This window comes from Ectopseudomonas composti (genome assembly GCF_001567565.1).
GTDB classification, from domain to species: Bacteria; Pseudomonadota; Gammaproteobacteria; order Pseudomonadales; family Pseudomonadaceae; genus Aquipseudomonas; species Aquipseudomonas composti_A.
In genome coordinates this window covers 115,343-169,828 of the sequence record NZ_LSSW01000024.1, presented here as the reverse complement: position 1 = coordinate 169,828, position 54,486 = coordinate 115,343, and the positions used below count along the sequence as shown (strand labels likewise).

The following is a 54,486-nucleotide window of genomic DNA, read 5'->3' as shown; positions in this document are numbered from 1 at the left end:
CATCAACCTCGAGGCCTGGTTGCAGCACGTTACCCGCGTCGATCCGGCGCTGGATCGTCAGGCGCTGCAAGAGGCCTGCGAATTCGCCCGTGATCTGGAGCAGCAGGCCAACACCACCGAGCATCACTGGAGCGAGGGCGCTTCGACATTCCGCGCCGGTCTCGACATCGCGGAAATCCTCGCCGATCTCAAGCTCGATCAGGACTCACTGGTCGCCGCGGTCATCTATCGCGGCGTGCGCGAGGGCAAGATTACCCTGGCCGCCGTGCACCAACGCTTCGGTCCGGTGGTGGCCAAGCTGATCGAAGGCGTGCTGCGCATGGCCGCGATCAGCGCCAGTATCAATCCGCGTGAATCGGTAGTGCTCGGCTCGCAGACGCAGGTCGAGAACCTGCGCAAGATGCTGGTGGCCATGGTCGATGACGTGCGCGTGGCCTTGATCAAGCTGGCCGAGCGCACCTGCGCCATCCGTGCGGTCAAGGAAGCCGACGAGGAGAAGCGCCAGCGTGTCGCGCGCGAAGTGTTCGACATCTATGCGCCGCTGGCTCACCGCCTGGGCATCGGTCATATCAAGTGGGAGCTGGAGGACCTGTCCTTCCGTTACCTGGAGCCGGAGCAGTACAAGCAGATCGCCAAGCTGCTGCATGAGCGCCGTCTGGATCGCGAGCAGTACATCAACGATGCCATGGCGCACCTGCGCCAGGAGCTGGAAGCTACCGGTATCAAGGCCGACATCAGCGGCCGGGCGAAACACATCTATTCGATCTGGCGCAAGATGCAGCGCAAGGGCCTGCAGTTCAGCCAGATATACGACGTGCGCGCGGTGCGCGTGCTGGTGCCGGAGATGCGCGACTGCTACACCGCGCTGGGCATCGTGCACACCCTGTGGCGGCACATTCCCAAGGAGTTCGACGACTACATCGCCAACCCCAAGGAAAACGGCTATCGCTCGCTGCACACCGCCGTGCTCGGCCCGGAAGGCAAGGTGCTGGAGGTGCAGATTCGCACCCACGCTATGCACGAGGAAGCCGAGCTGGGGGTTTGCGCGCACTGGCGCTACAAGGGTACCGACGTCAAATCCGGCTCTAACCACTATGAAGAGAAGATTTCCTGGCTGCGTCAGGTCATCGAGTGGCACGAGGAACTGGGCGATATCGGCGGCCTGGCCGAACAGCTGCGCGTCGATATCGAGCCGGACCGGGTCTACGTCTTCACCCCCGACGGGCATGCCATCGACCTGCCCAAGGGCGCCACGCCGCTGGACTTTGCCTACCGCGTGCACACCGAGATCGGTCACAACTGCCGAGGCGCCAAGATCAACGGCCGCATCGTGCCGCTGACCTACAGCCTGCAGACCGGTGAGCAGGTGGAGATCATCACCAGCAAGCAGGGCTCGCCGAGCCGTGACTGGCTCAACCCCAACCTGGGCTACGTCACCACCAGCCGCGCTCGGGCGAAGATCGTGCACTGGTTCAAGCTACAGGATCGCGACCAGAACGTCGCCGCCGGCAAGCAGTTGCTCGAGCGCGAACTGGCACGTATGGCCCTGGTCGGTGCGGACTTCGACAAGCTGGCCGAGAAGGCCAACCTGAAAACCGCCGATGACCTGTTCGCCTCCCTGGGTGCCGGCGACGTGCGCCTGGCCCATGCGGTCAATCTGGCGCAGCAACTGGTCGAGCCGGAGCGCGGCAACGAGCAGCTGGAGCTGATCCCACGCAAGGCTCAGGGCTTCAAGCCGGGCAAGCGTGGCGACATCCAGATCCAGGGCGTCGGCAACCTGTTGACGCAGATGGCGGGTTGCTGCCAGCCGCTGCCGGGCGACCCCATCGTCGGTTACATCACCCTCGGCCGCGGCGTCACCATTCACCGCCAGGATTGCCCCACGGCGCTGCAGCAGACTGCGCGCGAGCCGGAACGCATGATCCAGGTGAGCTGGGGGCCGGTGCCGGTGCAGACCTATCCGGTGGAGATCGTCATCAAGGCCTACGACCGTTCCGGTCTGCTGCGTGACGTCACCCAGGTGCTGCTCAACGAGAAGCTCAACGTACTGGCGGTCAACACCCGCTCGAACAAGGAGGACAACACCGCCTCCATGTCGATCACCGTGGAGATTCCGGGGCTCGATGCCCTGGGCCGCCTGTTGGCGCGTATCGGTCAGTTGCCCAATATCATCGAGGCGCGTCGTCACCGCGTGGCGTAACAGGACGTATTCATGTACCAACTCGATGACCTGCTGCACCTGATGGCTCGTCTGCGCGATCCGCAGCATGGCTGCCCGTGGGATCTGAAGCAGAGCTACGCGAGCATCGTGCCTTACACCCTGGAGGAGGCCTACGAGGTCGCCGACGCCATCGAGCGTGGCGACTTCGATCACTTGCCGGGCGAACTCGGTGACCTGCTGTTTCAGGTGGTCTACTACAGCCAGCTGGCGCAGGAGGAGGGGCGTTTCGACTTCGCCCGAGTGGTCGATGCCATCACCACCAAGCTGATTCGCCGCCACCCGCATGTGTTCCCCGATGGTGATCTGTACGGCGCGCCGGACGCGGCGAAGCTGGAGGAGGCTGCGGTCAAGCAGCGCTGGGAAGAGCTCAAGGCGCAGGAGCGCGCCGAGAAGGCCGCTGCGCCCGAGCAGCTTTCCTTGCTCGATGATGTACCGACCGCGTTGCCGGCGCTGTCGCGCGCGGCCAAGCTGCAGAAACGTGCTGCCCAGGTCGGCTTCGACTGGCCCGAAGCCTTGCCGGTGGTGGACAAGGTGCGCGAAGAGCTGGATGAAGTGCTCGAAGCCATGAGCGAGAACGATGCCGAGGCAGTGGCCGAGGAAATCGGCGACCTGCTGTTCGTCGTTAGCAACCTGGCGCGCCACCTGAAAGTCGACCCGGAAGCGGCGCTGCGCGCGGCCAACGGCAAGTTCGAGCGGCGCTTTCGCTTTATCGAACAAAGCGTGCGTGAAGCGGGGCGCAGCATGGACGGCTGCTCGCTGGAGGAGCTGGACGCCCTGTGGGGCGAGGCGAAGAAGCTGGAGAAGATGTAGCACGCATCATGCGCCGATCCGGGCTGGAGCGGTGGCCGCTTAGCCCTTATGCTGGGCGCCTTGGACTGGCAGCGCGAATTTGCGTCACTGCCGCAACACAATCATGTTCGGGATTTTTAGTCATGGGTCTTTCCCTGCGCGACCAGCTGCTCAAAGCCGGCCTGGTCAATGAAAAACAGGTCAAGCAGGCTGGCAAGCAGCAGCAGAAGCAGAAACGTCTGGCGCACAAGGGCCAGGCCGAGCTGGACGACACTGCGCGTCAGGCTGCGGTGCAGGCGCAGGCCGAGAAGGCGGCGCGTGACCAGGAGCTGAATCGTCAGCAGCAGGAAAAAGCCGAGCAGAAGGCGCGTACGGCGCAAGTCAAACAACTGATCGAGCGTTCGCGTCTGCCCAAGCTCGACGGCGAGGATTACTACAACTTCGTCGATGACAAGAAGGTCAAGCGCCTGCCGGTCAATACCATGGTGCGCAACAAGCTCTCCAACGGCTGGCTGGCCATCGTGCGTCATGGTGGTGGTTACGAGATCATCCCGCGCGAGGCTGCGTTGAAGATCCAGGAGCGCGACGCTTCGCGCATCGTCCTGCTCAACACCCATGTCGAAGAGCCGGATGCCGACGATCCTTACGCGGCCTATCAGATCCCCGACGACCTGATGTGGTAACGCTGCGTTACTGCACGCTCGCGTAGGGTGTGCTGTGCGTACCGCGGGTTGATGCGATTGGCGCTGGGGTGCGTGGCGCACCCCAGCGCTAGCCGAGTCGCATTCAGCAGCTGTTGCCGCCCAGCAGCACCCGGCCAAAGCTGGCACCTGCATCCTGCGGGGTGATCGCCAGCAGGTGGTCCATGCGCAGGCGCTGTTCGCCGTCCGCTGTACGTACCAGCAGAAATTCTCCCTTGCTCGCTATCGTTTCGGTGGTCAGTGCCTGGCCCTGCAGGCGAGTGCCGTCGACCAGCTCGATATCCAACTGATAGCGATGCATGCAGGCAATCTCCAGATAATCGTAGAGATCGCAGGCCAGGGGCTGGTAGTCGTCCATCGAGTCGTCCTCCGCGCAGGTTTCAGCCTAGCCGAGAAGTGATTCTGGCTGCTTTCCCGTGGCGATAAAAAACGCCGCAACCCGATACCGGCGTTGCGGCGCTTTTTTTCGCGGATGCGCGTTACATCAGCGGAATGGTGTAGCTGACGATCAGGCGATTTTCGTCCAGATCACCGATGCTCGCGTTGGAGCGCACCATCGCGTTACGCCAGCGCACGCCCAGGTTCTTCAGTGGGCCTTGCTGGATGATGTAACTGATGTCGACGTCGCGCTCCCATTCCTTGCCACTCGCGCCGCCGACGCCGTCGAAGCCATCGCCGGTGACGTAGCGAACGAAGGCGCTCAGCCCCGGGATGCCGTAGCTGGCGAAGTTGATGTCATAGCGGGCCTGCCAGGATTTCTCATCCTTGCGGGTGAAGTCGAGAATCTGCAGGTAGTTGACGATGTAGGGATCGGTTTCGCTCAGGAAGGGGAAGGCGTTGTCGCCGCCGACCTTCTGGTAGCCCAGGCGGAAAGTGTGGGCGCCGATACCGGCCCAGAGATTGACCGAGGTGAGGTCGTTGTCCACGTCGCCGCCGAGCTTGCGGCCGTTGTCCTGGGAGTCGAAGTAGGCCAGGTTGGCGCCCAGCTTCCAGTCGCCAATCGGCTGCACGTGGATAAGGTTGTAGAGCTTCTGGTCGTAGATGTCTTGCAGCTCGCCGTACCACAGGCCGACGGTGGTATTGCCGCCATTGAACTTGTAGTCGCCGCCGCCGAAGTTGTAACGGTCGCTCTTGCCGCCGACGTTGCTGGCGGTGATGTCCTGGCTGTCGGTGGAGTTGCGGAAGTTCACTTCACGCAGCTGACCGCCATTGAGCGTCAGCCCGGCGAATTCCTGCGAGGTGATCATGCCGCCGTTGAAGACTTGCGGTAGCAGGCGCGAGTCGCCGGAGGACACGATAGGCAGCTTGGGCATCAGGCCGCCAACCTTGCCGACCGTCTTTGAAATACGCACTTTGACCGCGCCGGTCGCCTCTGAATACTCGTCCGGGCCTTCATCGCCAAAACCGTTGGGCAGCAGGTTGGTGCCGGCGCGGTCGTCCGAGGAGTCGAGCTTCAGGCCCAGGCCCGCGTAAGCGTCCAGACCAAAGCCGACGGTGCCTTCGGTAAAGCCGGACTCGGCCTTGAGGATGAAACCCTGCGCCCATTCCTCACGCTTGGACTGCTGCGCGGCTGTGGTGTCGCGCAGGTCACGGTTCATATAGAAGTTGCGAAGTTCGAGGGTGGCCTTGCTGTCACCGATGAAGTCGGCCTGTGCCAGGCTTGGTAGGGTGAGGCTGGCGCCCAGCGTGGCGAGGGCCACGGCGCGGGCGAGGGGAGTCTTGCTCATTATTGTTGTCTCCTCGTTGTTATAAGCAGGTCGGCCACGAAATGACCGGCCAGTTACGGCGCGGTGAAATAAAGCATTTCACCTGCGAGTCGACTGTAAGACTTTAGTCTGTCGGGGCTTTGAGCGAGGCGGCGGCATCGTTGAGAGGGCTCTAGCTTGCGCTCGGCAGCGCTCTGCTCGGATTTGCCGACCATCGGGAATATTCCCGGCAGGGGCTACGGCAGTTGAGAAAAGTCGGCAACCGTTGGTCGATAAAGATTAAAGCTCGCCCTTCGATGGCCGTTAAGTTCGGCAGATAACCTATTCAGGTACCCAGTCATGAACCCTCTGAGCTCTCTCAATTCCGCCGCTTCCCGTACTGCGCAAGCCAGCCAGTCCATGGCCGCGCGTAACAACGCCGCCGATGCGCAGGCCACGCTGGCCAACCGCCTCGCGGAGAAGCTGGGTGTACAGCCGGGCTCGCTCTCTGGGTCGCGCGAGGACTACACCCCGGAGAAAGTGGCCGGGCGGATTCTGGGCTTCATCGAGCAGCGCTTGCAGAGCGAGGCTGCTGCCGGCGCTGACCCGGCCAAGTTGGACAAGCTGTTGTCTCAGGCGCGCGAGGGCGTGGAGAAGGGGTTCGCCGAGGCACGCAAGATTCTCGATGGCATGGGCGTATTGAAAGGCCAGGTAGCCGGCGATATCGATGACACCTACAAGCGTATTCAGGATGGTTTCGGTGACCTCGACAAGCGCTTCGGCAGCGCTGCCCAGAGCCCTTCGGACAAGGTCGCTCTGGCCGGTTACAGCGAACGCTTCAGCGCACTGGCGGAGACCTTCGAGCTGTCCGTAACCACTCGCGATGGTGACCGTCTGCGTATTTCCGTGGCGCAGGCTTCGGCCAATTGGTCGCAGAGCAGCTTCGCCGCCTCCAGCGATGGCAAGTCCGCGACCGTGGCGGGTAGCAGTCAGTCCGGCAGCATGCGCATTGGTGGCTGGCAGGTGGACGTCGAAGGCGAGCTGGACGATGACGAGGTCAAGGCGCTGGAGAAGCTGTTCGGTCAGGTTCAGGATCTCTCCGACAAGTTCTATGCTGGTGATCTGGCCGGCGCTTTCGACCGCGCCATGGCACTGGACATGGATGGCGAGCAATTGGCGTCGATGTCGCTGCGCCTGACCCAGACCAGCGTGCGGCAGGCCACCGATGCCTATGGTTCGGTAGCCGGGCAGGGGGCCAGTGCGACCAATACAGGTCTGCAGGATTACGCTCAGGGATTGCTTGATGCGCTGCGCAGCGCGGGTGAGCTGGCGCAGGAGCCGCGCAGCATGCTCAAGGAATTGCTCAAGGGCGGCTTCTCGCTGGATGAGCGCTTCGATCTGCCGCGCCTGGAGAAAGCCGACAGCCTCAACCGCAGTCTGCTCGACGGGTTGCAGTCGCTGGTTGCCGGCGAGGCGGGCAAGGACGCCGACGCGAGCTGATCGACGCCGGTGCTAAACTGTGCACCTTGCTGATCGTGAGGTGCGTTCATGACGCCTGAATGCCAACTTTTCGGAACCCTGGGCTGCCATCTCTGCGAGGTGGCCGAGGCGCTGCTCATGCCATTCGTCGAGAATGGCCTGCTGGTCGAGTTGATCGACATCGCCGAGCATGAGGGGATGGTCGAACGCTACGGATTGCGTATCCCGGTACTGCGTCGCTGCGACACGGGTGGTGAGCTGAACTGGCCATTCGATGCCGAGCAGGTGGTGACCTTTCTGAGCTGAGCGCAACATTCCAACAAATTGCAGGCAATAAAAAACCCGCCGGTTAAGGCGGGTTTTGATTTGGTCGGAGAGACAGGATTCGAACCTGCGACCTTCTCGTCCCGAACGAGACGCGCTACCAAGCTGCGCTACACTCCGAATGAGGCGTATTCTACTGAAAAACTTTTATCGCACAAGGGGTTAGCCTGAAAAAATCTTCGAGCTGAGCATCCAGTCGTCAGCCGGTTTGGGTTCCCGGCATCTTTCAGTAGCGCCTCACGTGCCCTTGTTCAGAGCTCCTTGACCGTCTGCACCTGATCCTTGTTGATCGTGGCGCGCTTGCCGTCGAGCTGCTCGAATTCGTAGAAGCCGGATTCTTCATCGAAGTTGGGCTTGTCGACGGTCTGGATCTCACGCCCGTCATTCAGCGTGATCACCGACGGCGTGGAGCAGCCGGCCAGTACAGCGAAGCCGATCGTCATAAGCAGGGCGGGGATGATCCGTTTGTTCATGGTCTGTCTCCTTGGGTACTAAAAGGGATGCTATACCCTGGCTCAGACGTAAAACTGTCACATGAGTTCCGCCGAGGCAGATGTGTTTCAGCCAGGCAATGGATGAGCCGTCAGTGTTTCCGGTGTATTGAAATTGGCCAGTCGGGCGTCGCCCGCCGGGCACTCGACGGCGATGGGGGACAGTTTGCCGAACCAGCGTTGTGGGCTGCGCTCGCCGGATTGCCAGGCCTGCTCCAGGTCGTCCTTCAGTCGTGTGGGGAGCAGGCAGAACAGCGGTTGCCAGTAATTACCCTGGCGAATCACTACCGGTTGGCTGCCTGATTGCGCCAGTAGCGACTCGATCAGTGCGCGATCGACCAGCGGGGCGTCACACGGCAATACCAGCATCTGTTCGTGGCGTGCTGCGGCCATGCCGGCGCGAATGCCGGCCAGCGGCCCCTGGAAGTCTTCATCCTCGTCGGCGACCAGCTGATCGGCATAAGGCGCATAGCGTTCATTGTTGCGGTTGCAGGAAATGATCAGGTCGTCGCTCATTGGTCTGGTCAGATCATGCAACCAGGCGATCAGTGGGCGGCCTTGCCATTCCAGCAAACCCTTGTCGTGGCCGCCCATGCGCTGGCCGCGGCCGCCGGAAAGCAGTAGTACCGAGCAGCTGGGAAGGGCTTTGGAAGCGGGCATGCAGGCAGTCTCCGAGGGCAGGCTGTGTGATATAACAGCGCCCATTGTCTACTAATTGGATGCCTGCCATGAACCACAAGGCCGAAGCGGTTTTCGTGCCGCTGAACATCGCCGTGCTCACCGTCAGCGACACGCGTACCCTGGAGAACGATACCTCGGGGCAACTGCTGGTTGATCGCCTGACTGCCGCCGGCCACCAGCTGGCCGCTCGCGTGCTGCTCAAGGACGACCTGTACAAGATCCGCGCCCAGGTAGCGACCTGGATCGCCGAGGACCAGGTGCAGGTCGTGGTGATCACGGGCGGCACCGGCTTCACCGGCCGTGACAGCACGCCGGAAGCGGTCGCCTGCTTGCTGGACAAACAGGTCGACGGCTTCGGTGAGCTGTTCCGGCAGATATCCGTTGCCGATATCGGCACCTCCACCATTCAGTCGCGCGCGCTGGCCGGTCTGGCCAATGGCACCCTGGTGTGCTGCCTGCCGGGGTCGACCAACGCCTGCCGCACCGCCTGGGACGGCATTCTCGGCGAGCAGCTGGATGCGCGGCACCGTCCCTGCAACTTCGTCCCGCACCTGAAACAGATTGCTGCCTGCGAGACCCGTGGATGAGTGGTTGCGATCACCCCGGCCTGTTGCCAATGGAAGCAGCGCTGGAACGCCTGCTGGCGCTGGCAGAGGCGGCGCCGATCGAGCAGGTCGAGCAGGTTGCGCTGGCCGAGGCTGATGGTCGGGTGCTGGCCGAGCCGCTGATCGCAGCGCTGGATCTGCCGCCCTGGGCCAACAGCGCCATGGACGGATATGCCCTGCGGCTGGCCGACTGGAACGACCAGCCGTTGCCGGTCAGTCAACGGATTCAGGCCGGCACTGCGCCTGCGTCCCTGGAGCCAGGAACCTGTGCGCGCATTTTCACTGGAGCGCCGCTGCCTGAGGGCGCCGACACCGTGGAAATGCAGGAAAACGTCGAAGTCGATGAAGCGGGGCACGTGCATTTTTGCCAGCAGATGAAGGTCGCTCAGAACGTCCGTGCTCAAGGTCAGGAAACTCGCATCGGCGATTGCGTGCTGCCGGCAGGCACGCGTCTGGGGCCTATCGAACTGGGGCTGGCGGCCTCTCTCGGCGCTGCGCACTTGTCGGTGCGTCGGCGCCTGCGCGTCGCCGTGCTGTCCACCGGGGATGAGCTGGTCGAGCCAGGGCAGGCCTTGGGGCCGGGCCAGATCTACAACAGCAATCGACGCCTGCTGATCGCCTGGTTGCAGCGGCTGGGTTGCAGCGTGGTCGATGCAGGCATCCTTCCCGATGACCTGCAGCTCACCCGCGAGGCGCTGGGCGGCCTGGGCGAGGTCGACCTGATTCTCTCCACGGGGGGTGTTTCTGTCGGTGAGGCAGATTTTCTTGGCATGACCCTGCGCGAGGCCGGCGAGCTGGCGCTGTGGAAGCTGGCGATCAAGCCCGGCAAACCACTGACGTTCGGTCATTACCAGGGCGTTCCGGTCATTGGCTTGCCGGGCAACCCGGCCTCGACACTGGTTACCTTCGGCCTGCTGGCGCGTCCTTACATGCTGCGCCGCCTGGGCGTGCAGCGTGTCGAACCCCTGGGTTTCGCGGTGCCGGCAGGTTTTGTCTGGCGCAAGCCGGGCATGCGTCGCGAGTACCTGCGGGCACGCCTAGAGCGGGGGCGGGTGGTGCCCTACGCCAATCAGAGTTCAGGTGTGCTGCGTAGCGCCGCCTGGGCCGAAGGGCTGGCCGAGGTGATGGAAGGCAGCACGCTGGCCGAGGGGGATATGCTGCGCTTTATCCCGCTGAGCGAGATTCTCGGCTAGCGCCTGAGTTGCCCGGCCGTGCGAATGGTCGGGCGCTTTAGATGGTGTGGCGAAACTACTGGGTCACATTTATAACGATAGAATTTGCAAATGAGCCTTATAGCGGGCATATTCGCCAGCTTGTAAATTCAATCGACACGGTCGTGCCCATGCTAAGACGCTTCGCACCCCTCGTGCCTCTTGCACTCACAGCCTTTCTCGCTGCCTGCGCCGGCCACGCGCCGCAACCGCAGATCAGCGAAGCCGCGGTCGAGCCAGTTGCTCGTCCGCTCTCCCAGCAGGTCGAGCCTGAGCCTGCCGACGATGAAATCGCCGCGCTGACCGACGACAAACCCTACGAAATGCCGCAGCTGGCTGACAGTCTGCTCGACCTCGGGCGTTCGCTGATCGGTACGCGTTATCGCTATGGCGGCACTTCGGTGCAGTCTGGTTTCGATTGCAGCGGTTTCGTGGGTTACCTGTTCCGCAAGGAAGTTGGTCTCGAACTGCCGCGTTCGACCCGTGAGTTGATCAAGCTGGACGCGCCCAAGGTGGCGCGCGCCGATCTGGAGCCGGGTGATCTGATTCTGTTCAACGACCGTGGCCGTGGTCGCGTCAGCCATGCCGGCATCTACCTGGGCGATGACCAGTTCATCCACTCCAGCAGCAGCCGCAGCGGTGGTGTGCGTATCGACAGCCTGGACGACAGCTACTGGAACCGCAGTTACCTGCAGGCCAAGCGCGTCCTGGCACTGGCTCCGGTGGAAGAGCAGGTCGCCGCCAAGCGCCACAACTGATGGGTCACGGCGTAACCCAAGGGTTGCGCCGTTCGTCGTGAATCGGCAGAGTAGAGCGCATTCAGGCTCTGGATCGCCTCGCTTATGCCCGTCACGACCCGTGTTGCCCTCATTTCTCTCGTGCTGCTGCTGAGCGCCTGTAGCAGCCGCGCACCTTCTCCTCAGCCGACCTATATTCCTCCGGTGTCTTCTTCCGCCTATCAGGGCGGTACTGATGATGTGTTGTTTCGCGCGCTGGGGTTGGTCGGCACGCCTTATCGCTATGGCGGCAACACGCCTGAGGGTGGCTTCGACTGCAGTGGTCTGATCGGCTATGTATACCGCGATGCTGCGGGTATCCGCCTGCCGCGCTCGACCCGCGAGCTGAGTGCGATGCGCACTCCGGATGTTCGCCGCGATGCGCTGCAAAGCGGTGATCTGGTGTTCTTCGCCACCAATGGCGGGCGCGCTGTCAGTCACGCCGGTATCTACGTCGGCGAGGGGCGTTTCGTACATGCGCCGTCCACGGGCGGTACGGTGCGTCTGGACAGTCTCGACAACGTCTACTGGCAGCGTGTCTACCTCGATGCCAAGCGTGTGATCACACCCGAGCTTGCCCGCAATCCCTGACCTGTCATGGCCGAGCCCATTCGCCTGCCGCCTCAGCCCGAGGCTTGCGAGCTGTGCGCACGGCCGGTTGCGCTGACGCGTCATCATTTGATTCCCAAAGCACTGCACGACAAGGCCTACGTGCAGAAACGCTTCGCTCGTCATGCGCGCATCACGGCCACGCTCTGGGTCTGTCGCGCCTGCCATAACCAGATTCACCGGCTGTTCAGCGAAAAGGAGCTGGCGCTGATCTACAACAGCCGCGACGCGCTGCTGGGTGATGAGCGTCTGCGTACCTTCGTCGAGTGGCTGGCCACCAAGCCGGCGGGCTTCACGCCCAGGCATTGAGCGGTCTCGGCGTTGACGCGCAGGGCTGCCAGCCTCTACCCTGCGCGCCTTGCTTCAGGTGCCCCGAGTTGCCGTCAATCGCGCATGAGGGGTGAAACAGGGAAGCCGGTCCGAATGCCGGCGCTGCCCCCGCAACGGTAGGTGAGTCAAACACCGCTCACGCAGTCTGCAACGCCACTGTGCTCTGCACGGGAAGGCGCGGTGTCGAGCCTTTGGGTTCACTCACGAGCCCGGAGACCGGCCTGTCGCAATTTCACGGCATCGCGGAGGGCGTTGTCCGGCCGACGCTCCGGTTTCCCGGGGTGTTGGTGTTTCCTGTCTTCCGCTCGCCTGACCAGCCATTGGCGCCTGGGTGAGAACGTGCGGATCATCGCGACCTGCTTTCTCATCGCCGCTCATGCTGTTTAACCAACAGCAGACGCGGGTGCCTGATGTACAGGAGCACAGCATGAACGAGTCCAGCGAACGCGATGCCCGCCACAAGGCGCGCATGCAGCGCAAGAAAGCCCTGATCGACGAGAAGATCGCCCAGGCTCAGGACGAATACGGCCTGCTGCTGGTGCACAGCGGTAATGGCAAGGGCAAGAGCAGCAGCGCCTTCGGCATGGTCGCGCGCGCCCTCGGTCATGGCCTCCGGGTCGGCGTGGTGCAGTTCATCAAGGGCGCTGCCAGCACCGGTGAGGAAACCTTCTTCAGGCGCTTTCCCGAAGAGGTCAGCTACCACGTCATGGGCGAGGGCTTTACCTGGGAAACCCAGGATCGTCAGCGTGATATCGCCAAGGCGCAGGAAGCCTGGGCTGTGGCTCGGCGCCTGCTCAGCGACGAGTCCGTCGGCCTGGTCGTGCTGGACGAGCTGAACATCGCCCTCAAGCATGGCTACCTCGAACTGGACGCGGTGCTGGCCGATATCGAGGCCCGGCCGCTGCTGCAGCACGTGGTGGTGACGGGCCGTGGCGCCTTGCCGGGGATGATCGAGGCGGCCGATACGGTCACCGAGATGAACCTAGTCAAACATGCCTTCAAGTCCGGGGTTAAGGCTCAGAAGGGCGTCGAATTCTGATGGCTGCACGTCACTGCCCGGCACTGTTGATTGCCGCCCCGGCTTCCGGCCAGGGCAAGACCACCGTGACTGCCGCCCTGGCGCGCCTGCATACGCGCCAGGGGCGGCGAGTGCGGGTATTCAAGTGCGGTCCGGATTTTCTCGATCCGATGATCCATGCCCGTGCCAGTGGCGCGCCGGTGTACCAGCTCGATCTGGCCATGGTCGGTGAGGGCGAGAGCCGTCGACTGTTGTGGCAGGCCGCAGGCGAGGCCGATCTGATTCTCATCGAAGGGGTGATGGGGCTGTTCGATGGCAAGCCCTCGGCGGCCGATCTGGCGCGTCGTTTCGGCGTGCCGGTGCTGGCGGTGATCGATGGCGCAGCAATGGCGCAGACCTTCGGTGCGCTGGCCCATGGCCTGGCCACCTTCCAGCCAGACCTGCCTTTTGCCGGCGTGCTCGGCAACCGCGTGGCCAGCACCCGTCATGGCGACATCCTGCGCGATGCATTGCCGCCCAGCATTCGCTGGTTCGGCGCCTTACCGCGTAGCGCTGCGGTGGAGCTGCCCAGCCGTCACCTGGGCCTGGTGCAGGCAGACGAGCTGGCTGATCTGGACGCGCGCCTGGATGCCGCTGCCGATGCGCTGGCAGCTACTGCCGACGTCGACCTGCCGCCGGCAGTGAGTTTTACCGCGCCGGTGATTGAGCAGCCACCTGAGCTGCTGGCCGGAGTTCGTATCGGCGTGGCGCGTGACGCGGCGTTCGCCTTTCTTTATCAGGCCAACCTCGACCTGCTGCACGCCCTCGGGGCCGAGCTGCATTTCTTCTCGCCATTGAGCGACAGCACGTTGCCCGACGTGGACAGCCTTTATCTGCCGGGCGGTTATCCCGAGCTGTACCTGTCCGAGCTGGAGGGCAATCAGGCTATGGCTGACGCGATTCGTGTCCATCACCGGGCCGGCAAGCCGCTGCTCGCCGAATGTGGCGGCATGCTCTACCTGCTCGATGAGCTGCGCGACAAACAGGGCGCCAGTGGGCGCATGCTCGGTCTGCTCAGCGGCAGCGCGGCATTGCAGGCCCGCCTGACGGCTCTGGCCCTGCAGGAGGTGACGTTGCCGGAGGGTGAGCTGCGCGGCCACAGTTACCACCACTCGCGGCTGGAAAGTCCATTGCAGCCCCTGGCGCTCGGCCGCTGCCCGAATGGCAAGCCAGTGGCCGAGGCGGTGTACCGCCTGGGTCGACTCACCGCCAGCTATATCCACTTCTACTTACCGTCCAACCCGGAGGCAGCCGCTGCGCTGTTGCGTCCGTGACCGACCACGCCTTCAGTCTTGAGGAGCGCGCTGCGGTGTACCGCGCCATCGCCGAGCGCCGTGACATGCGCCACTTCGCCGGTGGCCAGGTGCCGCCCGAGGTGCTGGCGCGCCTGCTCGAAGCGGCGCACCACGCGCCCAGCGTCGGCCTGATGCAGCCCTGGCGTTTCCTGCGTATCAGCGATCGGCCGTTGCGCGAGGCGGCCCATGCGCTGGTGGAGGCCGAGCGGGTACGCACCGCCGAAGCCCTGGGCGAGCGTTCGGATGAATTCATGCGGCTCAAGGTCGAAGGTATCCGCGATTGCGCCGAACTGCTGGCGGTGGCGCTGATGGACGGGCGTGAAGCGCATGTCTTCGGACGACGCACCTTGCCGGAAATGGATATGGCCTCGGTCGCCTGTGCCATTCAGAATCTCTGGCTGGCCGCGCGGGCCGAAGGGCTGGGGCTTGGCTGGGTCTCGCTGTTCGACCCCGAGGCACTCGCCGAGCTGCTGGGGATGCCGGCCGGCAGCAAGCCGGTGGCGCTGCTGTGTCTGGGGCCGGTGCATGCCTTTTACGAAAAACCGATGCTGGTGGAAGAGGGCTGGGCCAAGCCGCGGCCTCTGGCCGAGTTGCTGTTCGAGAATCGATGGGGAATACAGGGTGACTGAACGATGAGCCTGGCGCTGATCACCTGCGCCGGCGTGGCGCTGGACGCCGCGCTGGGTGAGCCCCGGCGCGCGCACCCGCTGGTGGCTTTCGGGCGTCTGGCCGAGCGCCTGGAGCAGCGCTTCAATCCTGCCGGCGGCGGTTGGCGCAGCCACGGTGTCACGGCCTGGTGTCTGGCGGTGCTGCCGCTGACCTTGATCACCTGGTTGCTGACGCAGGTCAGCTCACTGGGCTGGGCGGTGGAGATCCTGGCCCTGTACTTCGCCCTTGGCCTGCGCAGCCTGTACGAACATGCGCAACCGGTGGCGCAGGCGTTGCGCCTGGGCGATCTGGCCCTGGCGCGTGAGCGCGTCGGCTGGATGGTCAGCCGTAACACCGCCGAACTGGACGCCACGGCCGTGGCCCGCGCCGGTACCGAATCGGTGCTGGAGAATGGTTCCGATGCGGTGTTCGCCGCCTTGTTCTGGTTCATCGTCGCTGGCGCGCCGGGCGTGGTTCTGTATCGCCTGAGCAATACCCTCGATGCCATGTGGGGTTATCGCAACGACCGCTTCGAGCGTTTTGGCTGGGCCGCGGCGAAGATCGATGACGTGCTCAATTACATTCCTGCACGCCTGGTGGCGCTCACCTATGCACTGCTCGGACGCACCGCCCTGGCCCTGCGCTGCTGGCGCAAGCAGGCCCCGTTGTGGGACAGTCCCAATGCTGGCCCGGTGATGGCCTCTGGTGCAGGCAGCCTCGGCGTGAGCCTGGGCGGTGCGGCGGAGTATCACGGCGAGCGGCATGAGCGCCCGCAGTTGGGCGAGGGGCCGGCGCCGCGTGCGCGGGATATCGAGCGGGCGATGAATCGAGTCGTCGCAGGCGTTGGCTTGTGGCTGGTGTGCCTGATCCTATGGGAGGTCTGGGTTGCTTGAGCATGGAGGTCGACTGCGCGCCGCTGCGCAGCGCTATGGCATCCCCCTGGAAGACTGGCTGGATCTGTCCACCGGGGTGGCGCCCTACGGTTGGGATCTGCCGGCCGTCCCGGCTTCGGCCTGGGCACGCCTGCCCGAAGCGGACGATGGGCTGGAACAGGCCGCGCGCGACTACTATGGCGCCGTCAATCTGCTGCCGGTCGCCGGCTCGCAGGCAGCGATCCAGGCCTTGCCGCGTCTGCGCCGCGACGCCAGCGTGGGCATCATCGCGCCGACCTACGCCGAGCACGCTGCCGCCTGGCGTCGCGAAGGCCACCGTGTCACCAAGCTCAGCGAAGGTTCGGTGCATCGCGCGCTGCCGCAGTTGGACGTGCTGCTGCTGGTCAACCCGAACAACCCGACTGGGCGCCTGATCGAACCGGCCCGTCTGCTCGACTGGCACGATGAACTGGCCGAGCGGGGCGGCTGGCTGGTGGTCGACGAAGCTTTCATGGATTGCACGCCGGAGCACAGCCTGGCCGCCTACAGCGACATGCCGGGGCTGATCGTGCTGCGCTCGTTCGGCAAGTTCTTCGGCCTGGCCGGCCTGCGTCTGGGCTTCGTCCTGGCCGCCCAGGCGCTGCTGGATGAGCTGCAAGTGCTGCTCGGCCCCTGGGCAGTCAGCGGCCCGGCGCGCAGCGTGGCGCATAGCCTGCTGGTCGATGGCGAGGGGCAGCGTCGTCAGCGTGAACGCCTGCTGGCCGACGGCGAGCGCCTGACGGCGCTGCTGCGTGATTGTGGCCTGCCGTCGACCGGGGGCTCGTCGCTGTTCCAGTTCTGCTGCACCCGTCGCGCCGTGCCCTGCGCCGAGCTGCTGGCGCGGCGTGGCATCCTGGTGCGGCTGTTCGCCGAGTTGGACAGCCTGCGTTTCGGTCTGCCGGCGGACGAATCAGGCTGGCTGCGGTTGGAGCAGGGACTGCTGGAGTGCGCGCCGATCCTGGCGAGTCTCGAGGAAACGCCCTGATGGCTACGCTGATGGTGCAGGGCACCACCTCCGATGCGGGCAAGAGCACGCTGGTGACGGCGCTGTGCCGCTGGGCGCGGCGCCAGGGCATTTCCGTCGCGCCGTTCAAGGCGCAGAACATGGCGCTCAACTCTGCCGTGACCGCCGACGGTGGCGAGATCGGCCGAGCGCAAGCGGTGCAGGCACAAGCGGCCGGTCTGCAGCCGCATACCGACATGAACCCGGTGCTGCTCAAGCCCAACAGCGACATGGGCGCCCAGGTGATCATCCACGGCCGTGCCATCGGCAACATGCAGGCGCTGACCTATCACGGCTACAAGCCGGTGGCCATGGCGGCGGTGCTGGAGTCCCACGCGCGTTTGCTGGAGCGCCATGAACTGGTGCTGGTCGAGGGCGCAGGCTCGCCGGCCGAGATCAACCTGCGTGCCGGCGATATCGCCAACATGGGCTTTGCCGAGGCGGTGGATTGCCCGGTGATTCTGATCGCCGACATCGACAAGGGCGGTGTGTTCGCTCATCTGGTCGGCACCCTGGAGCTGCTCAGCCCGAGCGAGCAGGCGCGCATCCGGGGCTTCGTGATCAATCGTTTTCGCGGTGACATCACGCTGCTCAAGCCGGGGTTGGACTGGCTCGAACAGCGCACCGGCAAGCCGGTACTCGGCGTGCTGCCGTACCTGATGGACTTTCACCTGGAAGCCGAGGATGCCGTCGATACCCGTCAGCAAGCCAAGGACGATGAGGCCTTGCGTGTGGTGGTGCCGGTGCTGCCGCGCATCAGCAATCACACCGATTTCGACCCGTTGCGTCTGCATCCGCAGGTGCACCTGAGTTTCGTCGGACCCGGTCAGGCCATTCCCCCGGCGGATCTGATTATCCTGCCTGGCTCCAAGAGCGTGCGTGCCGATCTCGCACGTCTGCGTGAGCAGGGCTGGGATAAGGCAATCGCCCGCCACTTGCGCTATGGCGGGAAGGTTCTGGGCATCTGCGGAGGACTGCAGATGCTCGGTCGGCAGATTCACGATCCGCACGGCCTCGAAGGCGCAGCGGGTAGCAGCGAGGGGCTGGCCCTGCTGGATTTCGAAACGGTGCTGGAGCCGGAAAAACAGCTGCGCAACGTGCGCGGCCATTTGTGCCTGGAGCAGGCGCCGGTCAGCGGCTACGAGATCCACGCCGGCGTCAGTCGCGGGCCGGGGCTCAACGGCGCCGTGCAGCTCGATGACGGGCGCAGCGACGGTGGCCTGAGTACCGATGGCCAGGTGTTCGGCACCTACCTGCATGGCCTGTTCGAGCAACCACCGGCGTTCGCAGCACTGTTGCGCTGGGCCGGGCTGCGCGAGGTGCAGGCGGTGGATTATCAGGCGCTGCGTGAGCGCGATATCGAGCGCCTGGCGGATCAGGTGGAGCTGCACCTGGATACCGAGCAGTTACGGGTTCTCTGTGGCCTGTGACGTGCGCGACGCGCGAGCTATTGAACGGTGCGCACGGCGCACGCAACGGAGTGAAGATGCTTGAATTGATCCTCGGCGGTGCCCGTTCCGGCAAGAGCCGGTTGGCCGAGAAACTGGCCGGTGAGTCGGGGCTGGAGGTGGTCTATGTCGCCACCAGTCAGCCACTCGACGGCGAGATGAACACACGTGTCGCCCAGCATCGCGCGCGGCGGCCGGCCCACTGGGCGCTGGTCGAAGAGCCGCTGGCGCTGGCTCGCGTGCTGCGCGAACAGGCTGCGCCGGGGCGTTGCCTGCTGGTGGATTGCCTGACCCTGTGGCTGACCAATCTGCTGATGCTGGAAGATCCGGCGCGGCTCGAGGCTGAGCGAGAGGCATTGCTCGGCTGCGTGAGCGAGCTGCCGGGGCGCATCCTGCTGGTCAGCAACGAAACCGGCCTGGGCGTGGTGCCGCTCGGCGAGTTGACCCGCCGTTATGTCGATGAAGCTGGCTGGCTGCACCAGGCACTGGCCGAGCGCAGCCAGCGTGTGCTGTTCACTGTCGCCGGGCTGCCCATGCTGCTCAAGGGGGATGCGTTATGAGTCTGCAATGGTGGCAAGGGCCCTGTCAGCCACTCGATCATGTCGCTCGCTCCAAGGCGCAGACCCGTCAGGCGCAACTGACCAAGCCGGCGGGTTCGCTCGGGCGCCTGGAAGCGCTGGCCATTCATCTGGCGGCCTTGCAGGGACGCGAGCGGCCGAGCCTGGACAAACTGTGTATCGCCATTTTTGCCGGCGACCATGGCGTGGTCGCCGAGGGGATTTCCGCTTTTCCGCAGGCGGTGACCGGGCAGATGCTGGCCAACTTCGTCAGCGGCGGCGCGGCCATCAGCGTGCTCGCGCGCGAGCTCGATGGCGCGCTGGAGGTCATCGACCTGGGCACGGCCGAGCCGTTGCCGCCATTGCCTGGCGTGCGCCATCTGCAGGTCGGTGCTGGTACGCAGAACTTCGCCTGCGCTCCGGCCATGACCCTGGCGCAGGCGCTGATTTGCCTGGAAGCCGGTCGCGACAGCATCCAGCGTGCGCGTGCGCTCGGTTGCGACCTGTTCGTCGGCGGTGAGATGGGCATTGGCAATACCACTGCGGCGGCAGCGCTGGCCTGCTGGCTGCTGAATTGCCCGGCGAGCGAGCTGGCCGGCCCCGGTACCGGACTGGACGGCGCTGGCGTGGCGCACAAGGCGCGGGTGATCGACGCCGCGCTGGCACTGCACCGGGGGCAGATCGGCGATCCGTTGCAGGCACTGATTCACCTCGGTGGCTTCGAGATCGCCGCGCTCGTTGGCGCCTACCTGGCCGCTGCACAGCACGGCATTGCGATATTGGTCGATGGCTTCATCTGCAGCGTTGCGGCCTTGCTCGCCGTGCGCCTGAACCCTGACTGCCGTGACTGGCTGCTGTTCGCTCACCACGGCGCCGAGCCGGGTCACGTGCGCGTACTGCAGGCGCTGGAGGCCGAACCGCTGCTGGAGTTGGGCCTGCGTCTGGGCGAGGGCAGTGGTGCTGCGCTGGCCGTGCCATTGCTGCGTCTGGCCTGTGCCCTGCACGGACAGATGGCGACCTTCGCCGAAGCCGCCGTGGCGCAGAGGCCAGGCTGATGCTGCATCTGGAATTGCTGCGTCATGGCGAGACCGAGCTGGGCGGCGGCTTGCGCGGCAGCCTGGACGATGCGCTGACCGAACAGGGCTGGGCGCAGTTGCGGGGCGCCGTGCAGGGTGCCGGCCCCTGGGATCGCTTGATCAGTTCACCGCTGCAGCGCTGTGCCCGGTTTGCCGAGGAGCTGGCCGCCGCTCATGCCTTGCCGCTGCACCTAGAGCCTGGCCTGCAGGAACTGCATTTTGGTGACTGGGAAGGGCGCAGTGCTGCCGAGCTGATGCACAGTGATGCCGAGGCACTGGGGCAGTTCTGGGCCGACCCCTATGCATTCACACCGCCCAATGGCGAGCCTCTGCTGCAGTTCGAGGCGCGCATTCTTGCGGCTTTGCTGCGGTTGCAGCGCAGCTATGCCGGCGAGCGTCTGCTGGTGATCACCCATGGCGGCGTGATGCGCCTGTTGCTGGCGCGGGCACGCGGCTTGCCGCGCCAGGAGCTGCTGCAGGTCAATGTCGGCTACGCCCAGCGCTTTCGCCTGAGTCTGGATGTCAGCGGGCAACTGACGGAGTCGTCATGATCGCACCGCTGATCGCCCTGCAGTTTCTCACCCGCTTACCGGTCAAACTGCCGGGTATGCCCACGCCGGAGCAGATGGGCCGTTCGCTGCTCTGGTATCCCGCCGTAGGTCTGCTGCTCGGTCTGCTTCTGTGGGGCGCGCAGCTGTTGTTGGGGCAGGCACCGGCGCTGTTGCAGGCGGCGCTGCTGCTGGCACTGTGGGTGGCGCTGAGCGGTGGTCTGCACCTGGATGGCCTGGCCGATACGGCCGACGCCTGGGTCGGTGGCTTCGGCGACCGCGAGCGGACCCTGGCGATCATGAAAGACCCGCGCAGCGGCCCGATTGCGGTAGTGGTGCTGGTGCTGCTGTTGCTCCTGAAGTTCGCTGCATTGTTCACGCTGTTGCAGGCCGGGCAGGGGATCTATCTCGTATTGTTGCCCTGGCTGGGGCGCAGCCTGTTGCCGCTGTTGCTGGCGACCACACCCTATGTGCGCGCCGGCGGCCTGGGCCAGGCGCTGGTCGATCACCTGCCGCGTCGGCAACTGCCTTGGGTACTGGGTCTGCACCTGCTGGGCATGCTGCTGCTCGGCTGGCAGGGGCTGCTGGCGCTGGCGACGGGCTTGTTACTGTTCGTCTGGCTGCGCCGCGCCTTGCTGCAACGCCTCGGCGGCACCACGGGCGATACGGCCGGGGCACTTGTCGAGCTGGCTGAGTGCGCCGCACTTTTAGCGCTTGCGCTGAGCCTCTGACGCAACTGTTCTGCCGACGCAGTGCGCAACTGTATGAGTATGAATCGCTAGTGCGGGTATATACCTGCATTCATGTTGCCGACCTCCTGTCTTTGTACTCAACTGCGCCGCGCCAGTCGCGGCGTTACCCGTCTCTACGATGACGCCCTTGCACCCGTCGGGCTTGGTGGTGCGCAGTTTTCCCTGTTGCGTCACGTACACCGGCTCGGGCAGCCGAGCATTTCGCTGCTGGCCGAGGCCATGGGGCTGGATCGCAGTACGCTGGGCCGTAATGTGCGGGTGCTGGAGGAACAGGGGTTGGTGCAACTGGGAGAGGGGCGCGACTTGCGCGCTCGTGAGGTACGGCTCACAGAAGCCGGCCTGCAACGCATCGCCCAGGCATTGCCGCTATGGGAGCAGGCGCAGCGCGAGGTAACCGCACAACTAGGCGAGGGTCGCCGTGCCGAGTTGATGAAGTTGCTCGAACAATTGGCCTGATGGCCTACACATTTTTACTGCCTTAACGGCTGCCAACGGCCGTTCGCTGGAGAGACCGATGACCACTGCATGGCGTTCAACCACCTGGCTGTTGCTCGGCGCATCGCTGATCCTGGCGCTGTCGCTTGGCACGCGCCATGGCTTCGGCCTGTTCCTGCCGCCAATGAGTGCGGAGTTTGGCTGGGGTCGTGAGGTGTTCGCCTTCGCCATCGCCCTGCAGAACCTGATCTGGGGTATCGCGCAACCGATCACCGGGGCGCTGGCCGACCGCTTTGGCGCACGCAAGGCCATTGTCACGGGTGGCGTGCTGTATGTGCTGGGGCTCTTTTGCATGGGCATGTCGGACTCGCCGTTGTCGTTGTCGCTGAGTGCCGGCCTGTTGATCGGTATCGGTTTGTCCGGCACCTCGTTCTCGGTGATTCTGGGTGTGGTCGGTCGCGCCGTGCCGCCGGAGAAGCGCAGCATGGCCATGGGCGTCGCCGCGGCCGCAGGCTCGTTCGGCCAGTTCGCCATGTTGCCGGGCACCCTTGGGCTGATCGGCTGGCTCGGTTGGTCGGCAGCACTGCTGGCCCTGGGGCTGCTGGTGGCGTTGATGATTCCGCTGGCGGCGATGATCAAGGAAACGCCGCCCCCAGTGAGCAATGGTCCGCAGCAAACGCTGGGCGAGGCGCTGCGCGAGGCCACCAGCCATTCGGGTTTCTGGCTGCTGGCGCTGGGCTTCTTCGTCTGTGGCTTCCAGGTGGTCTTCGTCGCTGTGCACCTGCCGGCCTATCTGGTCGATCACCATTTGCCGGCGCTGACAGGTACCACCGTGCTGGCGCTGGTGGGGCTGTTCAACATCTTCGGTACTTACTTCGCCGGCTGGCTCGGTGGACGCATGCCCAAGCCGCGTCTGCTCAGCATCCTGTATCTGCTGCGCGGTGTGGTGATCACGCTGTTCCTGGTGGCACCGCTGACGCAGTGGAGCGCCTATCTGTTCGGCATTGCCATGGGCCTGTTGTGGCTATCCACAGTGCCGCTGACCAACGGCACCGTGGCGACTCTGTTCGGTGTGCGCAACCTGTCGATGCTCGGCGGTATCGTGTTCCTGTTCCACCAGCTCGGTTCTTTCCTCGGCGGCTGGCTGGGCGGGTATCTCTACGACACCACCGGCAGCTACGACCTGGTCTGGCAGATTTCCATCGGCCTGAGCCTGATGGCCGCCGCGCTCAACTGGCCGGTGCGTGAAGTGCCGGTAGCGCGGTTGCAGGGCGCGCCGGCATGAGCCGCAAGGTGCTGACGCTCAGTGCCCTGGCGCTGGGTTTCGGCGTGCTGCTGGCGCTGGCCTGGTGGGGCTGGCGTCAGGGTGGGCTGGCGCTGCTGCAACTGGGGGTCGGCATCTGCTAGTTGCCTGAGGCTGGGCCTGCGAGTAGCGTGGTGAGATCGCGTTATCGCCTGAGGTCACTGCCATGTCTCTTCACCGTCTTGCCTGCTCCCTGTTGCTGTTCAGCCTGGCACTGCCGGTGCTGGCCGCCGAGTGCCCGGCCATGCTCCAGGGCGAGCTGCCCAAACTGCGCAGCAAGGACAGCAGCGTCGACCTCTGCCAGTACGCCGGCAAGCCGCTGGTGGTGGTCAATACGGCCAGCTTCTGCGGTTTCACGCCGCAATTCAAAGGGCTCGAAGCGCTGTACCAGCGATACAAGGATCAGGGCCTGGAAGTGCTGGGCGTGCCATCCGATGATTTTCGCCAGGAGTCCGCTGACAGCAAGGAAACGGCCGCTGTCTGCTACGTCAACTACGGCGTGACCTTCACCATGACCGAGCCGCAGCCGGTCTCGGGTGCCAATGCCATTGCGTTGTTCAAGGGCCTTGCCGAGCAGAGCCGGCCACCGCGCTGGAACTTCTTCAAGTACGTGGTCGACCGCCAGGGCAAGGTGGTGGCCAGTTTCTCCAGCCTGACCAAGCCGGACGATCCGGAGCTGATCGCCGCGGTGGAGCAGGCTATCGCTTCGCAGCCCTGATCGAGCAGAGGCGTGCGGCCGTCCGTGGCCGCTTGGGCTAGGTCGATCAGAAGCGGTAGCTGAGCGAGGCGCCGAGGCCGTGTGCGCTGTTCTTGTAGCGTGCGCGGTAGGTGCCACGGGTATCGCTGGCGTGGTTCACGTCCACCGACTCCTCCTGCAGGTAGGAGTAGGCAACGTCGATGGTCATGTCCTGGGTCGGGCTCCAGCCAGCGCCGACGCTGAAGATGGTGCGGTCACCGGAGGGCACGCGCGGAGAGCGGTCGACGTTGTTGGTCGGCGACTGATCGACGGCGATACCGGTACGCAGCGTCCATTGCGGGTTGACCTTGTAGGACAGGCCGACCGCATGCGCCCAGGTGTCGTGCCAGTTCTGTTCTTCGACGATGGTGGAGAGGTTGGCTGGCAGCGTCGCTGAGTCGTTCTCCACGCGGATTTCCTTGAAGCGGCTCCAGCGGGTCCAGGTGCTACCGACATGCAGCGTCAGCGCATCGGTCAGGTCGTGGGTGATCGACATGTCCACCGACTCTGGCGTGGTCAGGTCCAGATTGGCGTCATACTTGCCGGCCACGCCAGCCAGAGCGCCACTACCGGAAACACGGGTATCGCCTTCCAGCTCGTATTTCACCCGCGAATGGTAGGTCACGCCTGCGCGAGTGTTGGGGGTGAACTCATAGAGCATGCCGACGTTGAAACCGACAGCGGTATCGTCACCCTTGACCCTCACCTGGCCATCGTTGCTGCCAGGGCTCAGCGGGTTGAGTACCGAGGAGCTGAGTTCGCCTTCGATATGGTTGAAGGTGGGGCCGAAACCGACCGACAGCTTGTCATTGAAGCGGTAGCTCAGGGTCGGCTGGATGGTGATTACGCGCACGTAGCTCTTGTTGGCGTGATAGCGCCCCTGGAAGTTGCTCTCGTAGTCGGTCATCAGGCCGAAAGGAACGTAGATACCCAGACCGAAGGCGACCTTGTCGTCCAGCGGTTTGACGTAATAGCCCATGGGCACGCCTGTGGTCGGCACCATGTCGCCATCGTTGCTACCCGATAGTGCCAGGGCGCCGACATTGGCACTGGCGTGGCTGATGTCGGTCTTGGCATGAATGACGGCAGCACCCGCATAGATTTCATCACGCTTGAGGCGGGCCATGCCGGCCGGGTTGCCGAACACGGTGCTGGCATCGTCGGCGGACGATGAGCGCCCGGCGAACGAAGTACCCATACCCGAAATGCTCTGCTCGTTGATGGCGAAGCCGCTGGCGAAACCATGGCTCGAGGTGGCGGTGATGGCGACGGCAAGACCGGTCTTGAGAAGACGTTTGCTCACGGGGGAAGCTCCTGTGGTGAGGCGGGGGGCGCACGCTACAGTTTTTCCTGACCCCTGCCAAGGCAGTTAAGTTCCAGAAAAAACAGCGTATTGTCGGACAATGAGTCTGGTTATGTGCGTATCTTTCAGGCGTCATTTTCTGACGATTCGGTCAGGCAACCTGGCTGGCGGTTTCGATGCAGCGCTGCCAGGCGTCGAGAAAATCGTGTTGGCGTGCCTGCGGTTGAAAAACCTTGCACCATATTTGGCCCATGGCCAGCAGATCGTCGGCCGCTGGCAGCTCCAGGTTCTCGCGCTCGATCAACAGCCAGGCTATGGCCGTGGCGTAGCGCAGGTTGACCGTCAGTTCCAGGTGCGGGGCTTCGAGAAAGGCATGCTGGCTGGCCAGGCCGCGCACGCGGCTGGCAAGTTCCGGGTCCAAGGCCAGGTGCCGGTCCCAGAGTATTTGGTGGCGCTGCTCGCTGATGCGATACAGGCCATGGCCCTGTGGTGTGTCCAGTGCACTGCCCAGTGCTGACTGGCAGGCCGCCGCGCCCAGGAGCAGTGCTTCGGCCGTGGCGCTATGACGTTCGAGATAGAGCAGGGTAGGGCGGATCACATGTTGGCTGAGATCGCAGGCGGCAATTCCCATGGCATCCTCGCGGAGGGTGCCGGTGGATGCCGGGCGCGTAGCAGCTGTTGCAGACCGATGAAAAACTAGCTCGGCTTTGGCTTCCTGTGTCCATGTAGCCGTGCGCTGGCAATCCTTGGCCAACGGCTTTCAACGGTCTGGATTCTTCGATAAAGGCTCCACCGGGAGCGGGGTTAGCCGCTCATTTTCAAGTCTAGTGCGATATTTCAATCGTAAAGGGCTGTTTTTAAATTGATTCCGGATTTGAGTTATTGCCCATATTTCGATTGGTGCTTAGAGCCACCGGTCAATCACCGGTGGCAGTTGGACGTGAGGGGTCGGTGATCCATTCGCTCCAGGAGCCGGCATAGAGCGGCGCCAGCGGATAGCCGGCAAGGCTCATGGCGAACAGATTGTGGCAGGCGGTGACGCCGGAGCCGCAGTAGGCCACCAGGTTTTCCAGCGGCCGCTCACCGCGCAGTGTGTCGAAGCGCTGGCGTAGCGCTTGTGCTGACAGGAAGCGGCCGTTGGCCCCCAGGTTGTCGGTGAACACGGCGCACTGGGCACCGGGAATGTGTCCGGCGACCGGGTCGAGTGGTTCGACCTCGCCGCGAAAGCGGGGCAGAGCCCGCGCATCGAGCAAGGTCATGGCCGGGTTGCCCAGGCGCTGGGCCAGTTGTTCGGTCGTCAGCACCAGGCTGCTGTCGGGTTGGGCAGCAAAGTCACCGGGTGGGTTGCTCGGTGGGGTGGTGGTCAGTTCCTGGCCGGATTCACGCCAGGCTTTCAGGCCACCATCGAGCAGGTACAGGCCATCGCGCTTGCCCAGCCAGATCAGCAGCCACCAGGCGCGAGCTGCGAAGGCGCCGGGACCGTCGTCATACAGCACCACCTGGCTGTCTGCGCGCAGACCACAGCTGCGCAGGCGTTCGATCAGTGCGCTCGGGTCCGGTAACGGGTGGCGACCGGTCACGCCTTTGACCGCCGGAGCGGACAGGTCCTGGTCCAGGTCGAGAAAGTGCGCGCCCGGGATATGCCCATCGAGGTAGCTGCGGCGTCCATACGGCGGGTCTTCGAGGGCGAAGCGGCAGTCCAGTACCAGCAGGTCGTTCTGGCCTAGACGTTGTTGAAGTTGTTCCGTGCTGATCAGTTGAGCGAGTGGCATGGTGCCTCCTGTGTCGTAGCAAGGTTTGCTCGCATCATAGCGCCTTGTCAGCCGAGTGATCTTTCGCGAGGGAGGCGCTTCGTCACGGCGGGATCGAAGCCTCGCTTGGCCAAGCGCGAGCCTTGCCGTACTCCCTTCTGCTGAGCGCCAGACATCGGTCCGATAAATAAAGGTGCGTTTATGGTTCATTTTGGTGCTAATTTGTGGCGTTGCGATGCGTCTATAAAGGGCTTTATCAGGTGATTTTGGATTAATGCACTGAAAAGTTTCATCAAGGCGACATTTTGATCTGTTTTGGTGCTTTGCTGCCTGATAGAGTGCCGGCCACTTTGTTTTTGTGGTGTCGAGGTGCCGCATGTCGTTGTCCGTCGATTCTTTCCTGTCACGCCTGAAGCAGCGCGACCCCGACCAGCCCGAGTTCCACCAGGCGGTGGAAGAGGTGGTACGCAGCCTGTGGCCCTTCCTTGAAGCCAACCCGCGTTACCGCGATGCCGGCATTCTCGAGCGTATGGTCGAGCCGGAGCGGGCCATTCTGTTTCGCGTGCCTTGGGTCGATGATCATGGTCAGGTGCAGGTCAACCGCGGCTACCGCATTCAGATGAGCAGTGCCATCGGCCCGTACAAGGGCGGTCTGCGTTTCCACCCTTCGGTGAACCTGGGTGTGCTCAAGTTTCTCGCCTTCGAACAGGTGTTCAAGAACTCCCTGACTTCGCTGCCCATGGGCGGCGGTAAAGGGGGGGCGGACTTCGATCCCAAGGGCAAGAGCGAAGGCGAGGTGATGCGCTTCTGCCAGTCGTTCATGAGCGAGCTGTATCGTCATATCGGTGCTGATCTGGACGTGCCGGCCGGTGACATTGGCGTCGGCGGCCGTGAGATCGGCTACCTGTTCGGCCAGTACAAGCGGCTGTCCAACCAGTTCACCTCGGTACTGACCGGCAAAGGGCTGAGCTACGGCGGCAGCCTGATTCGCCCGGAGGCCACTGGTTACGGCTGCGTGTACTTCGCCCAGGAAATGCTCAAGTGCGTCGGCCAGGGCTTCGAGGACAAGCGCGTGGCGATCTCCGGTTCCGGCAACGTTGCTCAGTTCGCTGCGCAGAAGGTCATGGATCTGGGTGGCCGGGTCATCTCGCTGTCCGATTCCGAGGGCACGCTGTATGCCGAGGGCGGCCTGAGCGCTGAGCAATGGCATTATCTGATGGACCTGAAGAACGTGCGTCGCGGCCGCCTGCGCGAGATGGCCGAGCACTATGGTCTGCAGTTCCTGGCGGGGCAGCGGCCCTGGGGCCTGCGGTGCGATATCGCGCTGCCGTGCGCGACGCAGAACGAGCTGGACGGCGAGGATGCCCGTGCGCTGCTGAAGAGCGGCTGCATCTGTGTGGCCGAGGGCGCCAATATGCCCTCGACCCTGGAGGCGGTGGACCTGTTCGTCGAAGCCGGCATCTGCTACGCGCCGGGCAAGGCCTCCAACGCCGGTGGCGTGGCCACCAGCGGTCTGGAAATGAGCCAGAACGCCATGCGCCTGCACTGGAGCGCCGGTGAAGTGGATGAACGCCTGCATGGCATCATGCAGAACATCCACCATGCCTGTGTCCACCATGGTGAGGAGAATGGCCGCATCAACTACGTCAAGGGCGCCAACATCGCCGGCTTCGTCAAGGTCGCCGATGCCATGCTGGCGCAAGGCGTGGTCTGAGCCTATCGCAGTAGACTCGGGGCCCCGCGTGTGAACGCGGGGCCTCGTCGTTTCTGGCGGGGCTGTGTTGCGTGCGTGATTCAGGCATGCTGCCCGCCCCGTCGCTCGCTACATAGGTCTTGGTCTGCATGAAACGTTTCGTCTTGCTCGACACCGCTGCAATCCCTGGTACGGATGGCGCGCTCAATCTGTTCGAGTACGGTGACGACTTCGTCATCAAGATTGCTGGCGGTGATGGCGGGCAACTGATGAACACGCGCATGCACGGCTCGGAAGATGCCCTGGCCGCGATTCCCTGCAAGCAGATCGCGAGTCGGCCACAGGTGCGGGTATTGATCGGCGGCCTGGGCATGGGGTTTACCCTGGCGTCAGCGCTGCAGCACCTGGGTGCTGATGCCGAGGTTGCGGTGGCCGAGCTGGTGCCAGGCGTGGTCGAGTGGAACCGTGGCCCACTGGGTGCGAAGTCGGGCCATCCCCTGAGCGACCCGCGCACGCTGATCATTCAGGAGGACGTTGCCAAGGTGCTGCAGGCGGCCGAGCAGCGCTATGACGCGATCATGCTGGATGTCGACAACGGCCCCGAAGGCCTGACGCAGAAGGGTAATGACTGGCTGTACAGCATGGACGGCCTGCGCCAGTGCGCCAAAGCGCTAAGGCCCAAGGGGATGTTGGCGGTGTGGTCGTCGAGCGCCGACCGCGCCTTTTCCGAGAAAGTACGCAAGGCCGGTTTCAAGGGGGAGGCGGTGCAGGTCTATGCCCACGGCAATCGGGGCACGCGGCACACCATCTGGATCGCCCAGAAGGTCTGAGCCGGCGGCCCAGGCCAGAATGACCCGGGCCGCTTGCTGGCTCAGTGAATCTGCAGTTTGCCGATTCGATCGTTATCCAGGCTGCCGAAATACAGGTAGTCGCCCACCGGCTTGACCGAGGTGATCATGCGCAGGTGCGTGCCGCTGGTGTCATGCAGGCTGCGGACGATCTCGCCTTGCTCGTTGAGGGCGATGGCGAAGCCATAGGGGATCGCCTTCGGCCACAGGGCGCGCGGCAGCTTGGCCAGTTGCGACTTGAGCCAGGGGTGGCGGTGGAGGAAATCGGCATCGGCCTTGCGAGGGCTCGGCAGGGCGACCCAGAAGGTGCCCTTGCGGTCGCCTTGCAGGTTGTCCGGCAGGCCGGGCAGGTTGTCGATGAAAATGTCGTGCTGGCCGGCCTTGTCGCCCTTGAGCCAGTAACGGGTGATGCGATAGCGATAGGTCTCGTTGACCAGTACGAAGTCCTCGTTCGCCGACAGCGCCACGCCGTTGGCGAAGTACAGGTCATTGAGCAAAACGTGGGTCTCGCCGCTTGCCGGATCGTAGCTGAGCAGGCGCCCGTGAGGGCGAGCCTCGAGCAGGTCGAGCAGGTAGTCCGGCTGTTCGAAGCGCGAGGAGGCGTCGCTGAAGTAGATGGTGCCGTCGCTGGCGATGTCCAGATCATCGGTGAAGGCGAAGCGCAGGCCATCAGCCTCGGTGGTCAGTACCTTGATGGTGCCCTGCGGGTCGATGCTGAGCAGGCCCTTGTAGGCATCGGCGACGATCAGGTTGCCACTGGCGTCGAAGTCCATGCCCAGTGGGCGGCCGCCGGTATCGGCGAAGGTTTCCAGGCTGTCGTCGTGCAGCACGCGCACGATGCGCCCGTCATGCAGGCCGGCATAGACCCGGCCCTGGCTGTCGACTGCAGTGTCTTCCGGGCCATGGACCTGGCCGCGGGCCAGCAGCTCGGCCTTCATCAGCGTGTCGTTGGGCTCCAGCACGCCCGTCAGCGCCGGGGCGGGGGCGGCGTCCCAGGGCAGTGGATCGATCGGGCTGGGGCTCAGGGCCAGATAACTGGCCGCTGCGGCCAGCAGCATGACGAGCAGGGCAAGCAGTTTCTTCAGCATTGTTGTTCTTCCGTGTCGGAGGTGGCGCGCGGCACAGATTACACAGTTCCGCTGATCGGCGGCAGGCTGCCGCCCCGTGCGATGGCCTGGGCATATATACTGCGCGGCATTCAAGACGGGAGAGCCGCGTGGCTAACGACATTCACTGGATTCTCGACGACGCCAGCCTGGCCGAGCATTGCGCTGCCTGGCAGGCGCTGCCCTTCGTCGCGCTGGACACCGAGTTCATGCGCGTCGACACCTTCTATCCCATCGCCGGGTTGTTGCAGGTCAGCGGCGGCGACGGCGCCTACCTGATCGACCCGCTGCGCATCAGCGACTGGCGGCCGTTCGCCGCATTGCTCGAAGCGCCGGGCGTGGTCAAGGTGCTGCATTCGTGCAGTGAAGACCTGGAGGTCTTCCTGCGCCTGACTGGCAGCCTGCCGGCGCCGCTGTTCGATACGCAACTGGCCGCGGGTTACCTCAATCTCGGTTTCTCCATGGGCTATTCGCGCCTGGTGCAGGCGCTGCTCGACATCGAACTGCCCAAGGGCGAGACCCGCTCCGATTGGTTGCAGCGGCCGTTGTCCGACCTGCAGGTGCGCTATGCCGCCGAGGACGTCCTGCACCTGGTCGAGGTGTATCGCGCCCTGACCGCGCGCCTGGCGCCACAGAAGGTCGAATGGATCCAGCAGGACGGTGCCGAACTGGTGGCCAATCTGAACCGTGAAGTCGCCCCTGAAGATGCCTGGCGCGAGGCCAAGCTGGCATGGAAGCTGTCGCGTCAGCAGCAGGCCGTGCTGCGCGCGCTGTGCGCCTGGCGCGAGCGTGAGGCGCGGGCGCGCAACCAGCCACGCAATCGCGTGCTGCGCGAACATTCGCTGTGGCCGCTGGCGCGCACCCAGCCCGATAACCTGGTGGCATTGGCGCGTATCGAGGACATGCACCCGAAAACCGTGCGTCAGGACGGTGAAACGCTGCTGGAGCTGATTCGCGAGGCGGCCGCATTGCCGCCCGAACAGTGGCCCGAAGCCCTGCCCGAGCCGTTGCCGGTCGAAGCCTCGGCGTTGCTGAAGAAACTGCGCGCCGTCGGCCAGCGCGAGGGCGAGCGCCTGGATATCGTGCCCGAGCTGATGTTGCGCAAGAAGACCCTGGAAGCCTTGCTGAAAACCGGCTTCCCCAATGGTCCGTACCAATTGCCTGAATCCCTGCGCGGCTGGCGCCGGGAGCTGATGGGCCAGGCTCTGTTGGATTGTCTGGCCGCCGAAGGAGAATCCGCGTGAAACGCATCTGTTCCATCTACAAGAGTCCGCGCAAGAACGAGATGTACCTCTACGTGCTCAAGGCCGAAGCCCTGGCGCGCGTACCCGAAGGGCTGCTCAGCGTCTTCGGTCCGCCTGCGCATGCCTTCGATCTGGTGCTCAGTCCCGAACGTCAGCTGGCCCGCGAGGACATCGCCCAGGTGCTGGAGAACCTCGAGAAGCAGGGTTATCACCTGCAGATGCCGCCGCCCGAGGAGGAGTACATCGAGCACCTGCCCGACGAACTGCTGCGCCGTAACGATCCGGTGTGACCGATGCGCCTGCTGATCGCCGAACATGACCACGCGCGCTACTCCGAGCGTATCCGTAGCGCCTGTCCCGAACTGCAAGTGGTGGTCGGTGCGCAGCTCGAACAGCTGCGTGCGCTAGCCGGCGACTGCGAGCTGTGGCTGGGCCAGCCCGATCTGCTTGCGCCCTTGCTGCGCGAAGGAGTGCGCCCGCAGTGGTTGCAATCGACCTGGGCCGGTATCACGCCGTTGCTGGCGGCAGACCTGCCGCGCGATTACCGCCTGACCCGCGCGGTTGGCATCTTCGGACAGGTGATGGCCGAATACGTGCTGGCTCACCTGCTGGCCCATGAGCGCCGCCTGTTCGCCCGTCTGGCGGCTCAGGTCGAGCAGCATTGGGATCACAGCCAGCCGCGCAGCCTGCGCGGGCGCCGCGTGCTGGTGGTCGGTTGCGGCGATATCGGCCAGGCCGTGGCCGATTTTCTCCAGCCCTTTGGCGTGGAGCTGCGCGGCATTGCCAGTCAGGCTCGTGAGCAGGCGCCTTTTGTCGAGGTTGCGGCCATGGATCAGCTGCCGCATCTGGTCGCCTGGGCCGATTACGTGGTCAACCTGCTGCCGGATACGCCGGCCACGCGCGATCTGTACGATGCCCGGCTGTTCGCCCGCTTGCGCCCGCAGGCCGTGCTGATCAATGCTGGTCGCGGCGTTGCCGTGGTCGACGCCGACCTGGTGGCCGCGCTGGAGCAGAACCAGCTGGCCGCCGCCGTCATCGACGTGTGCCGTGAAGAGCCTCTGCCGCCTGGGCATGCATTCTGGACGGCGCCCCGGTTGTTGCTCACCGGTCACAGCTCGGCGCCCACCGACCCGCTGCTGATGAGCGAGCTGTTCATCGAAAACCTGGCGCGCTGGCAAGCTGGCGCGCCGTTACGCGGCGAGGTGGATTTCGCCCGCGGTTACTGATGGCGTCGGGCCAGCGCAACTTGGCCCGGTGTGCTGCCCACGCTAGACTGCTGCGCTTTGCGCCCGAGCCCCATACTGCTGCCATGGCTGCCGACCTCCAACCCTTCTGGAAACGCAAGACGCTTGCCCAGCTCGATCAGCGCGAGTGGGAGTCGCTGTGCGACGGCTGCGGTCTGTGCTGCCTGCAGAAACTCGAAGACGAAGACGACGGCGCGGTCTACTACACGCGCATCGCCTGCAAGCTGCTGGACCTGCAAACCTGCCGTTGCAGCGACTACCCCAACCGGGTCAAGCATGTGCCCGACTGCATTCAGCTCACACCAGCGCAGGCCGATCAGTTCCAGTGGTTGCCGCCGACCTGCGGCTATCGTCTGGTCAGCGAGGGCAAGGACCTGCCGCACTGGCATCACCTGGTCTGCGGCGACCCGGATGCGGTGCATGCCGAGCGTATTTCCCAATCAGGACGTATGCTCAGTGAGAACAGCGTCGCCGAAGACGACTGGGAAGATCATCTGATTTTCCGCGCGGGTTGATTACCGCGCGGCTTCGTGGCAAATCTGCTGCCTGTCCATGGAATTTGCCCGGTGGCGCAGCTGTCATATGCCGCCACGTTCCGCATCAGGAGTTTCGCTCGATGTCCCTTCGCTTGCCGTTGTACTCGTCATTGCTGCTTCTGAGTCTGCCGGCCTTCGCCGCCACGCATAAGGTCGATCTGGATTACCGCATACGCTTCTTGCCGGAGAGCAACCAGGCTGAGGTCAGCATCACCCTGGAGGAGGGCGAGCGCGTGCGCAGCCTCGACTTCAACCTCGGTGAGGATGGCCGTTTCAGCGACTTCAAGGCTGACGGCCAGTGGTCGCAGGAGCAGGCCGGGCGCGGCAAGTGGCAGCCGGGTGATGGCAAGAGCGTGCTGAGCTACCGTGTGCTGATCGACCACCAGCGCAAGCCGGGGCGCTACGATGCCAGGATGACCCAGGACTGGGCGCTGTTTCGTGGTGACGACCTGGTGCCTGCGGCCAAGCTCGATCAGAAGGACAAGACCGATCTGGTGGCACGCCTGCAGTTCGATCTGCCCAAGGGCTGGAAGAGCGTGGAGACCGGCTGGCCGCGCATCGGCAAGAATCGTTTCCGTATCGACAACCCGGAGCGCAAGTTCGACCGCCCGACCGGCTGGATGCTCGCCGGCAAGCTCGGCACTCGTCGCACGCGCCTGGGGGACACCGAAGTCGCCATCTCCGCGCCGATTGGCGAGGGCGTGCGGCGCATGGACATCATGACCTTCCTGACCTTCGTCTGGCCGCAGATTCAGCAGGTGTTCCCGCGCGATCCGGACAAGCTGCTGATCGTTGGCGCTGGCGACCCGATGTGGCGCGGCGGCCTGTCGGCGGCCAATTCCTACTTCATGCATGCCGACCGCCCGCTGGTCAGCGAAAACGGCACCAGTTCTCTGGTGCACGAACTGGTGCACGTGTTCGGCCGCATCTATGGCCGTGAGCGCAGCGACTGGATCGCCGAAGGCCTGGCCGAGTACTACGCCATCGAGCTGGTGCGCCGTGCCGGCGGCATCAGCGAGGATCGCTATCAGAAGATCCGCGAACAGCTGATTCGCTGGAGCAAGCCGGTCAACAGCCTGCGCACCGACAACGCCAGTGGCCCGGTGACGGCGCGTGCCGTGCTGCTGTTGCAGGAGCTGGATCGGGAGATCCGGCAGAAGACCAAGGACAAGGGCAACCTGTCGCTCGATGACGTCACCCGTGGGCTGATGCGCCTGGACAAGGTCAGCACCAAGGACTTCATCGACATCACCGAGAACGTCATCGGTGGCCCGTCGAAGACGCTGGATACGCGTTTGCTGCGCTGAGCGTCACCGCTCTGGCCCCTGTCTGGTTCGAGTCAGAACAAGGGGCCGGAGCGGGTGTTGTTGCCCTTGGCCAGGCGGTCGTAGAGCACCACATTGACCGTGGCAGCCAGGTTCATGCAGCCCTGTGTGGGGATGTACACCACTTCAGCGCCACACCAGTCGAGAATCTCCTGCTGCAGGGAGCCGTCCTCCGGGCCGAAGATGTACAGCGCCCGGTCGGGGTGGGTATAGGCGGGCAGGGCGCGGGCATCATCGACCAGCTCAACCGCGACCGGCGTGCAGCCCAGCGGCAGGATCTTGCGCAGATCGTCGATGTTGATCAGCGGGATATCCTGGTGAACCTTCTTGGTGTCGGTGATGAAATCCTTGGCGCGGTCGTAGCGGGTTCCGGTGTAGAACACCGAACTGACGCCATAGCAGCCTGCCGCGCGCATGATGGAGCCGACATTTTCCGGCGACTTCGGATTGAACAGGCCGATGCAGGCGTATCTCTTGTTGGCCACGGTGGTACTCGCAAAAGCGCCGATTATACGGTGCTCACTGCCTGCTAGTCCTTTTTCAGCAGGCTGGCCAGATCGCCAAAGGCCTTGTAGGTCGATTTGGCAGACTGCGGGCTGGCAGTGGAGCCTTCGGCGAAGTACTGCTGATCGGTGTAGCGCGAATGTTCGTTGTCGTGACAGAACAGGCACAGCAGTTCCCAGTTGGAACCATCGGCCGGGTTGTTGTGGTGGTTGTGGTCGCGGTGATGCACGGTCAGTTCGCTCAGGCGCTTGCCAGAGAACTCGCGGGCGCAGCGGCCACAGACGTGGGGGTACATTTTCAGTGCTTTCTGCCGGTAGCCTTCTTCGGCCTGGGCGGACAGGTAGTAACGGTTGTTGGTGCTCATGGCAGAACCTGTTATCGAGAGGTGAACGCTTGGCTGGATATGTTGCCAGAATAGAACGAAAGCCAGCTGCACAGGAGAACTGTCATGCGCTTCCCACTGTTCGCCGTGATGATTCTGGCCTCCGGCCTTGGCGGCCTGGCCTGGGCTCAGGAACCGCCGCGCATGCCGTCTGCCCCTGGCGCGGGTGCGCCGGGCACTGCGACCCCACAGCCTTACAGTCAGCCTTCCACGCCCAATACGATCAAGCGCCAGGGATCGGCGCCCCTCTTGCCGCCGCCCCAGGGGCAGACGCTCCCCGGGACTGCACCAAAATCCACTGGCGATCAGCCGATTCCGCAACTCGATGAGCAGCTGCGCCGTAACAGCCAGGGGCTGGACGGGCAGCGCAAGGCTGACTGATCGACTGTAGGAGCGGCTTCAGCCGCGATTCCCCAAGCATCGCGGCTAAAGCGGAATGCCGCCCAACCGCTCCTACGGATACGTTATGCGAGCACGCGCAAGATGAACGCGTACTCCAGCGCCACATCCTTGATGCCCTGATAACGCCCACTCATGCCACCGTGGCCGGCGCCGAGGTCGGTCTTGAGTAGCAGCAGGTTGTCGTCGCTCCTGTCGCGGCGCAACTTGGCCACCCACTTCGCCGCTTCCCAATACTGCACCCGACTGTCGTTGTAACCGGCGACAGCAAGGATCGCCGGATAGGCCTGGGCGCGCACGTTTTCGTAAGGCGCATAGGCCTTGATGCGCTCGAATACCTCGGGCTGATTCGGGTCGCCCCATTCGTCGTACTCGGTCACGGTCAGCGGCAGGTCGGGGTTGAGCATGGTGTTGAGGACGTCGACGAAAGGCACCTCGGCGATGGCTGCTGCGAACAGCTCGGGGCGTTGATTGAGTACGGCGCCGATCAGCAGGCCACCGGCACTGCCGCCGCTGATCGCCAGTTGCGAGGCGGTGGTCAGGCCCTCGGCGATCAGGCACTCGGCGCAGGCGATGAAATCGTCGAAGGTGTTCTGTTTGTGCTCCAGCTTGCCGGCACGGTACCAGGCTTCACCCATCTCACCGCCGCCACGTACGTGGGCAATGGCGAAGACGAAACCGCGTTCCAGCAGGCTCAGGCGGGCATGGGAAAACCAGGGGTCGAGGCTCTCGCCGTAGGCGCCATAACCATAGAGATAGAGCGGCGCCGGCTTGCCAGCGGCGAATACCTCGCGGCGCGCCACCAGGCTGATCGGTACCTGCGTCCCGTCGGCAGCGCTGGCCCAGAGGCGGCGGCTCTCGTAGGCATCGGCATCGAACGGGCCTTCCACCGGCGTCTGCTTGAGAACCTGCTGCGTGCCCGTGGCCAGTTCCAGCTGGCGCACTTGCGCGGGACGGTTCAGCGCTTCGTAGCGCAGGCGGATCACCGGGCTGTGGAATTCCAGGCTGTCCTGCACGTAGAGGCTGTAGGCCGCATCCGGCAGTTGCACGCGGTAGGGCGCCAGGCCCTGCGGCTGCACTTCGAGGATCGGCTGGCCGCCTTCACGCAGGGCAAGGGTGAGGGCGTGCTGGTTCAGCGTGGCGCCTTCGAGCATCACTTGCGGGTCGTGAGCACGAATCTGCTGCCAGTGTGGGCGTTGCGCCTGTTGCTCGGCGGCGCGGTACAGCGCGAAGTTGATGCCGCTCTGGTTGCTGCGGATCAGCCAGCACCACTGACCGTCGAGCATGCCGTGATCGACATCGTACTCATGGCCTTCCTCACGCGTTGCCAGGCAGCTGAATTCGCCCTGCGGCTGCTGCGCGTCGAGTACCCAGACCTCGCTGGTGGTCTTGCTGCCCAGTTGCAGGATCAGCTGGCGCTCGGAGCTGGAACGGTAGCAGTGCAGGAAGAAACGGCCATCGGCCTCTTCGAACACGACCTCGGCAGCGGCGTCGCCCAGGCGGTGGCGATGGAGTTTGTAGGGGCGATGGGTTTCATCCAGTTCGGTGAAGAACAGCGTTTGGCTGTCGTTTGCCCAGGTCATGCTGCCGTCGCAGTCGTCGAACGGCAGTTCGCTGATCTCACCGCTGTCCAGTTCCTTGACGAACAGGCGGTAGATTTCGTCGCCACTGCTATCGAGGCTGTAGGCCAGACGCTGCTGGTCGGGACTGATGCTGAAGGCGCCGACGGAAAGAAAACCACCGCCGGCCAGTGCGTTGGGGTCGAGCAGCAGCACTTCGCTGGCCGCATCGACCGCCAGCGAACCATCGGCCGGGCGCCGGCAGCGATAATGGCGCGGGTATTCGTCGCCAGCCGTGGTGCGCTGGTAGTAGAGGTAATCCCCCCAGGGCGTGGGCAGCGACAGGTCGGTCTCGCGAATGCGCCCCTTGATCTCCTCGAACAACTGCTCGCGTAGCGCCTGCTGCGGTTGCAGCACGCCCTCCAGGTAGGCGTTCTCTGCCTGCAGATGGGCCAGGACCTCATCGCTATCGCGGTTTTCCAGCCAGTGATAGGGATCGTTGCCGGCTTCCTGGCGGGCGATGGGGGCAGAGGGCATGGCGTGGCTCCAGAGAACGAGAGGGCGACGGCAGGGGCGCCGCATCGGGCAAAAGCCGCTATCATAAGCGCCCCTTTGCCAGACCTGCCACGCCGGCGCCTGCTTATGATGAATGAAAACGACTACCTCCTGGCCTGGGCGGCCTACGGGATTGCTGCCCTGGGTTGCCTGTTGGTGTGGATGCGCCTGACCAGCTGGATGTGGCGCTACCTGCGCGAGCCGCTCGCCGTGCTGGTGGCCGTGCTGCTGTTCAGCCCGACCATCGTCGATCCGACGCGCGAGCTGTTCGCGCCGGCGCTGGCGATCACTGCCATGGACGTATTGCTCAAGGTCGGCAACAACGCCTGGCGCGCGGTCGCCGATCTGGCGCTCTACAGCCTGATCGCGCTGGCCGTCTATCTGCTGTTCGTCGCCGTGCGCTGGCCCATCGAGCGTTGGTGGAAGGGCCGCAAGCAGGAGCACGCAGTCGAGCCCGACGAAGACCCGCGCACGCTGCGCGAGCGTATGGAAGAAGACGACGAACTGCCGATCCGCGACTACGGGCATGATCGCAGCGGCCGTATGGAGCCGCGTATCTGATTTGCCCCCTTGCGCCTGCTAGCCCGTGCGTTCAGCATGATGGCCTTGTGCAAGGGAGGCTCGATGGATTGCGTGTTCTGTGCCATTGCCGAGCAACGGCTACCCGCTCATCGCCTGTTCGAGGACGATGATTTCATCGTGCTGCTGGATATCTTTCCGATGCGTCCGGCCCATGTGTTGATCGTCAGCCGCCTGCATGCGCCATTTCTGCATGATTTGCCGGCTTCGGCGCGTGAGCACCTGCTGTCACTGTCCGAGCGTATCGCTGCAGCGCTGCGCGAGGCGGGCTTTGGTAAGAACGGCATCAACCTGCTGATCAACGATGGTCCGGATGCCAATCAGCACCTGCCTCATTTTCATCTACACCTGATTCCGCGCCGGCCGGGTGACCTGCCGGCGCTGCTCTGGCGATTGCTGGTGCGTTTTCTGCCAATGGGCCGCAAGCGAATCGACGCGCGTCTGCAAGATGAAGCCGATCGTTTGCGCCTGACTCTCGGCAAGGAGAATTGATTCGATGTGCGAATTGCTCGGCATGAGCGCCAATGTACCCACAGACATCGTGTTCAGTTTCACCGGACTGATGCAGCGCGGTGGCCGTACCGGTCCGCATCGCGATGGCTGGGGCATCGGTTTCTATGAGGGGCGCGGCCTGCGTCTGTTCCAGGACCCGCGGGCGAGCAGCGAATCCGAGGTGGCGCAGCTGGTACAGCGCTACCCGATCAAGAGCGAAGTGGTGATCGGTCATATCCGTCAGGCCAACGTCGGCAAGGTCTGTCTGGCCAACACTCATCCGTTCAGCCGCGAGCTGTGGGGGCGTAACTGGTGCTTCGCACATAACGGCCAGCTGACCGGCCTGGAAGGCTCCCGCAGCTTCTATCGGCCGATAGGCGAGACCGACAGCGAGGCGGCGTTCTGCGACCTGCTCAACCGCGTGCGCCGTGCCTTCCCCGAGCCGGTATCGGTGGAAATGCTTCTGCCGGTGCTGGTGGCGGCCTGTTCCAGCTATCGTCAGCTCGGTGTGTTCAACTGCCTGCTCAGCGACGGCGACTGGCTGTTCAGCTTCTGCTCGACCAAGCTGGCGCATATCACCCGGCGCGCGCCGTTCGGCCCCGCGCAACTACGCGATGCCGACCTGAAGGTGGATTTCCAGTCAGAAACCACGCCCAACGACGTGGTGACGGTGATCGCTACCGAACCTTTGACCGATAACGAACAATGGGCGCTGTACCAGCCCGGCGAATGGCGCCTGTGGCGCCGCGGCGAATGCATCACTCACGGCAAGGCCTGACCCATGCTTAGAAGCTACCTGCGTCTGACACTGTTCGCTTTCGGCCTGTTGCTCGGCGTACAGGTGCCGGGTTTCATCGATGACTACGCCAAGCGCGTCGAGGCTCATCGCCTGGAGTCGCAGCAGAGTCTCAAGGGTTTTCAGGAAACCGCACAGAAGTTCTTCAAGGGCGATATGGACGCGCTGGTGGCGCACTACCGTGTCAGCGACGACCCGGTGATGCGCAGCGATGCCGCGAGCGTCGGGCACCTGGTGCAGCGCTCGGCCTTGCTCGAACGCGAATGGCAGGCCATGCAGGGACCCTGGTACACCCAAGCCTGGCACCTGGCGACCGCAGCGGATCATGAGCTGTTCGAGGAAACCCTGCAGGCTTACCGATACCAGGTGCTGTTCACCCCGGATGCAATTCTCTGGGGCGTGATCAGCGCCTTGCTGTTGGCCTGGTTGGCTGAGCTGCTGGTGCTCATGTTCGGCTTGATGTTCGGGGCAGGGCGGACCACGCGTGCCCAGCAACGCCACTGGCGCTGAATAGAATGACCGTCGGTTTTGCGTAAGCCGAGGTGGCCGCACGGATGGGCAGGCCACAAAAAAACGCCGGGAGCGTTTTTTCGCGCGGGCCCGAAGGGTGGCCGCCAGGGATGGCAGGCCACAAAAAAGAGCACTGGTTCGCCTGGGTACGAGGCCGCTCGTGATAATGTAATACGGCGTTACATTTATCCCTCTCTCGTGTCATTGGAGTTTCCATGTCGATCAAGGATTCGATCCTGGCAGCCGCGCTGGCTGCTGTCCTGCCATTCACCTGTGCTGCATACGCCAACCCCGAGACCGAGCCTGACAGCGCTGCGGTCAGCGAGGAAGTCAGCGAGAGCGACGAGTCGGCGCAGTACATAAGCCCTGAAGAATTCGTTGCCAGCCTGCAGTTCCAGAGCGGCCGCGTGGTCCTGGGTAATGATCTGGCCACCCTCAATCTGCCCGATTCGCTGGTCTTTCTCGACGGTGAGAATGCCCAGCGCCTGCTGGTCGACGGCTGGGGCAACCCGCCGGATGACGTTCCTCCGCTGGGCATGATCCTGCCCGCCGGCGTATCGCCGCTGGCCGACGAATCCTGGGGTGTGACCGTCGAGTATGAAGACAGCGGCTACGTGTCCGATGAGGACGCGGCCGACATCGACTACAGCGACATGCTCAAGGACATGCAGTCCGATATGCGCGAGGCCAACACCTGGCGTGAAGAGAACGGCTACGAGGCCGTGCAACTGGTCGGCTGGGCTGCCGAGCCGCATTACGATGCGCAAGGCAAGAAACTGTACTGGGCCAAGGAGCTGAAGTTCGGCGACAGCGAGGCCAACACCCTGAACTACAACATCCGCGTGCTGGGCCGTAAGGGCGTGCTGGTGCTGAACTTCGTCGCCAATATGGATCAACTGGCAGAAATCGAAGCCAACGTGCCGGCCGTGCTGGCAGCGACCGAGTTCAACCCGGGCCAGCGCTATGCCGAGTTCAACCCGGATCTGGACACCGTGGCGGCCTACGGCCTGGGCGCGCTGGTGGCCGGCAAGGTGGCCGCCAAGACCGGTCTGCTGGCCATGCTGCTGGTGCTGTTGAAGAAGTTCTGGATCGTTCCGGTGTTGCTGTTCGGCTGGCTGGGCAAGCGCCTGGGCCTGCGTAAGAAGGAAGACGTGAGCGAACAAGCCAGTGCTCCGGCCGCGCCTGTAGCAGCGGCTGCCGAGAGCAAGCCGGAAGAACCGGTGCAGACGCCTGCGCAGACCGTGATGGATCTGAACAAGCCGGACGACGCCGACAAGCGTTGAGTTTGTACGCGTAGCCCGGATGCAATCCGGGGGAAACTCGAGATTTCCCGGATTGCATCCGGGCTACAGAAACGCCGCGAATCCTCTGCAGGGTTCGCGGCGTTTTTCGTGGCGGCGGGCTTACTTGGACAGGTACTTCATGCCGTCTTCCAGGCCCTGCAGGGTCAGCGGGTACATGCGATCTTCGATCAGTTCGCGTACCAGGCCGGTGGAGGCGGTGTAGTTCCAGGTGTCCTTGGGGTAGGGGTTGATCCAGATGATCTTCTTGAACTTCTCGGTGAAGCGCTTCATCCAGACGTAACCGGCTTCCTCGTTCCAGTGCTCGACGCTGCCGCCGGCCTGGGTGATCTCGTAGGGCGCCATGGCCGCGTCGCCGACGAACACCACCTTGTAGTCGGCGCCGTACTTGTGCAGCAGGTCCAGGGTCGAGGTGCGTTCGCTGGTGCGGCGCATGTTGTTCTTCCACACGCTCTCGTAGATGAAGTTGTGGAAGTAGAAGTATTCCAGATGCTTGAACTCGGTCTTGCAGGCCGAGAACAGCTCCTCGCAGACCTTGACGTGGGCGTCCATCGAGCCGCCGATGTCCAGCAGCAGCAGGAGCTTGACCGTGTTGCGCCGCTCCGGACGCATCTGGATATTGAGCAGTCCGCCGTCTTTGGCGGTGTGGTCGATGGTGCCGTCCAGATCGAGCTCTTCAGCTGCGCCCTGGCGGGCGAATTTGCGCAGGCGGCGCAGCGCCACCTTGATGTTGCGCGTGCCCAGTTCGACCTGATCGTCGAGGTTCTTGTACTCGCGCTGATCCCACACCTTGGCGGCCTTGCCCTGGCGCTTGCCGGCATCGCCGACACGGATGCCTTCGGGGTTGTAGCCGCCGGAGCCGAACGGGCTGGTGCCGCCGGTGCCGATCCATTTGTTGCCGCCGGCGTGTTTTTCCTTCTGCTCCTCAAGGCGTTTCTTGAACTCCTCGATCAGCTTGTCGAGGCCGCCCAGGTTCTGGATCTGCGCTTTCTCTTCATCGCTGAGCAGGCGCTCGAATTCCTTGCGCAGCCACTCCTCGGGGATCATCGCCTCGATGTGTTCGTTGAGGTTTTCCAGGCCCTTGAAGTAGGCGCCGAAGGCACGGTCGAACTTGTCGAAGTGACGTTCGTCTTTGACCAGGATCGCGCGCGCCAGGTAATAGAACTCGTCCATGTCGGCGAACACGACGTTGTGCTTGAGCGCGTTGATCAGGTCGAGCAACTCGCGCACCGACACCGGCACCTTGGCCGCGCGCATTTCGTTGAACAGGTTGAGCAGCATGCTATGCCCTCATGAAAGTCTGTGACTGCCTGTGGCCACTGCCCGCACCAGAGCAAGGGCGAGCGAGCTAGAGTCAGGCAAGGCGAGAGCAGGCGAGCAAGCGCAGTGTACTTTTGTACATGAGCATTGCGAGCCTGCTCTCAACGCCGCCTGGCCGACGCGCAGCCGCCCGATGTCTACCGAGAGGCGCGGCGGGTCATGAAGGCCAGGCGCTCGAGCAACTGCACATCCTGCTCGTTCTTCACCAGAGCACCGGCCAGCGGCGGGATGGCCTTGGTCGGGTCGCGTTCGCGCAGCACGGCTTCGCCGATATTGTCGGCCATCAGCAGCTTGAGCCAGTCCACCAGTTCGCTGGTCGAGGGCTTCTTCTTCAGGCCCGGCACCTTGCGCACGTCGAAGAACACGTCCAACGCCTCGGCCACCAGCTCGCCGCTGATGTTGGGGTAGTGCACGTCGACGATCTTCTTCAGGGTGTCGCGATCGGGGAAGGCGATGTAGTGGAAGAAGCAGCGGCGCAGGAAGGCGTCCGGCAGTTCTTTCTCGTTGTTCGAGGTGATGATGATGATCGGGCGCTGCTTGGCCTTGATCGTCTCATCGGTCTCGTAAACGTAGAACTCCATCTTGTCGAGTTCCTGCAACAGGTCGTTGGGGAATTCGATGTCGGCCTTGTCGATCTCGTCGATCAAGAGGATCACGCGCTCGTCGGACTCGAACGCCTCCCACAGCTTGCCTTTCTTGATGTAGTTGCGAACGTCGTGAACCTTGTCGGAATCGAGCTGCGAGTCGCGCAGGCGGCTGACCGCATCGTACTCGTAGAGGCCCTGGTGCGCCTTGGTGGTGGATTTGATGTGCCAGGTGATCAGCTTGGCGCCGAAGGCCTCAGACAGTTGCTCGGCGAGCATGGTCTTGCCGGTGCCCGGCTCACCCTTGACCAGCAACGGGCGCTGCAGGGTGATGGCGGCGTTGACCGCGAGCTTGAGGTCGTCGGTGGCGACGTAGGACTGGGTACCTTCGAACTTCATCGGAAAATCCTCGGAGCGATAGCGCGGGCCGGCCCGCTGCACAAATTCAGAGCGCGACTATAACGCGCCGCTCAGGTGGCTGTGAACGCAGACACGGTATTCAGTCACTGAATGGCGTGTCACCCAGCTTTCGGTCTGCCGGCTGGACGGCCAGCGGGCGGCGGCATAGGCTTGGGGTTTTTCCTGCCCGCAAGGACTTCCATCATGAGTCGTATCTTCGCAGACAACGCCCAGGCCATCGGCAATACGCCGCTGGTGATGATCAACCGTCTGGGCCCGAAAGGCGTGACCATCCTGGCCAAGATCGAAGGGCGTAACCCGGCGTATTCGGTCAAATGCCGCATCGGCGCCAACATGATCTGGGATGCCGAGGAGCGCGGTATGCTCAAGCCGGGCATGACCATCGTCGAGCCGACCTCCGGCAACACCGGCATCGGCCTGGCCTTCGTCGCCGCTGCGCGTGGCTACAAGCTGGTGCTGACCATGCCGGCTTCCATGAGCCTGGAGCGACGCAAGGTGCTCAAGGCCCTCGGCGCCGAACTGGTGCTGACCGAGCCGGCCAAGGGCATGAAGGGCGCGATCGAGAAAGCCAATGAGCTGGTCGCCGCCAACCCGGACTACTACCTGCCGCAGCAGTTCGAGAACCCGGCCAACCCGGCCATCCATGAAAAGACCACCGGCCCGGAAATCTGGCGCGACACTGACGGCGCCATCGACGTGCTGGTCGCCGGTGTCGGTACAGGCGGCACCATCACTGGTATCTCGCGCTACATCAAACAGACCCAGGGCAAGCCGATCCTCTCGGTTGCGGTGGAGCCGGTGGGCTCGCCGGTGATCAGCCAGACCCTGGCCGGTGACGAGGTCAAACCGGCGCCGCACAAGATCCAGGGCATTGGCGCCGGTTTCGTGCCGAAGAACCTCGACCTGGCGATGGTCGATCAGGTCGAACTGGTCAATGATGACGATGCCAAGTCCATGGCTCTGCGCCTGATGCGCGAGGAAGGCATCCTCTGCGGGATTTCCTGTGGTGCGGCGATGATGGCGGCGGTGCGTCTGGCGGAGAAGCCGGAAATGCAGGGCAAGACCATCGTGGTGATCCTGCCGGATTCTGGTGAGCGCTACCTGTCGAGCATGCTGTTCAGCGATATGTTCACCGAACAGGAGCTGCAGCAGTAAGGCGGTTACAGGCGTAGGGTGGATGTTGCTTTTCACATCCACCGCTTTGGTGGATCGATAACGCGCGATCCACCCTACGTCCCTGTCTCCCGGAGTACACCCGGGCTACGTTCTGTTCACGCTTGGCCTGACTACCAGCCACAGCGCCAGGGCGATCAGCACGCAGCCGGGCAGGTAGTCCCAGCTCAGCGGCTCGTCCAGCAGCAGCGCGCCCCAAAGCACGCCGAACGGCGGGATGAGGAAGGTGGTGGTGCTGGCCTTGATCGGCCCGATATCGGCCAGCAGACGAAAGTACAGCACGTAGGCGAACGCCGTGCAGACCAGGCCGAGACCCGCCAGAGACAGCCACACTTCGATACCGCCCCAGCTTGCTGGTGGTTGCAGCACCAGGCTGCCGGCAAATAGCGGCAGCAGGAACAGGCTGGCACCCGCCAGGCTGGCGAAGGCGGTCAGGCGGTTGTCCAGGCCACCCTGCTGGCCGATCCAGCGCCGGGTGAGAAAGCCGGCGAAGCCGTAGCAGGTGGTGGCCACCAGGCAGGCACCCGCGCCGAGCAGCAGTTGCATGTCGAAGGCCACCGGGCCGGTGCGGGTCAGCACAGCCACCCCGAGCAAACCCAGGAACACGCCCGCCGCCTTGCTTGGGGTGATGCCCTCATGAAAAAACAGCGCACCGATCAAAACGCCCATCAACGGCGTGGTGGCGTTGAAGATTGCCGAATAACCGGCCGGCAGGATCAACGCCGCCAGGCAGTACATGGCCGAGGGCAGACCGGCATTGATCACGCCCAAGCCCATGCAGATACGCAGTTTGCCGCGAAAGTCCCAATCGCAGCGCAGCAGCAAAAGCAGCGCGAGCAAGCCCAGCACGCCGAAGCTGGCGCGGAAGAAGGCGGTCGGCATGCTGCCCAGCACGGGCGCGGCAACGCGCATGAACAGGAAGCTGGCGCCCCAGATGGCGGCAAGCAGTAGCAGGCGGAGCAGGTCGGCGGTGCGCAAGGTGAAACATCCGGCAGGGTGGGGCGCAGAGTGTTGCCGCTCGATGGGGTTCTGGCAATCCGCATTGCGCTTTTGAATGTCTGCGCAGGGCGTTGCCGCAGGAGCGCGTGGTAGGGGCTTTAGCCGCGACTGGCGAACCCCGGTTGCATCCAGACCTGCGTTGTCGGCTAAGCTCGGCTGATCATGGCGGACGAGGCATGGGTAATGGGACAGCACTGGCCGGCTGGCAAGATCGCTCAGCTAATCCTCGAGGGCTTCGATGACTACCGCGAGCACTTTCGCCAGATCACCGATGGCGCCCGCGTGCGCTTCGAGCAGGCGCAATGGCAGGAGGCGCAGCAGGCCTCGGCGGCGCGCATCAACCTGTACGAGGAACAGGTCGCGCAAACCCGCGAGCGCCTGCTGCAGGGCTTCGATGCTTTGTTGCTGGACGTGGGGCAGTGGCCGCTGGTCAAAAGTGCCTACATCGCTCTGATCGACCTGCGTTTCGACGACGAGCTGGCGGAAACCTGGTTCAACTCGATCTTCTGCAGCCTGTTCAGCCACGACCAGATCAGCGATGGCTGCATGTTCATCCACACCACGCGACCGTCCTTGCGCAACCAGCCCGGCGCGGCGCAAACGCGCAGCTATCGCCCGGCCGCAGAGTTGCACTCGGCACTGCAGGCGATCTTCGACGACTACCGTTTCGACGCATCCTACGAGGATCTGCCGCGTGACCTGCAGCGTCTCGAAGAGCAGTTGCGTGCCAGCCTGCCGGACTGGGTGTGCAAGGATCCGCAGCTGTGCATCGAACTCTTCTCCTCGGTGCTGTATCGCAACAAGGGCGCCTACCTGATCGGGCGTATCTACAACCGCGAGGAGCAATGGCCGCTGGCGATTCCGCTGCTGCACCGTGAAGGGCAGGGCATCCAGGCCGACGCGGCGATTACCGACGAGGCGGAGGTGTCGATCATCTTCTCCTTCACCCGCAGCTATTTCATGGTGGACGTGGCCATCCCGGCCGAGTTCATCGGATTTCTCAAGCGCATCCTGCCGGGCAAGCACATCGCCGAGCTGTACACCTCGATCGGTTTCTACAAGCACGGCAAGAGCGAGTTCTACCGCTCGCTGATCGGCCACCTGGCCAGCACCGACGATCGCTTCATCATGGCGCCGGGTGTGCGCGGCATGGTCATGAGCGTGTTCACCCTGCCGGGTTTCAACACCGTGTTCAAGATTATCAAGGACCGTTTCGCCCACGCCAAGACGGTGGATCGCAACACGGTGATCGAGAAGTACCGGCTGGTGAAAAGCGTCGACCGCGTAGGGCGCATGGCCGATACCCAGGAGTTCGCCGATTTCCGCTTCCCCAAGGCCAAGTTCGAGCCCGAGTGCCTGGCCGAACTGCTGGAGGTGGCGCCCTCGACCGTGGTGGTGGAGGGCGACACCGTGCTGGTGCGCCATTGCTGGACCGAGCGGCGCATGACGCCACTCAACCTCTATCTGGAAAGTGCCAACGAGGCGCAGGTGCATGAGGCGCTGGATGACTACGGCCTGGCCATCAAGCAACTGGCCGCGGCCAATATCTTCCCCGGGGACATGCTGCTGAAAAACTTCGGCGTTACCCGCCATGGCCGCGTGGTGTTCTACGACTACGACGAGATCTGCTTTCTCACCGAGGTGAATTTCCGGCGCATCCCGCCGCCGCGTTTCCCCGAGGACGAGATGAGCGCCGAACCCTGGTACTCGGTCGCGCCCAATGACGTATTCCCCGAGGAGTTCCCGCCGTTCTTGTTCGCCGATATCAAGCAGCGCCGGCTGTTCAGCCAGCTGCACGGCAACCTCTATGACGCCGACTACTGGAAACAGTTGCAGGAGGCGATCCGCGCAGGCAAGGTGATCGACGTGTTCCCCTATCGGCGCAAGAGTCCGGTAATTTGACGGCGCCCGGTTGAAATTCGTTTTGCCCGGCCTAATCTGATAGGTGAGCCACTGGCTTTTCCCTTTACTTGGCAGGAGGTCGTACCCATGCTCGCCAAGCTGCAAGAACAACTGCAAGCCGTGCTGCAGGCCCTTGGCCTGGTCCCGCAACCTCAGCCAATTCGTATCAGCGAGGCCGAGCAGCAACGCCTGCGCCGCGAAGCGCGTCAGCGTCGCTGAAACTCATCAGGTGAGCCGATGGGCGTCGAACCAGGCGTCTATCAGCTCGCGCATCCGCTCTCCCGAGAAACTCGCGAAATGCCCGCCGTGCACGCTGCGTACGGGCAGTTCGCGCAGGCGCGCCAGGCTTAGCGCGTAATCCTCAACATTCGAATGGTAGGCGTCCTCGATCAGCGGCCCGTCGTAGAGGATGTCGCCGGAAAACAGCGTCTGCGTACTCGCTTCCCACAGGCTGATGCCACCCGGTGAATGACCGGGCGTGTGCAGCACCTGCAATACCCGATTACCCAGATCCAGTACGTCACCATCCTCGATCAGGCGCGTGGCCGGTGCCGCTCTTACGCGATATTCGGCGTAGCACAGCGGGCAATCCGGGTGCGCCTCGAACATGTCGTCGCCGACGAAATCAGTGGCCAGGGTGTTGGCACCGTCCGGCGCGGCGAGGATATCGGCCTCGGCCGGGTGCACCAGGCGCTCGTCGAATTCGTGATGGCCGGCGATATGGTCGAAGTGGCAGTGGCTGGCCACCGCCAGCAGCGGCCTGTCGGTCAGCCAGGGCAGTTGCTCGCGCAGGCTGACCAGCCCGGAGCCTGAGTCGATCAGCACGTCATGCTCGCGCCCCTGCACATGCCACATGTTGCAGCGATAGAAGGGACGCACGTAGGGTTCGTGGATCAGGCAGATGCCGTCGTGGCGGTGCTCGACCTCGAACCAGCGGTCTCGGCTGACGATTTTCATGACAGGAACTCACCTCATTGGCGGGTGTACGCGCCCCACAGGTTCGTGTGGCGGGTAGGGCGGGTACAACCCGCGACAATGGTCGTCACGCTACGCCAGCTGCGCCCGTGGCACCAGCACCCAGCGGCGTAGTACCGCATAGCTGGCTGCGGTGATCAGAAATACTGGCAGCGAGGCGCCCCAGGTCAGCGGCGAGACCCAGCCCCAGTAGTAAGCCAGCACGGCGCCCAGGCCGTAGGCGATGAAAGCGGCCGGGTTGAAACCATTCAGGTAACGGTAACGACCACCATCCTCGCTGAGCAGTTCGTCCACCGCGTACTGGCCCTTGTGAATCAGGAAATAGTCGGCGATCAGCACGGCGAAGGCCGGGATGAACACGCTGCCGATCACCAGTAGAAAACTCTGGAAATTGTCGAGGATGCCGGGGATCTGCGAGCCGAGGATCGACAGCACGCCGATGCACAGGGCGGGCTTCCAGAACGGGGTCTTCGGGCTGATGTTGAGGTACGACAGCGAAGCGCTGTACACGCACATGACGTTGGTGGTCATCACCGAGAGGAACACCACGATGGCCGCCGGCAGACCGAAGCCGAAGCCCGCCAGCAGCACGGCCGGGTCGTAGGTCTGCTCCATGCCGGTCAGTACCGAGAAGCCCGAAACCGTGGCGCCCAGACCCATGGCCAAAAGAGTGGCGGCGACATAGCCAATCCAGGTGCCGACCCCCGCGACGCCCTGGCTGCGGCAGTTGCGGTTGTAGTCGGCGGCCAGTGGAATCCAGGAGAAGGCGGTGGCGATGACGATATCGAAGGCGATGCCGGGGGTGATCTGGTTGCGTGGTTCGGTGGGCATGGCCAACAGACTGGCGAATTCGAACTTCTGCCCCATCACGTAGAACACCGCGCCGGCCAGCAGGAGCATGCCGATGGCCGCCCAGCGCTCGACCTTCTCGATGCCCAGATGGCCGCGCAGGGCGATCAGCAGCACCAGGGATTCGCAGAGGATGGTGAACAGCGGCAGGTTGGAGTACCCGGTCAGGTGCTCTACTGCGTAGTTCAGGCTCATGCCGGCCAGCAGCGCCTGGATCCAGCTCCAGGCCAGCAATGTCAGTAGGTTGACCAGCGACGGCAGCTTGGCGCCGCGCGAGCCGTAGCTGCCGCGTGCCAGCACCATGGTGGTGAGGCCGCTGCGCTGGCCCATCAGGCCGACCAGCACCAGCGGCAAGATGCCGATGCCCGAACCGATCAGCACGATGAGCATGGCCTGGGTGAATTTCAGATCCGGCACCAGCAGCATGCCGGTAAGGATGGTGGTGACCACCACGTTGGCGCCCAGCCACAGGGCGATGGTGCCACCGAGGCCGAGGCTGCGATGGGCCTTGTCGGTTGGGGCCAGGCCGTCCTGACCGAAATGCTGGCTGAGATTCTTGAACATGGAACGACTCCCCGATGCTTGATTATTGGTATTGGTGGGCGGCAGTCAGTGGTACAGCTGAATCTTGTGGTTATGCCCGTGGCCCGGATGCAATCCGGGGCGGGGATGTCGCGGCTAAAGCCCCTCCCACAGGGATACCCAGCTTTCTGTAGGAGCGGCTTTAGCCGCGATCAATTGCGATCAATTGCGATCGATGTAGCCGGGTAGGGTGGATGGGTGAAGCGTCATCCACCCCGCGAAGCCTCAGGCCTTGCGAATAGACACGGGATCTACGGGTATCGGGTCATGGATGAAAGGGCGCGGCCTCCTGCACTTCGATGATCAACGGGCGGTCTGCGGGCGCGCTGCGCAGCAGCTCGGCCAGGTGCGCATGGTCGCGCGCGCGCTCGGCGGCGCAGCCAAAGCCACGGGCTATGGCGATGAGGTCCGGCGTGTAGATGTCCACGGCAATCGGGGTGATATCGCGGCGCTGCATGTAGCGCTTGATCTCGCCGTAACCGGCGTTGTTCCACAGCAGGACGATGATGCCGACCCTGGCTTCTACCGCGCTGGCCAATTCGGGCAGGGTGAACTGGATACCGCCATCGCCCATCAGGCTGATCACCGGTCGCGCAGGCTCGGCCAGCTTGGCGCCGATGGCTGCCGGCAAGCCGTAGCCGAGTGTGCCGTAGCCGGTGGAGGCGTTGAACCAGCGCCGCTCGCCATCCAGTTCCACCAGGTGATTGCCGCTGTAAACGGTCTGCGTCGAGTCGCCGACGAAGCGGGCATCGGGCAGGACATCGAGGATGCAGTCGAACAACTGCTGGTAGTGCGCCCAATCGCTGAAATCGTCGCTCAGGCGTTTCTGCACGGCAGCCGTACGCTGGGCACCGGGGCTGTTCCCGCTCGCCTGGCGGGGATCGAACTCGGCCAACAACATGCGCATGGCCAGGCGCGCATCGCCCTGGATCGCCAGGTGAGGGTTGAAGTTGCGCTGCAGCTGCTGACCGTCGATATCGATGCGGATCAGCCGGCCAGGCAGGCGAAAGTCGCCGTCGAACACTACGTCGTAGTCGGTTTCCCCCAGCTCGGTGCCGATGGCCAGCACCACGTCGGCCTCCAGCGCCAGGTCGCGCACCGGGCGCAGCGACTGGTTGCTGCCCAGCAGCAGCGGATGCCCCGGCGGTAGCAGGCCCTTGGCGTTGATGGTCAGCGCGGTCGGTGCATCCAGCACGGCAGCCAGGGCGCGCGCCTCGACTTCGGTGCCGACGCAGCCGCCACCGATTAGCAGCAGCGGGCGTTCGGCCTGCTTGAGCAGCCCGGCAGCTTCGCGGATCAAGGTACGGTTCGGCGCTGGGCGGCGTACCGTCGGGCGTGGTGCCAGGGACATGTGCGAAGCGTCGGCGGTGATGATGTCCAGCGGCAGTTCGATGTGCACCGGCCGTGGTCGCTCGCCCTCGAACACGGTGAAAGCGCGAGACAGCACCGCGGGCAGCTCCTCGACGCTCATCAGGGTATGACTGAGGGCGGTGACGCCGGCGGTCATCGCCCGCTGGTTGGGCAGTTCGTGCAGGTAGCCCTTGCCCAGGCCCAGACGATCACGCTCGTTGACGCTGGAGATCACCAGCATCGGGATCGAGTCGGCATAGGCCTGGCCCATGGCGGTGAGGATATTGGTCATCCCCGGCCCGGTGATGATGAAGCACACACCGGGCTTGCCGCTCACTCGCGCGTAGCCGTCGGCCATGAAACCGGCGCCCTGTTCGTGGCGCGGGGTGATATGACGGATGCCACTCCCTGGCAGGCCGCGATAGAGCTCGACGGTGTGCACGCCGGGGATGCCGAACACGGTGTCGACGCCCCAGGCTTCGAGTTGTTTGACGAGAAATTCGCCGCAGGTGGTCATGGTCAGGTCCTTGTGTCGACGTCAGCCAACGATCCAGTGCGCCATCAGCGCGATGATCGGCAGGGTGATCAGGGTGCGGATGATGAAGATGACGAACAGCTCCAGCAGGTTCAACGGCAGCTTGGCCTTGAGAATCAGCACGCCCACTTCGGACATGTAGATCAGCTGGGTCAGCGACACGCAGGCCACCACGAAGCGGGTCAGCTCACTCTCGATGCTCTTGCCCAGTACCGCCGGCAGGAACATGTCGGCGAAACCCACCAGCATCGCTGGCGCCGCCTTGGCGGCTTCAGGCAGTTGCAGGGCTTCGAGCAGGGGCACCAGGGGGTAGGACAGCCAGTTGAAGATTGGCGTGAACTCGGCGATGGCCAGGGAAACGGTGCCGATGGCCATCACCAGCGGCAGCAGGCCGAGCCAGATGTCGACCACGTTGTGCACGCCGATCTTCACCATCTGCGCCGGCGACGGGTTGGCATTGGCACGCTGCACCGCCTGAGTCAGGCCCCAGCGCAGCAGCGAGGTGCCGGCCGGCACGTCTTCCTGAATCTGCTTGCCGACACCGGCGACGTACTCGTCCTTCTTCCACGACAGCGGCGGAATGCGCGGGGTGATGATGGCGGCGGCGAGGCCGGCGACCACCACGGTCAGGTAGAACGGCACGAACAGGTGGTCGAGCTTCATGAAGCTGGTGATCAGCAGGCTGAAGGCAATCGAGGCGATGGAGAAGTTGGTGGCGATCACCGCTGCTTCGCGGGCGCTGTAGAAGCCCTTCTGATACTGCTGGGCGGTGATCAGCACACCGACGGTGCCGGAGCCGAGCCAGCTGGCGATGGCGTCGATGGCCGAGCGTCCCGGCAGGCCGAAGATCTTGCGGAACACGTTGCGCACCAGGGTGCCGCAGAACTCCATCAGGCCGTAGTCGGTGAGCAGTGGCAGGATCAGGCCGGCGACCAGGAAGAAGGTGATCAGGACCGGCGCCAGGTCTTTCAGTACCACGCCGCCGGTATTGGCGCTCCAGACCCACTCAGGGCCGAACTGCCAGAAGGTCATCGCTGCGAACAGCGCGCCGACCACACGCAGGCCGAGCCATAGCGGGTGAAGGTTGAACAGGTCGTCGAGCGCGCGGCGTTCGGTAACCCAGCGTGGCTTGAGCAGGCTAGCGAATACGCCCAGCACTGCCGAGAGGATCAGCAGCGCTGTGGCGATGGCGGGCAGGTGGTCGCTGGTGGCGGCCTTGAGCGCATCGGCCATGACGCCGAGGCCGATGGTCACCTTCTCCTCATAGACGATGGGGGTGAGAAACAGCAGCACGCCGAGCAGGGAAGGGATCAGGAAGATCAGAAACTGGCGCAGGTCGTAGGGCCGCGTGGCCGGGGCGTTGGCTGGTGGCTGCTTGTCCAGTGTCGTGGCAGCGTCTTCTCGATTCATCAGGGCACCCTAATTGTTGTTGTATGGATGTTTCGGGTGTCTTCGAGGACACCCGAACGGGTTGGCAAACCTTGGGTCAGCGGTGCTGAACCCCCGGCAGCACGCAGAGCATTTCGTACAGCAGGTTGGCGCCGAGCAGCGAGGTGTTGCCGGTGGTGTCGTAGGGCGGTGAGACCTCGACCAGGTCGCCGCCGATCAGATCCAGGCCCGCGCAACCGCGGATGATCTCCATGGCCTGGATGGTGGTCAGCCCGCCGATTTCCGGGGTGCCGGTACCGGGCGCCCAGGCCGGGTCGATGCCGTCGATATCGAAGGACAGGTACACCGGGCCGCCACCGACCTGCTCGCGCACCTCGGCCATCAGCGGTGCCAGCGACTGGTGCCAGCACTCTTCGGCCTGGACCACGCGAAAGCCCTGTTTGCGGCTCCAGTTGAAGTCCTCGGCGGTGTAGCCCTGGGCACGCAGGCCGATCTGCACCACACGCTCGCTGTCGAGCAGGCCTTCCTCCTGGGCGCGGCGGAAGGTGGTGCCGTGGGCGATCTTCTCGCCGAACATGTGATCGTTCACATCAGCATGGGCATCGATGTG

At 64.0% G+C, this 54,486-nt stretch carries 59 protein-coding genes, 1 tRNA gene and 1 riboswitch (2 of these 61 only partly in view); of the genes, 40 read left to right on the top strand and 20 right to left on the bottom strand.

Features of this window, described 5'->3' with window-relative positions; translation table 11 throughout:
* The 3 genes from relA to PCLY_RS12800 all read left to right on the top strand — a co-directional run.
* Positions 1–2,200 carry the 3' portion of a GTP diphosphokinase gene (relA, locus tag PCLY_RS12810; protein WP_061239955.1) on the top strand. The gene continues 44 nt to the left of window position 1, outside the view, so the window shows 2,200 of its 2,244 coding nt (coding positions 45–2,244); the start codon falls outside the window, past its left edge; its stop codon occupies positions 2,198–2,200.
* A 12-nt stretch (positions 2,201–2,212) separates the two neighbouring features.
* Positions 2,213–3,031: a nucleoside triphosphate pyrophosphohydrolase gene (gene mazG, locus PCLY_RS12805; RefSeq protein WP_061239952.1), complete on the top strand. Its 819-nt coding sequence runs from the start codon at positions 2,213–2,215 to the stop codon at positions 3,029–3,031.
* Positions 3,032–3,153: 122 nt separating this feature from the next.
* Positions 3,154–3,693, top strand: a complete 540-nt coding sequence (locus PCLY_RS12800) for a DUF2058 domain-containing protein (protein ID WP_061239949.1) — start codon at positions 3,154–3,156, stop codon at positions 3,691–3,693.
* Positions 3,694–3,796: 103 nt separating this feature from the next.
* On the opposite strand, the gene PCLY_RS12795 is transcribed toward PCLY_RS12800, so the two are convergent.
* Together PCLY_RS12795 and PCLY_RS12790 are read right to left on the bottom strand one after the other, a co-directional pair.
* Entirely contained in the window at positions 3,797–4,069 is a 273-nt protein-coding gene (locus PCLY_RS12795) for a Rho-binding antiterminator (RefSeq protein ID WP_061239946.1), read from the bottom strand.
* Positions 4,070–4,190: 121 nt separating this feature from the next.
* Positions 4,191–5,438, bottom strand: a complete 1,248-nt coding sequence (locus PCLY_RS12790; RefSeq protein WP_061239944.1) for an OprD family porin — start codon at positions 5,436–5,438, stop codon at positions 4,191–4,193.
* A 318-nt stretch (positions 5,439–5,756) separates the two neighbouring features.
* On the opposite strand from PCLY_RS12790, the gene PCLY_RS12785 reads away from it, so the two are divergent.
* Together PCLY_RS12785 and PCLY_RS12780 are read left to right on the top strand one after the other, a co-directional pair.
* Positions 5,757–6,896, top strand: coding sequence for a DUF5610 domain-containing protein (locus PCLY_RS12785; RefSeq protein ID WP_061239942.1), 1,140 nt, complete (start codon positions 5,757–5,759; stop codon positions 6,894–6,896).
* Between the two features lie 48 nt (positions 6,897–6,944).
* A complete protein-coding gene (locus tag PCLY_RS12780; protein ID WP_061239938.1) occupies positions 6,945–7,181 on the top strand; it encodes a glutaredoxin family protein in 237 nt (78 codons plus the stop codon).
* Positions 7,182–7,242: 61 nt separating this feature from the next.
* Here PCLY_RS12780 and PCLY_RS12775 read toward each other — a convergent pair.
* From PCLY_RS12775 to mobA, 3 genes are all read right to left on the bottom strand, one after another.
* Positions 7,243–7,319 (bottom strand) — tRNA-Pro (locus PCLY_RS12775).
* A gap of 131 nt (positions 7,320–7,450) precedes the next feature.
* The gene (locus tag PCLY_RS12770) at positions 7,451–7,672 is read right to left on the bottom strand and encodes a YgdI/YgdR family lipoprotein (protein WP_061239935.1); all 222 of its coding nucleotides are present in this window, start codon (positions 7,670–7,672) and stop codon (positions 7,451–7,453) included.
* A gap of 87 nt (positions 7,673–7,759) precedes the next feature.
* Positions 7,760–8,350: a molybdenum cofactor guanylyltransferase MobA gene (mobA, locus tag PCLY_RS12765; RefSeq protein WP_061239932.1), complete on the bottom strand. Its 591-nt coding sequence runs from the start codon at positions 8,348–8,350 to the stop codon at positions 7,760–7,762.
* A 68-nt stretch (positions 8,351–8,418) separates the two neighbouring features.
* On the opposite strand from mobA, the gene moaB reads away from it, so the two are divergent.
* From moaB to PCLY_RS12675, 19 genes are all read left to right on the top strand, one after another.
* The gene (moaB, locus tag PCLY_RS12760) at positions 8,419–8,958 is read left to right on the top strand and encodes a molybdenum cofactor biosynthesis protein B (RefSeq protein WP_061239929.1); all 540 of its coding nucleotides are present in this window, start codon (positions 8,419–8,421) and stop codon (positions 8,956–8,958) included.
* Entirely contained in the window at positions 8,955–10,169 is a 1,215-nt protein-coding gene (locus PCLY_RS12755; RefSeq protein WP_061239925.1) for a molybdopterin molybdotransferase MoeA, read from the top strand. The genes moaB and PCLY_RS12755 overlap by 4 nt, the downstream gene beginning before the upstream one ends.
* Before the next feature lie 149 nt (positions 10,170–10,318).
* Complete coding sequence (locus PCLY_RS12750; RefSeq protein ID WP_061239923.1) at positions 10,319–10,945, top strand: C40 family peptidase; 627 nt, start codon at positions 10,319–10,321, stop codon at positions 10,943–10,945.
* Positions 10,946–11,029: 84 nt separating this feature from the next.
* Positions 11,030–11,554, top strand: coding sequence for an NlpC/P60 family protein (locus PCLY_RS12745; RefSeq protein WP_061239920.1), 525 nt, complete (start codon positions 11,030–11,032; stop codon positions 11,552–11,554).
* 6 nt (positions 11,555–11,560) lie between these two features.
* Positions 11,561–11,881, top strand: coding sequence for a hypothetical protein (locus PCLY_RS12740; RefSeq protein ID WP_061239917.1), 321 nt, complete (start codon positions 11,561–11,563; stop codon positions 11,879–11,881).
* Positions 11,882–11,920: 39 nt separating this feature from the next.
* A riboswitch (cobalamin riboswitch) is annotated at positions 11,921–12,141 on the top strand.
* A 188-nt stretch (positions 12,142–12,329) separates the two neighbouring features.
* Entirely contained in the window at positions 12,330–12,941 is a 612-nt protein-coding gene (gene cobO / locus PCLY_RS12735; protein ID WP_061239914.1) for a cob(I)yrinic acid a,c-diamide adenosyltransferase, read from the top strand.
* On the top strand, positions 12,941–14,233 hold the full coding sequence (locus tag PCLY_RS12730; RefSeq protein WP_061239911.1) for a cobyrinate a,c-diamide synthase: 1,293 nt from the start codon (positions 12,941–12,943) through the stop codon (positions 14,231–14,233). The genes cobO and PCLY_RS12730 overlap by 1 nt, the downstream gene beginning before the upstream one ends.
* Positions 14,230–14,883, top strand: coding sequence for a 5,6-dimethylbenzimidazole synthase (gene bluB / locus PCLY_RS12725; protein WP_061239908.1), 654 nt, complete (start codon positions 14,230–14,232; stop codon positions 14,881–14,883). Before PCLY_RS12730 ends, bluB begins: the two co-directional genes overlap by 4 nt.
* Before the next feature lie 3 nt (positions 14,884–14,886).
* Positions 14,887–15,795 (top strand): adenosylcobinamide-phosphate synthase CbiB, encoded by a 909-nt coding sequence (cbiB, locus tag PCLY_RS12720; RefSeq protein WP_061239906.1) that lies wholly within the window; start codon positions 14,887–14,889, stop codon positions 15,793–15,795.
* Complete coding sequence (cobD, locus tag PCLY_RS12715; RefSeq protein WP_061239904.1) at positions 15,788–16,798, top strand: threonine-phosphate decarboxylase CobD; 1,011 nt, start codon at positions 15,788–15,790, stop codon at positions 16,796–16,798. The genes cbiB and cobD overlap by 8 nt, the downstream gene beginning before the upstream one ends.
* Positions 16,798–18,246 (top strand): cobyric acid synthase, encoded by a 1,449-nt coding sequence (locus PCLY_RS12710; protein ID WP_061239901.1) that lies wholly within the window; start codon positions 16,798–16,800, stop codon positions 18,244–18,246. The genes cobD and PCLY_RS12710 overlap by 1 nt, the downstream gene beginning before the upstream one ends.
* Before the next feature lie 56 nt (positions 18,247–18,302).
* The gene (gene cobU / locus PCLY_RS12705) at positions 18,303–18,824 is read left to right on the top strand and encodes a bifunctional adenosylcobinamide kinase/adenosylcobinamide-phosphate guanylyltransferase (protein ID WP_061239899.1); all 522 of its coding nucleotides are present in this window, start codon (positions 18,303–18,305) and stop codon (positions 18,822–18,824) included.
* Positions 18,821–19,876 carry a nicotinate-nucleotide--dimethylbenzimidazole phosphoribosyltransferase gene (gene cobT, locus PCLY_RS12700; protein WP_061239896.1) on the top strand — a complete coding sequence of 352 codons (1,056 nt, stop codon included), beginning with the start codon at positions 18,821–18,823 and terminating at the stop codon, positions 19,874–19,876. The genes cobU and cobT overlap by 4 nt, the downstream gene beginning before the upstream one ends.
* Complete coding sequence (gene cobC, locus PCLY_RS12695) at positions 19,873–20,448, top strand: alpha-ribazole phosphatase family protein (protein ID WP_197432184.1); 576 nt, start codon at positions 19,873–19,875, stop codon at positions 20,446–20,448. Before cobT ends, cobC begins: the two co-directional genes overlap by 4 nt.
* A complete protein-coding gene (locus PCLY_RS12690; protein ID WP_061239890.1) occupies positions 20,445–21,176 on the top strand; it encodes an adenosylcobinamide-GDP ribazoletransferase in 732 nt (243 codons plus the stop codon). Before cobC ends, PCLY_RS12690 begins: the two co-directional genes overlap by 4 nt.
* 72 nt (positions 21,177–21,248) lie before the next feature.
* Complete coding sequence (locus PCLY_RS12685; protein ID WP_061239886.1) at positions 21,249–21,653, top strand: MarR family winged helix-turn-helix transcriptional regulator; 405 nt, start codon at positions 21,249–21,251, stop codon at positions 21,651–21,653.
* A gap of 58 nt (positions 21,654–21,711) precedes the next feature.
* Positions 21,712–22,917 (top strand): MFS transporter, encoded by a 1,206-nt coding sequence (locus PCLY_RS12680; RefSeq protein WP_061239885.1) that lies wholly within the window; start codon positions 21,712–21,714, stop codon positions 22,915–22,917.
* Entirely contained in the window at positions 22,914–23,039 is a 126-nt protein-coding gene (locus PCLY_RS25315) for a hypothetical protein (RefSeq protein WP_269451537.1), read from the top strand. The genes PCLY_RS12680 and PCLY_RS25315 overlap by 4 nt, the downstream gene beginning before the upstream one ends.
* A 62-nt stretch (positions 23,040–23,101) precedes the next feature.
* Positions 23,102–23,653: a glutathione peroxidase gene (locus PCLY_RS12675; protein WP_061239883.1), complete on the top strand. Its 552-nt coding sequence runs from the start codon at positions 23,102–23,104 to the stop codon at positions 23,651–23,653.
* A gap of 46 nt (positions 23,654–23,699) precedes the next feature.
* On the opposite strand, the gene PCLY_RS12670 is transcribed toward PCLY_RS12675, so the two are convergent.
* From PCLY_RS12670 to PCLY_RS12660, 3 genes are all read right to left on the bottom strand, one after another.
* Positions 23,700–24,974: an OmpP1/FadL family transporter gene (locus PCLY_RS12670; RefSeq protein ID WP_061239881.1), complete on the bottom strand. Its 1,275-nt coding sequence runs from the start codon at positions 24,972–24,974 to the stop codon at positions 23,700–23,702.
* A gap of 151 nt (positions 24,975–25,125) precedes the next feature.
* Positions 25,126–25,605, bottom strand: a complete 480-nt coding sequence (locus PCLY_RS12665; RefSeq protein WP_061239878.1) for a hypothetical protein — start codon at positions 25,603–25,605, stop codon at positions 25,126–25,128.
* 286 nt (positions 25,606–25,891) lie between these two features.
* Complete coding sequence (locus PCLY_RS12660; protein ID WP_061239876.1) at positions 25,892–26,746, bottom strand: sulfurtransferase; 855 nt, start codon at positions 26,744–26,746, stop codon at positions 25,892–25,894.
* A 355-nt stretch (positions 26,747–27,101) separates the two neighbouring features.
* Between PCLY_RS12660 and gdhA the strand changes: the two genes are divergently transcribed.
* On the top strand, positions 27,102–28,439 hold the full coding sequence (gene gdhA, locus PCLY_RS12655) for an NADP-specific glutamate dehydrogenase (protein ID WP_061239873.1): 1,338 nt from the start codon (positions 27,102–27,104) through the stop codon (positions 28,437–28,439).
* A gap of 128 nt (positions 28,440–28,567) precedes the next feature.
* A complete protein-coding gene (locus tag PCLY_RS12650; protein ID WP_061239871.1) occupies positions 28,568–29,248 on the top strand; it encodes a spermidine synthase in 681 nt (226 codons plus the stop codon).
* Positions 29,249–29,289: 41 nt separating this feature from the next.
* Here PCLY_RS12650 and PCLY_RS12645 read toward each other — a convergent pair whose 3' ends face one another.
* Entirely contained in the window at positions 29,290–30,351 is a 1,062-nt protein-coding gene (locus tag PCLY_RS12645) for an SMP-30/gluconolactonase/LRE family protein (protein ID WP_156458599.1), read from the bottom strand.
* Between the two features lie 131 nt (positions 30,352–30,482).
* Here PCLY_RS12645 and rnd point away from each other — a divergent pair, with 131 nt between their 5' ends.
* The 5 genes from rnd to PCLY_RS12620 all read left to right on the top strand — a co-directional run bounded on the left by rnd (position 30,483) and on the right by PCLY_RS12620 (position 34,703).
* Complete coding sequence (rnd, locus tag PCLY_RS12640; protein ID WP_061239865.1) at positions 30,483–31,616, top strand: ribonuclease D; 1,134 nt, start codon at positions 30,483–30,485, stop codon at positions 31,614–31,616.
* Complete coding sequence (locus tag PCLY_RS12635) at positions 31,613–31,906, top strand: YcgL domain-containing protein (RefSeq protein WP_061239862.1); 294 nt, start codon at positions 31,613–31,615, stop codon at positions 31,904–31,906. The genes rnd and PCLY_RS12635 overlap by 4 nt, the downstream gene beginning before the upstream one ends.
* Positions 31,907–31,909: 3 nt before the next feature.
* Positions 31,910–32,842 (top strand): D-2-hydroxyacid dehydrogenase, encoded by a 933-nt coding sequence (locus tag PCLY_RS12630; RefSeq protein WP_061239860.1) that lies wholly within the window; start codon positions 31,910–31,912, stop codon positions 32,840–32,842.
* Positions 32,843–32,925: 83 nt separating this feature from the next.
* The gene (locus tag PCLY_RS12625) at positions 32,926–33,375 is read left to right on the top strand and encodes a YcgN family cysteine cluster protein (RefSeq protein WP_061239857.1); all 450 of its coding nucleotides are present in this window, start codon (positions 32,926–32,928) and stop codon (positions 33,373–33,375) included.
* A gap of 101 nt (positions 33,376–33,476) precedes the next feature.
* The gene (locus tag PCLY_RS12620; protein ID WP_061239854.1) at positions 33,477–34,703 is read left to right on the top strand and encodes a hypothetical protein; all 1,227 of its coding nucleotides are present in this window, start codon (positions 33,477–33,479) and stop codon (positions 34,701–34,703) included.
* Between the two features lie 32 nt (positions 34,704–34,735).
* Here PCLY_RS12620 and PCLY_RS12615 read toward each other — a convergent pair whose 3' ends face one another.
* Positions 34,736–35,206, bottom strand: a complete 471-nt coding sequence (locus PCLY_RS12615; protein ID WP_037002491.1) for an RNA methyltransferase — start codon at positions 35,204–35,206, stop codon at positions 34,736–34,738.
* A gap of 44 nt (positions 35,207–35,250) precedes the next feature.
* A complete protein-coding gene (locus tag PCLY_RS12610; RefSeq protein WP_061239852.1) occupies positions 35,251–35,589 on the bottom strand; it encodes a YajD family HNH nuclease in 339 nt (112 codons plus the stop codon).
* A gap of 84 nt (positions 35,590–35,673) precedes the next feature.
* Between PCLY_RS12610 and PCLY_RS12605 the strand changes: the two genes are divergently transcribed.
* Positions 35,674–35,988, top strand: coding sequence for a hypothetical protein (locus PCLY_RS12605; RefSeq protein ID WP_061239849.1), 315 nt, complete (start codon positions 35,674–35,676; stop codon positions 35,986–35,988).
* A gap of 83 nt (positions 35,989–36,071) precedes the next feature.
* On the opposite strand, the gene PCLY_RS12600 is transcribed toward PCLY_RS12605, so the two are convergent.
* The gene (locus tag PCLY_RS12600) at positions 36,072–38,102 is read right to left on the bottom strand and encodes a S9 family peptidase (RefSeq protein ID WP_061239843.1); all 2,031 of its coding nucleotides are present in this window, start codon (positions 38,100–38,102) and stop codon (positions 36,072–36,074) included.
* 105 nt (positions 38,103–38,207) lie between these two features.
* Between PCLY_RS12600 and PCLY_RS12595 the strand changes: the two genes are divergently transcribed.
* From PCLY_RS12595 to PCLY_RS12575, 5 genes are all read left to right on the top strand, one after another.
* Positions 38,208–38,681 carry a hypothetical protein gene (locus tag PCLY_RS12595; protein ID WP_061239840.1) on the top strand — a complete coding sequence of 158 codons (474 nt, stop codon included), beginning with the start codon at positions 38,208–38,210 and terminating at the stop codon, positions 38,679–38,681.
* 63 nt (positions 38,682–38,744) lie between these two features.
* On the top strand, positions 38,745–39,191 hold the full coding sequence (locus tag PCLY_RS12590) for an HIT family protein (protein WP_061239837.1): 447 nt from the start codon (positions 38,745–38,747) through the stop codon (positions 39,189–39,191).
* Between the two features lie 4 nt (positions 39,192–39,195).
* Entirely contained in the window at positions 39,196–39,969 is a 774-nt protein-coding gene (locus tag PCLY_RS12585) for a class II glutamine amidotransferase (protein ID WP_061239834.1), read from the top strand.
* Between the two features lie 3 nt (positions 39,970–39,972).
* On the top strand, positions 39,973–40,497 hold the full coding sequence (locus PCLY_RS12580) for a DUF2937 family protein (RefSeq protein ID WP_061239831.1): 525 nt from the start codon (positions 39,973–39,975) through the stop codon (positions 40,495–40,497).
* 215 nt (positions 40,498–40,712) lie between these two features.
* Positions 40,713–41,780, top strand: a complete 1,068-nt coding sequence (locus PCLY_RS12575) for a DUF2167 domain-containing protein (RefSeq protein WP_061239828.1) — start codon at positions 40,713–40,715, stop codon at positions 41,778–41,780.
* A 120-nt stretch (positions 41,781–41,900) separates the two neighbouring features.
* Here PCLY_RS12575 and PCLY_RS12570 read toward each other — a convergent pair whose 3' ends face one another.
* Both PCLY_RS12570 and PCLY_RS12565 read right to left on the bottom strand, forming a co-directional pair.
* A complete protein-coding gene (locus PCLY_RS12570) occupies positions 41,901–43,079 on the bottom strand; it encodes a vWA domain-containing protein (protein WP_061239826.1) in 1,179 nt (392 codons plus the stop codon).
* A gap of 176 nt (positions 43,080–43,255) precedes the next feature.
* On the bottom strand, positions 43,256–44,101 hold the full coding sequence (locus PCLY_RS12565; RefSeq protein ID WP_061239823.1) for an AAA family ATPase: 846 nt from the start codon (positions 44,099–44,101) through the stop codon (positions 43,256–43,258).
* Between the two features lie 204 nt (positions 44,102–44,305).
* On the opposite strand from PCLY_RS12565, the gene cysK reads away from it, so the two are divergent.
* Entirely contained in the window at positions 44,306–45,277 is a 972-nt protein-coding gene (cysK, locus tag PCLY_RS12560) for a cysteine synthase A (protein WP_061239819.1), read from the top strand.
* A gap of 105 nt (positions 45,278–45,382) precedes the next feature.
* On the opposite strand, the gene PCLY_RS12555 is transcribed toward cysK, so the two are convergent.
* On the bottom strand, positions 45,383–46,273 hold the full coding sequence (locus tag PCLY_RS12555; RefSeq protein WP_061239816.1) for a DMT family transporter: 891 nt from the start codon (positions 46,271–46,273) through the stop codon (positions 45,383–45,385).
* Positions 46,274–46,477: 204 nt separating this feature from the next.
* On the opposite strand from PCLY_RS12555, the gene aceK reads away from it, so the two are divergent.
* A complete protein-coding gene (gene aceK, locus PCLY_RS12550) occupies positions 46,478–48,196 on the top strand; it encodes a bifunctional isocitrate dehydrogenase kinase/phosphatase (protein WP_061239813.1) in 1,719 nt (572 codons plus the stop codon).
* Positions 48,197–48,283: 87 nt separating this feature from the next.
* Complete coding sequence (locus PCLY_RS25310) at positions 48,284–48,415, top strand: PA1414 family protein (protein ID WP_269451536.1); 132 nt, start codon at positions 48,284–48,286, stop codon at positions 48,413–48,415.
* 6 nt (positions 48,416–48,421) lie between these two features.
* Here the strand turns inward: PCLY_RS25310 and PCLY_RS12545 are convergent, their stop codons facing one another.
* From PCLY_RS12545 to speB, 5 genes are all read right to left on the bottom strand, one after another.
* Positions 48,422–49,153 (bottom strand): MBL fold metallo-hydrolase, encoded by a 732-nt coding sequence (locus tag PCLY_RS12545; protein WP_061239811.1) that lies wholly within the window; start codon positions 49,151–49,153, stop codon positions 48,422–48,424.
* A gap of 90 nt (positions 49,154–49,243) precedes the next feature.
* Positions 49,244–50,584 carry a purine-cytosine permease family protein gene (locus tag PCLY_RS12540; RefSeq protein WP_061239808.1) on the bottom strand — a complete coding sequence of 447 codons (1,341 nt, stop codon included), beginning with the start codon at positions 50,582–50,584 and terminating at the stop codon, positions 49,244–49,246.
* A gap of 283 nt (positions 50,585–50,867) precedes the next feature.
* Positions 50,868–52,469: a 5-guanidino-2-oxopentanoate decarboxylase gene (locus PCLY_RS12535; protein WP_061239805.1), complete on the bottom strand. Its 1,602-nt coding sequence runs from the start codon at positions 52,467–52,469 to the stop codon at positions 50,868–50,870.
* A 21-nt stretch (positions 52,470–52,490) separates the two neighbouring features.
* Positions 52,491–53,897 (bottom strand): YjiH family protein, encoded by a 1,407-nt coding sequence (locus PCLY_RS12530; RefSeq protein ID WP_061239802.1) that lies wholly within the window; start codon positions 53,895–53,897, stop codon positions 52,491–52,493.
* A 76-nt stretch (positions 53,898–53,973) separates the two neighbouring features.
* Positions 53,974–54,486, bottom strand: partial view of an agmatinase gene (gene speB / locus PCLY_RS12525; protein WP_061239799.1) — the 3' portion only. The gene runs 447 nt beyond the window's last position; only the last 513 of its 960 coding nucleotides appear in the window; the start codon falls outside the window, past its right edge — the gene reads right to left on this strand; it ends in the stop codon at positions 53,974–53,976.

Coding starts and splice junctions, on each gene's coding strand:
- mazG (WP_061239952.1), top strand. CDS start 2,213: ATGTACCAACTCGATGACCTGCTGCACCTGATGGCTCGTCTGCGCGAT.
- PCLY_RS12800 (WP_061239949.1), top strand. CDS start 3,154: ATGGGTCTTTCCCTGCGCGACCAGCTGCTCAAAGCCGGCCTGGTCAAT.
- PCLY_RS12795 (WP_061239946.1), bottom strand. CDS start 4,069: ATGGACGACTACCAGCCCCTGGCCTGCGATCTCTACGATTATCTGGAG.
- PCLY_RS12790 (WP_061239944.1), bottom strand. CDS start 5,438: ATGAGCAAGACTCCCCTCGCCCGCGCCGTGGCCCTCGCCACGCTGGGC.
- PCLY_RS12785 (WP_061239942.1), top strand. CDS start 5,757: ATGAACCCTCTGAGCTCTCTCAATTCCGCCGCTTCCCGTACTGCGCAA.
- PCLY_RS12780 (WP_061239938.1), top strand. CDS start 6,945: ATGACGCCTGAATGCCAACTTTTCGGAACCCTGGGCTGCCATCTCTGC.
- PCLY_RS12770 (WP_061239935.1), bottom strand. CDS start 7,672: ATGAACAAACGGATCATCCCCGCCCTGCTTATGACGATCGGCTTCGCT.
- mobA (WP_061239932.1), bottom strand. CDS start 8,350: ATGCCCGCTTCCAAAGCCCTTCCCAGCTGCTCGGTACTACTGCTTTCC.
- moaB (WP_061239929.1), top strand. CDS start 8,419: ATGAACCACAAGGCCGAAGCGGTTTTCGTGCCGCTGAACATCGCCGTG.
- PCLY_RS12755 (WP_061239925.1), top strand. CDS start 8,955: ATGAGTGGTTGCGATCACCCCGGCCTGTTGCCAATGGAAGCAGCGCTG.
- PCLY_RS12750 (WP_061239923.1), top strand. CDS start 10,319: ATGCTAAGACGCTTCGCACCCCTCGTGCCTCTTGCACTCACAGCCTTT.
- PCLY_RS12745 (WP_061239920.1), top strand. CDS start 11,030: ATGCCCGTCACGACCCGTGTTGCCCTCATTTCTCTCGTGCTGCTGCTG.
- PCLY_RS12740 (WP_061239917.1), top strand. CDS start 11,561: ATGGCCGAGCCCATTCGCCTGCCGCCTCAGCCCGAGGCTTGCGAGCTG.
- cobO (WP_061239914.1), top strand. CDS start 12,330: ATGAACGAGTCCAGCGAACGCGATGCCCGCCACAAGGCGCGCATGCAG.
- PCLY_RS12730 (WP_061239911.1), top strand. CDS start 12,941: ATGGCTGCACGTCACTGCCCGGCACTGTTGATTGCCGCCCCGGCTTCC.
- cbiB (WP_061239906.1), top strand. CDS start 14,887: ATGAGCCTGGCGCTGATCACCTGCGCCGGCGTGGCGCTGGACGCCGCG.
- PCLY_RS12710 (WP_061239901.1), top strand. CDS start 16,798: ATGGCTACGCTGATGGTGCAGGGCACCACCTCCGATGCGGGCAAGAGC.
- cobU (WP_061239899.1), top strand. CDS start 18,303: ATGCTTGAATTGATCCTCGGCGGTGCCCGTTCCGGCAAGAGCCGGTTG.
- cobT (WP_061239896.1), top strand. CDS start 18,821: ATGAGTCTGCAATGGTGGCAAGGGCCCTGTCAGCCACTCGATCATGTC.
- PCLY_RS12690 (WP_061239890.1), top strand. CDS start 20,445: ATGATCGCACCGCTGATCGCCCTGCAGTTTCTCACCCGCTTACCGGTC.
- PCLY_RS12685 (WP_061239886.1), top strand. CDS start 21,249: ATGTTGCCGACCTCCTGTCTTTGTACTCAACTGCGCCGCGCCAGTCGC.
- PCLY_RS12680 (WP_061239885.1), top strand. CDS start 21,712: ATGACCACTGCATGGCGTTCAACCACCTGGCTGTTGCTCGGCGCATCG.
- PCLY_RS25315 (WP_269451537.1), top strand. CDS start 22,914: ATGAGCCGCAAGGTGCTGACGCTCAGTGCCCTGGCGCTGGGTTTCGGC.
- PCLY_RS12675 (WP_061239883.1), top strand. CDS start 23,102: ATGTCTCTTCACCGTCTTGCCTGCTCCCTGTTGCTGTTCAGCCTGGCA.
- PCLY_RS12665 (WP_061239878.1), bottom strand. CDS start 25,605: ATGGGAATTGCCGCCTGCGATCTCAGCCAACATGTGATCCGCCCTACC.
- PCLY_RS12660 (WP_061239876.1), bottom strand. CDS start 26,746: ATGCCACTCGCTCAACTGATCAGCACGGAACAACTTCAACAACGTCTA.
- gdhA (WP_061239873.1), top strand. CDS start 27,102: ATGTCGTTGTCCGTCGATTCTTTCCTGTCACGCCTGAAGCAGCGCGAC.
- PCLY_RS12650 (WP_061239871.1), top strand. CDS start 28,568: ATGAAACGTTTCGTCTTGCTCGACACCGCTGCAATCCCTGGTACGGAT.
- PCLY_RS12630 (WP_061239860.1), top strand. CDS start 31,910: ATGCGCCTGCTGATCGCCGAACATGACCACGCGCGCTACTCCGAGCGT.
- PCLY_RS12625 (WP_061239857.1), top strand. CDS start 32,926: ATGGCTGCCGACCTCCAACCCTTCTGGAAACGCAAGACGCTTGCCCAG.
- PCLY_RS12620 (WP_061239854.1), top strand. CDS start 33,477: ATGTCCCTTCGCTTGCCGTTGTACTCGTCATTGCTGCTTCTGAGTCTG.
- PCLY_RS12610 (WP_061239852.1), bottom strand. CDS start 35,589: ATGAGCACCAACAACCGTTACTACCTGTCCGCCCAGGCCGAAGAAGGC.
- PCLY_RS12605 (WP_061239849.1), top strand. CDS start 35,674: ATGCGCTTCCCACTGTTCGCCGTGATGATTCTGGCCTCCGGCCTTGGC.
- PCLY_RS12600 (WP_061239843.1), bottom strand. CDS start 38,102: ATGCCCTCTGCCCCCATCGCCCGCCAGGAAGCCGGCAACGATCCCTAT.
- PCLY_RS12595 (WP_061239840.1), top strand. CDS start 38,208: ATGATGAATGAAAACGACTACCTCCTGGCCTGGGCGGCCTACGGGATT.
- PCLY_RS12590 (WP_061239837.1), top strand. CDS start 38,745: ATGGATTGCGTGTTCTGTGCCATTGCCGAGCAACGGCTACCCGCTCAT.
- PCLY_RS12585 (WP_061239834.1), top strand. CDS start 39,196: ATGTGCGAATTGCTCGGCATGAGCGCCAATGTACCCACAGACATCGTG.
- PCLY_RS12580 (WP_061239831.1), top strand. CDS start 39,973: ATGCTTAGAAGCTACCTGCGTCTGACACTGTTCGCTTTCGGCCTGTTG.
- PCLY_RS12575 (WP_061239828.1), top strand. CDS start 40,713: ATGTCGATCAAGGATTCGATCCTGGCAGCCGCGCTGGCTGCTGTCCTG.
- PCLY_RS12570 (WP_061239826.1), bottom strand. CDS start 43,079: ATGCTGCTCAACCTGTTCAACGAAATGCGCGCGGCCAAGGTGCCGGTG.
- PCLY_RS12565 (WP_061239823.1), bottom strand. CDS start 44,101: ATGAAGTTCGAAGGTACCCAGTCCTACGTCGCCACCGACGACCTCAAG.
- cysK (WP_061239819.1), top strand. CDS start 44,306: ATGAGTCGTATCTTCGCAGACAACGCCCAGGCCATCGGCAATACGCCG.
- aceK (WP_061239813.1), top strand. CDS start 46,478: ATGGGACAGCACTGGCCGGCTGGCAAGATCGCTCAGCTAATCCTCGAG.
- PCLY_RS25310 (WP_269451536.1), top strand. CDS start 48,284: ATGCTCGCCAAGCTGCAAGAACAACTGCAAGCCGTGCTGCAGGCCCTT.
- PCLY_RS12545 (WP_061239811.1), bottom strand. CDS start 49,153: ATGAAAATCGTCAGCCGAGACCGCTGGTTCGAGGTCGAGCACCGCCAC.
- PCLY_RS12540 (WP_061239808.1), bottom strand. CDS start 50,584: ATGTTCAAGAATCTCAGCCAGCATTTCGGTCAGGACGGCCTGGCCCCA.
- PCLY_RS12535 (WP_061239805.1), bottom strand. CDS start 52,469: ATGACCACCTGCGGCGAATTTCTCGTCAAACAACTCGAAGCCTGGGGC.
- PCLY_RS12530 (WP_061239802.1), bottom strand. CDS start 53,897: ATGAATCGAGAAGACGCTGCCACGACACTGGACAAGCAGCCACCAGCC.